General features: G+C 60.1%; 55 protein-coding genes and 4 tRNA genes (2 of these 59 cut by a window edge). 36 read left to right on the forward strand and 23 right to left on the reverse strand.

Features of this window, described 5'->3' with window-relative positions:
- Nucleotides 1-427, forward strand: partial view of an energy-dependent translational throttle protein EttA gene (ettA, locus tag KVG85_RS23705; RefSeq protein ID WP_016773108.1) — the 3' end only. The gene continues 1,238 nt to the left of window position 1, outside the view; the window shows 427 of its 1,665 coding nt (coding positions 1,239-1,665); its start codon lies off the left edge, out of view; the stop codon is at nt 425-427.
- Between the two features lie 348 nt (nt 428-775).
- Nucleotides 776-2,113: an NADP-specific glutamate dehydrogenase gene (gene gdhA / locus KVG85_RS23710; RefSeq protein WP_217865181.1), complete on the forward strand. Its 1,338-nt coding sequence runs from the start codon at nt 776-778 to the stop codon at nt 2,111-2,113.
- On the opposite strand, the gene KVG85_RS23715 is transcribed toward gdhA, so the two are convergent.
- From KVG85_RS23715 to KVG85_RS23730, 4 genes are all read right to left on the reverse strand, one after another.
- Complete coding sequence (locus tag KVG85_RS23715) at nt 2,110-2,604, reverse strand: GreA/GreB family elongation factor (protein ID WP_039761720.1); 495 nt, start codon at nt 2,602-2,604, stop codon at nt 2,110-2,112. The two genes, gdhA and KVG85_RS23715, sit on opposite strands and share 4 nt — an antisense overlap.
- A gap of 70 nt (nt 2,605-2,674) precedes the next feature.
- Nucleotides 2,675-3,031, reverse strand: a complete 357-nt coding sequence (locus KVG85_RS23720; RefSeq protein WP_217865182.1) for a hypothetical protein — start codon at nt 3,029-3,031, stop codon at nt 2,675-2,677.
- A 219-nt stretch (nt 3,032-3,250) separates the two neighbouring features.
- Nucleotides 3,251-5,104: an Lnb N-terminal periplasmic domain-containing protein gene (locus KVG85_RS23725; RefSeq protein WP_217865183.1), complete on the reverse strand. Its 1,854-nt coding sequence runs from the start codon at nt 5,102-5,104 to the stop codon at nt 3,251-3,253.
- A 191-nt stretch (nt 5,105-5,295) separates the two neighbouring features.
- Nucleotides 5,296-5,784 (reverse strand): DUF3015 domain-containing protein, encoded by a 489-nt coding sequence (locus tag KVG85_RS23730; protein ID WP_007909797.1) that lies wholly within the window; start codon nt 5,782-5,784, stop codon nt 5,296-5,298.
- Between the two features lie 302 nt (nt 5,785-6,086).
- Between KVG85_RS23730 and KVG85_RS23735 the strand changes: the two genes are divergently transcribed.
- Together KVG85_RS23735 and KVG85_RS23740 are read left to right on the forward strand one after the other, a co-directional pair.
- On the forward strand, nt 6,087-8,525 hold the full coding sequence (locus KVG85_RS23735; RefSeq protein WP_024014367.1) for a Lon protease family protein: 2,439 nt from the start codon (nt 6,087-6,089) through the stop codon (nt 8,523-8,525).
- A gap of 324 nt (nt 8,526-8,849) precedes the next feature.
- Nucleotides 8,850-9,170, forward strand: a complete 321-nt coding sequence (locus KVG85_RS23740) for a PA4575 family protein (protein ID WP_016773114.1) — start codon at nt 8,850-8,852, stop codon at nt 9,168-9,170.
- On the opposite strand, the gene KVG85_RS23745 is transcribed toward KVG85_RS23740, so the two are convergent.
- The gene (locus KVG85_RS23745) at nt 9,167-10,996 is read right to left on the reverse strand and encodes a hypothetical protein (protein WP_217865184.1); all 1,830 of its coding nucleotides are present in this window, start codon (nt 10,994-10,996) and stop codon (nt 9,167-9,169) included. The two genes, KVG85_RS23740 and KVG85_RS23745, sit on opposite strands and share 4 nt — an antisense overlap.
- Nucleotides 10,997-11,156: 160 nt before the next feature.
- Between KVG85_RS23745 and KVG85_RS23750 the strand changes: the two genes are divergently transcribed.
- The 3 genes from KVG85_RS23750 to bamJ all read left to right on the forward strand — a co-directional run bounded on the left by KVG85_RS23750 (nt 11,157) and on the right by bamJ (nt 12,820).
- Complete coding sequence (locus KVG85_RS23750; protein ID WP_016773116.1) at nt 11,157-11,645, forward strand: TIGR00645 family protein; 489 nt, start codon at nt 11,157-11,159, stop codon at nt 11,643-11,645.
- Nucleotides 11,646-11,776: 131 nt separating this feature from the next.
- Entirely contained in the window at nt 11,777-12,082 is a 306-nt protein-coding gene (locus KVG85_RS23755) for a DUF6482 family protein (protein WP_024014365.1), read from the forward strand.
- A gap of 120 nt (nt 12,083-12,202) precedes the next feature.
- The gene (gene bamJ, locus KVG85_RS23760; RefSeq protein ID WP_016773117.1) at nt 12,203-12,820 is read left to right on the forward strand and encodes a BamJ family beta-barrel-assembly machinery protein; all 618 of its coding nucleotides are present in this window, start codon (nt 12,203-12,205) and stop codon (nt 12,818-12,820) included.
- Nucleotides 12,821-12,957: 137 nt separating this feature from the next.
- Here the strand turns inward: bamJ and KVG85_RS23765 are convergent, their stop codons facing one another.
- From KVG85_RS23765 to KVG85_RS23775, 3 genes are all read right to left on the reverse strand, one after another.
- Nucleotides 12,958-13,215, reverse strand: a complete 258-nt coding sequence (locus KVG85_RS23765; protein ID WP_016773118.1) for a PA4570 family protein — start codon at nt 13,213-13,215, stop codon at nt 12,958-12,960.
- 204 nt (nt 13,216-13,419) lie between these two features.
- On the reverse strand, nt 13,420-13,761 hold the full coding sequence (locus KVG85_RS23770; protein WP_016773119.1) for a zinc ribbon domain-containing protein YjdM: 342 nt from the start codon (nt 13,759-13,761) through the stop codon (nt 13,420-13,422).
- 182 nt (nt 13,762-13,943) lie between these two features.
- On the reverse strand, nt 13,944-14,912 hold the full coding sequence (locus KVG85_RS23775) for a polyprenyl synthetase family protein (protein ID WP_016773120.1): 969 nt from the start codon (nt 14,910-14,912) through the stop codon (nt 13,944-13,946).
- 379 nt (nt 14,913-15,291) lie between these two features.
- Here KVG85_RS23775 and rplU point away from each other — a divergent pair, with 379 nt between their 5' ends.
- From rplU to KVG85_RS23800, 5 genes are all read left to right on the forward strand, one after another.
- Complete coding sequence (rplU, locus tag KVG85_RS23780) at nt 15,292-15,603, forward strand: 50S ribosomal protein L21 (protein ID WP_007924746.1); 312 nt, start codon at nt 15,292-15,294, stop codon at nt 15,601-15,603.
- A gap of 35 nt (nt 15,604-15,638) precedes the next feature.
- Entirely contained in the window at nt 15,639-15,896 is a 258-nt protein-coding gene (rpmA, locus tag KVG85_RS23785; RefSeq protein ID WP_016773121.1) for a 50S ribosomal protein L27, read from the forward strand.
- A 193-nt stretch (nt 15,897-16,089) separates the two neighbouring features.
- Nucleotides 16,090-17,313 carry an Obg family GTPase CgtA gene (gene cgtA / locus KVG85_RS23790; RefSeq protein WP_016773122.1) on the forward strand — a complete coding sequence of 408 codons (1,224 nt, stop codon included), beginning with the start codon at nt 16,090-16,092 and terminating at the stop codon, nt 17,311-17,313.
- Nucleotides 17,314-17,450: 137 nt separating this feature from the next.
- Nucleotides 17,451-18,569, forward strand: a complete 1,119-nt coding sequence (gene proB, locus KVG85_RS23795; protein WP_039761700.1) for a glutamate 5-kinase — start codon at nt 17,451-17,453, stop codon at nt 18,567-18,569.
- A 10-nt stretch (nt 18,570-18,579) separates the two neighbouring features.
- The gene (locus KVG85_RS23800; RefSeq protein ID WP_039761698.1) at nt 18,580-19,047 is read left to right on the forward strand and encodes a CreA family protein; all 468 of its coding nucleotides are present in this window, start codon (nt 18,580-18,582) and stop codon (nt 19,045-19,047) included.
- 184 nt (nt 19,048-19,231) lie between these two features.
- Here the strand turns inward: KVG85_RS23800 and rpsT are convergent, their stop codons facing one another.
- Complete coding sequence (rpsT, locus tag KVG85_RS23805) at nt 19,232-19,504, reverse strand: 30S ribosomal protein S20 (RefSeq protein WP_003228351.1); 273 nt, start codon at nt 19,502-19,504, stop codon at nt 19,232-19,234.
- Nucleotides 19,505-19,756: 252 nt separating this feature from the next.
- On the opposite strand from rpsT, the gene murJ reads away from it, so the two are divergent.
- The 6 genes from murJ (at nt 19,757) to ispH (ending at nt 27,308) form a co-directional block, all read left to right on the forward strand.
- The gene (gene murJ / locus KVG85_RS23810) at nt 19,757-21,295 is read left to right on the forward strand and encodes a murein biosynthesis integral membrane protein MurJ (RefSeq protein ID WP_217865185.1); all 1,539 of its coding nucleotides are present in this window, start codon (nt 19,757-19,759) and stop codon (nt 21,293-21,295) included.
- A 129-nt stretch (nt 21,296-21,424) separates the two neighbouring features.
- Nucleotides 21,425-22,363, forward strand: a complete 939-nt coding sequence (gene ribF / locus KVG85_RS23815; protein ID WP_016773125.1) for a bifunctional riboflavin kinase/FAD synthetase — start codon at nt 21,425-21,427, stop codon at nt 22,361-22,363.
- Between the two features lie 13 nt (nt 22,364-22,376).
- Entirely contained in the window at nt 22,377-25,208 is a 2,832-nt protein-coding gene (gene ileS / locus KVG85_RS23820; protein ID WP_073475512.1) for an isoleucine--tRNA ligase, read from the forward strand.
- Nucleotides 25,201-25,713 (forward strand): signal peptidase II, encoded by a 513-nt coding sequence (gene lspA, locus KVG85_RS23825; protein WP_217865186.1) that lies wholly within the window; start codon nt 25,201-25,203, stop codon nt 25,711-25,713. The genes ileS and lspA overlap by 8 nt, the downstream gene beginning before the upstream one ends.
- Nucleotides 25,706-26,158 (forward strand): FKBP-type peptidyl-prolyl cis-trans isomerase, encoded by a 453-nt coding sequence (gene fkpB / locus KVG85_RS23830; RefSeq protein ID WP_217865187.1) that lies wholly within the window; start codon nt 25,706-25,708, stop codon nt 26,156-26,158. Before lspA ends, fkpB begins: the two co-directional genes overlap by 8 nt.
- Nucleotides 26,159-26,363: 205 nt before the next feature.
- Nucleotides 26,364-27,308 carry a 4-hydroxy-3-methylbut-2-enyl diphosphate reductase gene (ispH, locus tag KVG85_RS23835; RefSeq protein ID WP_133339077.1) on the forward strand — a complete coding sequence of 315 codons (945 nt, stop codon included), beginning with the start codon at nt 26,364-26,366 and terminating at the stop codon, nt 27,306-27,308.
- Here ispH and KVG85_RS23840 read toward each other — a convergent pair.
- Nucleotides 27,265-27,834: a GspH/FimT family pseudopilin gene (locus KVG85_RS23840; RefSeq protein ID WP_217865188.1), complete on the reverse strand. Its 570-nt coding sequence runs from the start codon at nt 27,832-27,834 to the stop codon at nt 27,265-27,267. The two genes, ispH and KVG85_RS23840, sit on opposite strands and share 44 nt — an antisense overlap.
- Before the next feature lie 130 nt (nt 27,835-27,964).
- Here KVG85_RS23840 and KVG85_RS23845 point away from each other — a divergent pair, with 130 nt between their 5' ends.
- Genes KVG85_RS23845 through thiO form a run of 7 tightly spaced genes read left to right on the forward strand, consistent with a single transcriptional unit; the run spans nt 27,965 to nt 34,734 of the window.
- The gene (locus tag KVG85_RS23845; RefSeq protein ID WP_041477800.1) at nt 27,965-28,438 is read left to right on the forward strand and encodes a GspH/FimT family pseudopilin; all 474 of its coding nucleotides are present in this window, start codon (nt 27,965-27,967) and stop codon (nt 28,436-28,438) included.
- A complete protein-coding gene (gene pilV / locus KVG85_RS23850; protein WP_016773132.1) occupies nt 28,435-28,884 on the forward strand; it encodes a type IV pilus modification protein PilV in 450 nt (149 codons plus the stop codon). The genes KVG85_RS23845 and pilV overlap by 4 nt, the downstream gene beginning before the upstream one ends.
- Nucleotides 28,881-29,594 (forward strand): PilW family protein, encoded by a 714-nt coding sequence (locus KVG85_RS23855; RefSeq protein ID WP_217865189.1) that lies wholly within the window; start codon nt 28,881-28,883, stop codon nt 29,592-29,594. The genes pilV and KVG85_RS23855 overlap by 4 nt, the downstream gene beginning before the upstream one ends.
- Before the next feature lie 10 nt (nt 29,595-29,604).
- On the forward strand, nt 29,605-30,084 hold the full coding sequence (locus KVG85_RS23860; RefSeq protein WP_217865190.1) for a pilus assembly PilX family protein: 480 nt from the start codon (nt 29,605-29,607) through the stop codon (nt 30,082-30,084).
- Nucleotides 30,071-33,160, forward strand: a complete 3,090-nt coding sequence (locus tag KVG85_RS23865; protein WP_217865191.1) for a pilus assembly protein — start codon at nt 30,071-30,073, stop codon at nt 33,158-33,160. The genes KVG85_RS23860 and KVG85_RS23865 overlap by 14 nt, the downstream gene beginning before the upstream one ends.
- Before the next feature lie 15 nt (nt 33,161-33,175).
- Entirely contained in the window at nt 33,176-33,577 is a 402-nt protein-coding gene (locus tag KVG85_RS23870; protein WP_217865192.1) for a type IV pilin protein, read from the forward strand.
- A 56-nt stretch (nt 33,578-33,633) separates the two neighbouring features.
- Nucleotides 33,634-34,734, forward strand: coding sequence for a glycine oxidase ThiO (thiO, locus tag KVG85_RS23875; protein ID WP_217865193.1), 1,101 nt, complete (start codon nt 33,634-33,636; stop codon nt 34,732-34,734).
- A gap of 92 nt (nt 34,735-34,826) precedes the next feature.
- On the opposite strand, the gene KVG85_RS23880 is transcribed toward thiO, so the two are convergent.
- The 4 genes from KVG85_RS23880 to KVG85_RS23895 all read right to left on the reverse strand — a co-directional run bounded on the left by KVG85_RS23880 (nt 34,827) and on the right by KVG85_RS23895 (nt 39,126).
- Nucleotides 34,827-36,173, reverse strand: a complete 1,347-nt coding sequence (locus KVG85_RS23880; protein WP_217865194.1) for a sigma-54-dependent transcriptional regulator — start codon at nt 36,171-36,173, stop codon at nt 34,827-34,829.
- A complete protein-coding gene (locus KVG85_RS23885; RefSeq protein WP_217865195.1) occupies nt 36,170-37,759 on the reverse strand; it encodes a sensor histidine kinase in 1,590 nt (529 codons plus the stop codon). Before KVG85_RS23885 ends, KVG85_RS23880 begins: the two co-directional genes overlap by 4 nt.
- On the reverse strand, nt 37,749-37,982 hold the full coding sequence (locus tag KVG85_RS23890) for a PP0621 family protein (protein WP_217865196.1): 234 nt from the start codon (nt 37,980-37,982) through the stop codon (nt 37,749-37,751). The genes KVG85_RS23885 and KVG85_RS23890 overlap by 11 nt, the downstream gene beginning before the upstream one ends.
- Before the next feature lie 127 nt (nt 37,983-38,109).
- Nucleotides 38,110-39,126, reverse strand: coding sequence for an outer membrane protein assembly factor BamD (locus KVG85_RS23895; protein ID WP_016773139.1), 1,017 nt, complete (start codon nt 39,124-39,126; stop codon nt 38,110-38,112).
- A 151-nt stretch (nt 39,127-39,277) separates the two neighbouring features.
- On the opposite strand from KVG85_RS23895, the gene rluD reads away from it, so the two are divergent.
- The 8 genes from rluD to KVG85_RS23935 all read left to right on the forward strand — a co-directional run bounded on the left by rluD (nt 39,278) and on the right by KVG85_RS23935 (nt 46,155).
- The gene (gene rluD / locus KVG85_RS23900) at nt 39,278-40,240 is read left to right on the forward strand and encodes a 23S rRNA pseudouridine(1911/1915/1917) synthase RluD (protein ID WP_042610487.1); all 963 of its coding nucleotides are present in this window, start codon (nt 39,278-39,280) and stop codon (nt 40,238-40,240) included.
- Nucleotides 40,237-40,959 carry a peptidoglycan editing factor PgeF gene (pgeF, locus tag KVG85_RS23905; protein WP_217865197.1) on the forward strand — a complete coding sequence of 241 codons (723 nt, stop codon included), beginning with the start codon at nt 40,237-40,239 and terminating at the stop codon, nt 40,957-40,959. Before rluD ends, pgeF begins: the two co-directional genes overlap by 4 nt.
- 130 nt (nt 40,960-41,089) lie before the next feature.
- Complete coding sequence (gene clpB / locus KVG85_RS23910) at nt 41,090-43,654, forward strand: ATP-dependent chaperone ClpB (protein ID WP_073475480.1); 2,565 nt, start codon at nt 41,090-41,092, stop codon at nt 43,652-43,654.
- Between the two features lie 297 nt (nt 43,655-43,951).
- Nucleotides 43,952-44,027: transfer RNA gene (locus KVG85_RS23915), tRNA-Asn, on the forward strand.
- A 9-nt stretch (nt 44,028-44,036) separates the two neighbouring features.
- Nucleotides 44,037-44,113, forward strand: a tRNA-Pro gene (locus tag KVG85_RS23920).
- A 5-nt stretch (nt 44,114-44,118) separates the two neighbouring features.
- Nucleotides 44,119-44,194 (forward strand) — tRNA-Lys (locus tag KVG85_RS23925).
- Between the two features lie 97 nt (nt 44,195-44,291).
- A tRNA-Pro gene (locus KVG85_RS23930) sits at nt 44,292-44,368 on the forward strand.
- Nucleotides 44,369-44,529: 161 nt separating this feature from the next.
- Nucleotides 44,530-46,155: a methyl-accepting chemotaxis protein gene (locus tag KVG85_RS23935; RefSeq protein ID WP_217865198.1), complete on the forward strand. Its 1,626-nt coding sequence runs from the start codon at nt 44,530-44,532 to the stop codon at nt 46,153-46,155.
- A 156-nt stretch (nt 46,156-46,311) separates the two neighbouring features.
- Here the strand turns inward: KVG85_RS23935 and KVG85_RS23940 are convergent, their stop codons facing one another.
- From KVG85_RS23940 to KVG85_RS23955, 4 genes are all read right to left on the reverse strand, one after another.
- Nucleotides 46,312-47,610 (reverse strand): NAD(P)/FAD-dependent oxidoreductase, encoded by a 1,299-nt coding sequence (locus KVG85_RS23940; RefSeq protein ID WP_016773144.1) that lies wholly within the window; start codon nt 47,608-47,610, stop codon nt 46,312-46,314.
- Nucleotides 47,611-47,673: 63 nt separating this feature from the next.
- On the reverse strand, nt 47,674-47,847 hold the full coding sequence (locus KVG85_RS23945) for a DUF3094 domain-containing protein (RefSeq protein WP_007909875.1): 174 nt from the start codon (nt 47,845-47,847) through the stop codon (nt 47,674-47,676).
- Between the two features lie 51 nt (nt 47,848-47,898).
- The gene (locus tag KVG85_RS23950) at nt 47,899-48,426 is read right to left on the reverse strand and encodes an MOSC domain-containing protein (RefSeq protein WP_024014346.1); all 528 of its coding nucleotides are present in this window, start codon (nt 48,424-48,426) and stop codon (nt 47,899-47,901) included.
- Nucleotides 48,423-49,049, reverse strand: coding sequence for a DUF1780 domain-containing protein (locus KVG85_RS23955; RefSeq protein ID WP_007909887.1), 627 nt, complete (start codon nt 49,047-49,049; stop codon nt 48,423-48,425). The genes KVG85_RS23950 and KVG85_RS23955 overlap by 4 nt, the downstream gene beginning before the upstream one ends.
- Before the next feature lie 217 nt (nt 49,050-49,266).
- Between KVG85_RS23955 and KVG85_RS23960 the strand changes: the two genes are divergently transcribed.
- On the forward strand, nt 49,267-49,956 hold the full coding sequence (locus KVG85_RS23960) for an energy-coupling factor ABC transporter permease (protein ID WP_217865199.1): 690 nt from the start codon (nt 49,267-49,269) through the stop codon (nt 49,954-49,956).
- 42 nt (nt 49,957-49,998) lie between these two features.
- Here the strand turns inward: KVG85_RS23960 and yacG are convergent, their stop codons facing one another.
- Genes yacG through pilB form a run of 5 tightly spaced genes read right to left on the reverse strand, consistent with a single transcriptional unit; the run spans nt 49,999 to nt 54,610 of the window.
- Nucleotides 49,999-50,199 (reverse strand): DNA gyrase inhibitor YacG, encoded by a 201-nt coding sequence (gene yacG / locus KVG85_RS23965; RefSeq protein ID WP_016773149.1) that lies wholly within the window; start codon nt 50,197-50,199, stop codon nt 49,999-50,001.
- Nucleotides 50,196-50,819, reverse strand: a complete 624-nt coding sequence (coaE, locus tag KVG85_RS23970) for a dephospho-CoA kinase (RefSeq protein ID WP_130887103.1) — start codon at nt 50,817-50,819, stop codon at nt 50,196-50,198. The genes yacG and coaE overlap by 4 nt, the downstream gene beginning before the upstream one ends.
- Complete coding sequence (locus KVG85_RS23975; RefSeq protein WP_217865200.1) at nt 50,816-51,688, reverse strand: prepilin peptidase; 873 nt, start codon at nt 51,686-51,688, stop codon at nt 50,816-50,818. The genes coaE and KVG85_RS23975 overlap by 4 nt, the downstream gene beginning before the upstream one ends.
- Before the next feature lies 1 nt (nt 51,689).
- A complete protein-coding gene (locus KVG85_RS23980) occupies nt 51,690-52,907 on the reverse strand; it encodes a type II secretion system F family protein (protein ID WP_217865201.1) in 1,218 nt (405 codons plus the stop codon).
- Nucleotides 52,908-52,909: 2 nt separating this feature from the next.
- Nucleotides 52,910-54,610, reverse strand: coding sequence for a type IV-A pilus assembly ATPase PilB (gene pilB, locus KVG85_RS23985; RefSeq protein WP_217865202.1), 1,701 nt, complete (start codon nt 54,608-54,610; stop codon nt 52,910-52,912).
- A 226-nt stretch (nt 54,611-54,836) separates the two neighbouring features.
- Between pilB and KVG85_RS23990 the strand changes: the two genes are divergently transcribed.
- Nucleotides 54,837-55,274, forward strand: coding sequence for a pilin (locus tag KVG85_RS23990; RefSeq protein ID WP_217865203.1), 438 nt, complete (start codon nt 54,837-54,839; stop codon nt 55,272-55,274).
- 299 nt (nt 55,275-55,573) lie between these two features.
- Nucleotides 55,574-55,806, forward strand: partial view of a BON domain-containing protein gene (locus KVG85_RS23995; protein WP_039761635.1) — the 5' portion only. 121 nt of this gene lie beyond the right edge of the window; 233 of the gene's 354 nt are visible here — the first part of the coding sequence; it begins with the start codon at nt 55,574-55,576; the stop codon falls past the right edge of the window.

Raw genomic sequence — 55,806 nt, forward strand, 5'->3', positions numbered from 1 at the left:
CCAGATCCGCATCGGCAACTACGAGATCCCGTCGCGTACCTACGTCGGTCGCTTCAACTTCAAGGGCGGCGACCAGCAGAAGTTCGTCAAGGATCTGTCCGGCGGTGAGCGCGGTCGTCTGCACCTGGCGCTGACCCTGAAGGAGGGCGGCAACGTCCTGCTGCTCGACGAACCTTCCAACGACCTCGACGTGGAAACCCTGCGTTCGCTGGAAGAAGCCCTGCTCGACTTCCCTGGCGCCGCCATTGTGATCTCTCACGATCGGTGGTTCCTTGACCGTGTCGCCACGCACATCCTGGCGTACGAAGACGACTCGCAAGCGGTGTTCTTCGAAGGCAACTACACCGAGTACGAAGCCGACCGCAAAAAACGCCTCGGCGAAGCAGCGGCCCAGCCACACCGGGTACGTCACAAGAAACTGGCCTGATTCGGGTTGGTTGCACAAGAGCGGAGCCTTCGGGCTCCGTTTTTTTTGCCTGAGTTTTTTCAGTCAACCCAGGCGCGGCGATTCGCGAGCAGGCTCGCTCCCACAGGGGTAACGCATTCCAAATGTGGGAGCGAGCCTGCTCGCGAAGACGGTGTAGCTGTTGGTGCAAGTCTTGAATCTGTGCTCCCCACTCAGGTGCAAAAACGCATCAAAAACCCCTCGGATTTATATGCTGTGCACCATTTAATTTCATAACTGCGACATTTTGCTCTGTTCCTGTGCGCAATTCGTTTGTTACAGTCCGGCCCAATCTCCTCCAACGACAATAAATTTGCCGAGACTTTGCCCATGATCGAATCCGTCGAATCCTTCCTTGCGCGCCTGAAAAAACGCGACCCGGATCAACCCGAATTCCACCAGGCTGTCGAAGAAGTCCTGCGCAGTCTGTGGCCGTTTCTTGAGGCCAATCCGCATTACCTGACTTCAGGCATTCTCGAGCGTATCTGCGAGCCGGAGCGTGCGCTGGTGTTTCGGGTGTCGTGGGTCGACGATCAGGGCAAGGTCCAGGTCAATCGCGGCTTCCGTATCCAGATGAACAGCGCCATCGGCCCGTACAAGGGCGGCTTGCGTTTTCATCCGTCAGTGAATCTCGGCGTGCTGAAATTCCTCGCCTTCGAGCAGACATTCAAAAACTCGCTGACCTCCCTGCCCATGGGCGGCGGCAAGGGCGGTTCGGACTTCGATCCAAAGGGCAAGAGCGACGCTGAAGTCATGCGTTTCTGTCAGGCGTTCATGAGCGAGCTGTACCGCCACATCGGTGCCGATGTTGACGTACCGGCCGGTGACATCGGCGTCGGTGCACGGGAGATCGGTTTCCTGTTTGGCCAGTACAAGCGCCTGAGCAACCAGTTCACCAGCGTCCTCACCGGCAAGGGCATGACCTACGGCGGCAGCCTGATTCGCCCGGAAGCCACCGGTTTCGGCTGCGTGTACTTCGCCGAAGAAATGCTCAAGCGCCGCGGGCAGTGCGTGGAAGGCAAGCGCGTGGCGATTTCCGGTTCCGGCAACGTCGCGCAGTACGCGGCGCGCAAGGTCATGGATCTGGGCGGCAAGGTGATTTCCCTTTCCGATTCCGAAGGCACGCTGTATTGCGAAGCAGGACTGAGCGAAGAACAGTGGCTGGCGCTGCTGGAGTTGAAGAACGTCAAACGTGGGCGCATCAGCGAATTGGCGAGCGCCCATGGTCTGGAATTCCGCGCCGGCCAACATCCGTGGTCGCTGCCGTGCGATATCGCGCTGCCCTGCGCGACGCAGAACGAACTCGACGCCGAAGCCGCGCGCACTCTACTGCGCAATGGCTGCGTGTGTGTGGCTGAAGGCGCGAACATGCCGACCACGCTGGCGGCTGTGGATATCTTTATCGAGGCCGGCATTCTGTTCGCACCGGGCAAAGCGTCGAATGCCGGCGGTGTTGCCGTGAGTGGTCTGGAAATGTCGCAGAACGCCATGCGCCTGCTGTGGACGGCGGGCGAGGTCGACAGCAAGCTGCACGCGATCATGCAGTCGATCCACCACGCCTGCGTGCATTACGGCGAAGACAACGGTCAGGTCAATTACGTCAAGGGCGCGAACATTGCCGGCTTCGTCAAAGTCGCCGATGCGATGTTGGCGCAAGGCGTGGTTTAAGCCGGTTCGATGCGGATCACTTCGATCAGTTGATCGCCGGCAGGTCGCTGCCACAGCACCTCATCGTTGAGCCGGGCGCCGAGCAAGGCCCGGCCCAGCGGTGAGGCCCAGTTGATCAGGCCCTGACTGGCGTCGGCCTGATCCTCGCCGACCAGTTGCACGCGGTGTTCTGTGTCGTGTTCATCGGCAAAAGTCACCCAGCTACCGATTTGGACCTTGTCGGTGGAGGTCGCAGCGACTGCGACTTGGGCGCTGCTCAGGCGTTGAGTGAAATAGCGCAGATCCCGTTGCAGATCGGCCAAGCGTTGCTTGTCGGCCTGCTCGCCCTTGGCCGTTTGCTCGGCGTGCAGGCTCTGCAACTCGATGACTTTCGCCTGCAACTGCGCCAGCCCTTGCGGGGTGACGTAGTTGGGCTGCGTGCTGACCTGACGTTCGACCGGCTGATCGGCCTGCGCGGCGGCGTTGTCTTCGTTGACGAATGCGCGACTCATGAATTCCTCCTGTTAAAGGATTTGGGCCATGGTTGCCGGCATTTGGTTTCAACGGATGTCTGCAAGCGACCTATTGCGAGCGATAGGCCCGCCCGGCGTCATGGTCCTTCTGCTGCTGCCAGGCACGTTCGCGTTCATCCCAATGTTCGTTGCGATATTGCTCGCGATCCCTGTTTTCGAGCATCGCCTGACATTGGCGGAAGCCGTCGACCCAGCCGTCGGCGTATTGCTGGTCCTTGAGATAGCGCGGCACGTTCTTGCGAAACTCGCCGCTGATCGAGCCGGCAGCCTGGCGACCGCTGACGCAACCGTCATCGAAACCGTCGGCGAAGGCCGGTGGATAGCCTTTGGCGATCAAGTCTTCATGGGTGGTCTGGCAACCGCCCAGCGCCATTACAACACCCAACAACCCCACGCACCGCCACATCGCACTCTCCCGCGCCGGTTTTCGGCTGATAGGGAAAGTCTAGAAGGGGATTCATGAGGCGGCTGTCGAAGGCCTGTGAAAAATCCATTGCACACCACAAAGCGCCTGTGGGAGCGAGCCTGCTCGCGAAGGCGTCGTGTCAGGCAACACTACTATTTACTGACCCACCGCTTTCGCGAGCAGGCTCGCTCCCACAGGGAGATTTACACAGGCTCGGGATCAGTAGTGATACCACTTCACTTCCAGCATGACTTCCGTCTCCGGGCTGGCGAGCTGGCTGAACTCGCGCTGCGCGCTCAGGCGCAAACCGAGGTTGCGCGACAGCTCCCACTGCTGATTCAGGCTCAGGCTGCGGCGCACTTCACCGTTGAAGAAGTAATCGCCCTTGGCTTCCAGGCTCAGATTGCCCAGCGGGTTTTTCCACAGTACGCCGGTATTGAAGCCACCGGCCGGGGAAACAAACTCGGCGAAGTCGTTGTTGTGTTCCACGCGCACCGTGCCCAAGGCAAAGCCGAGCACGTCTTCGCCGAATTGCCAGGTACCACCGCCGCCGCCGTTGACATGGCTGACCAGTGTTTCGTCGTCATGCTTGCCCGGCACACGCTCAAGGCCACCGGTGACTTGCCATGACAGCGGTTGCAGCAGCTCGTTGCGCGGTGTCAGCGAACGAATGGTCGCCAGATCCAGTTGCTGCAACTGCCAGTCATTGCCTTCGTACTGGCGCAGCTTCAGTTGCAGGATTTCGATCTGCGCGCCGAGAGGAAAGCTTTCGGCGTTGTCGTTGAGATCGTGATAGGCCATGCGCAGACCATATTCGCCGAACGCGCGATCGCCGCGCGTACCGAGCCCGGCCTGCCAGGTGCGCGATTCGTGGCCGTCTTCGGGCAGACCGGGTTGCGGAATTTCCAGCTCCGGCGCCGGGTTCTTGTTGATCGCCCGCAGCAGTTCGAAACTGCGTTGCGCTCGCTGCGGGTCGCGCTCCTGACCGTTGGCGCGGTAGCGCTCCAGACGATAGGCGGCATCGACGACCAATGCCTGACGTGCGCGCGGCAGGGCTTTGAACGTTGGCTCCTGCAGGACTTTTTGGTCGGCGCTGACTTTCAGGACCCATTGCTGTTCGTCATCGCTCAACGGCTCGGCGCGGCTGAGCAGCTCACGTTCGCGGGACGGCCGATATTCGATGTGCTCGACCAGCCCGGCCTCTTTCACCGCTTTGACGGTGTCGGTGGGGATCGCGGTCAGTGGGAATTGTTCGGTCAGGCGCAGGCTCGGCCGCGCCACTTGCAGCAGTTCCAGCAAGCGATAAGAGCAGTTTTCGTCGAAGAAGAAGTAGTCGAACTGGATCTGCTTGAGCTCCCACACATGTTCGACCATGCGTGCGGTTTCTTCCTGGGTCAGGTTGAGGCGGTATTCCCACAGGTCGCGGTTTTCCAGGCTGCGGTATTCCGAGAGTTTTTCCTGATACGGCACCAGCGCGAACAGCCCCGGATAGCCGCCCATCAAGCCTTTCCAGGCATACAGAATGCTGTTGTCCGAGCCTTCGATGTAGGCGCCGAAGTTGATCGCGTAACTGAGCAGCGAGGTCTTGTCGGCCTGCACGTCCGCCTGGTCGATGCGCAGCAAGGTGTGGCCGAACATCGACGACGGGCTGTTGAGATACGCCGCCGGGAAGATCATCACAGCACTGTGCGGCGAGACGTCCTTGAACCATTTCTTGTATTCGGCGCATTCCGGCGCTGGCAAATCGGAGAGGTTGAGTTGCGCTTTCAGCCAGCGCGTGCGCGCCGGATAGACGCACTGTGCATGTTGCTCGCCGAGGCTGGCCGGGGCGTACAGCGCCTGCACGGTGGCGGCCAGTTCGCGGTCCGGATGCTCGTTGCCATCGGGGGCGAGAAAGAACTTCTTGTCGCTGACATAGCTGCGCCAGCCGCCGAGCTTGGCGGTTTCGTAATGACCGAGGGAAATCCAGAAGCGGTCGTTGGCCAGTTGCTGCAAACGTTGAGGATCGATGTGAGGCGCGGCGGACAGCGGGGCGCAGACACAGAGCGCCAGCCAGGCAAGGCGTTTGAGCATAGTCGGCAACTTAAGTCGAAAGAAAAAATTCAATACCAACAAACTGTAGGAGCTGACGAGTGCAACGAGGCTGCGATCTGTTGATCTTCAAAAGCAAAGATCGCAGCCTCGTTGCACTCGTCAGCTCCAACAACGGGTCATTTGGCAAAAAATAAAAACCCGCTTCCCGAAGGAAGCGGGTGGGGTCGAGCTTAAGCCTGAGTTGCGTACTTGGCCAGACGTGGGTCCGATTTCAGTACTGCCAGGGTGTTGGTATGTACGTCTTCAGCGGTCACGTCAGCCTTGCTGAAGATCTGCTGGAAGTGCTCGTGGGTCACGGCCGCAAAGTGCGCGCGGTCTTCCGGTGCTACGCCCAGTACCACGGCATAGGTGGTCAGCGCTTCGCCGTTGCCTTTGGCCATGTCTTCGGACAGCTCGTTCATCATGCCATTCATGGCGAACCAGGACTTGCCGCCATAAGTCAGCGACGCGTTGGTCGAGCAGCCGTTGGTGCCGGAGGTCATACCGAAGGTAGCGTTACCGGAAGTGCCGTTGGTGGTGGAAGCAAGGAAGTGCGCCGGGGTGCCACGCTGACCTTCGAACAGCATGTTGCCCCAACCGCAATCCGGGCCGCCCGGGGCTTGCGCCATTGCGTTGATGGATACAGCGGTGAAGAGAGTACCGAGAAGAATCCGTTTCATAGCTTTGTTCTCTTTATGTGCATACCAATGGACAGGGTTCTGGCCTTTCGCACTCTGCCTGAGGACAGCGCCGAAAGTGTCAGTGGGCCGGTATTAGTTCCAGCCGCGCAGTTTGGAGTTTAGGCACGTTCCAGCGGTTCCGTGACTTTTTGCAAAATATTTGGAATAAACCTCTGATTTATCGGGACGCGTCGGCCGGCCGCGCGCTTGTCTATGCTTTGTCATGTGGCGCGCCTTGCCAGTGGGGCACGGGCAGCGCCAGAATGCCGCTACCTGCCCCGCCTGATTGTTAAGGAAGCCCGATGCCTGATCCTGTTGCTGCCAGCCTGCGTCTTGCGCCCGAAGCGCTGACTCGTCCGTTTTCCGCTGAACAGTTCAGCTTCACCAGCACCAATGATCTGGAGCCCTTTCGCGGTGTGCTCGGCCAGGAACGCGCGGTCGAAGCCTTGCAGTTCGGTGTGGCGATGCCACGCCCCGGTTACAACGTATTCGTCATGGGCGAGCCCGGCACCGGGCGTTTCTCGTTCGTCAAACGCTACCTGAAAGCCGAAGGCAAGCGCCTGCAGACCCCGGCGGACTGGGTCTACGTCAACAATTTCGATGAGCCGCGCGAACCGCGTGCACTGGAGCTGCCATCGGGCACGGCGGCCTCGTTCATCGGTGACATCAACGGCCTGATCGACAACCTGCTGGCGACTTTTCCGGCGGTTTTCGAACATCCTTCGTATCAGCAGAAAAAAAGCGCCATCGACCGCGCCTTCAACCAGCGCTACGACAAGGCGCTGGACATCATCGAGCGTCTGGCCCTGGAAAAAGACGTCGCCCTGTACCGCGACAGCAGCAATATCGCCTTCACCCCGATGCTCGACGGCAAGGCCCTGGACGAAGCCGAATTCGCGCAGTTGCCGGAAGCCGAGCGCGAGCGTTTTCACGATGACATTTCCGGCCTCGAAGAGCGCCTGAACGAAGAACTCGCCAGCCTGCCGCAGTGGAAGCGCGAGTCGAACAATCAACTGCGTTCGCTCAACGAAGAAACCATCACCCTGGCCTTGCAGCCGTTGCTGGCGCCGCTGTCGGAGAAGTACGCAGAGAACGCCGGGGTCTGCGGTTACCTGCAAGCAATGCAGGTCTACCTGCTGAAAACCGTGGTCGAGCAACTGGTCGACGACAGCAAGACCGACGCCGTCGCGCGCAAGTTGCTGGAAGAACAATACGCACCGAGCCTGGTGGTCGGGCATCCGGCCAGCGGCGGTGCACCGGTGGTGTTCGAACCGCATCCGACTTACGAAAACCTGTTCGGCCGCATCGAGTACACCACCGATCAGGGCGCGCTCTACACCACTTACCGGCAGTTGCGTCCGGGGGCGCTGCATCGCGCCAACGGCGGCTTCCTGATTCTTGAAGCGGAAAAAATGCTCAGCGAGCCGTTCGTGTGGGATGCGCTCAAACGCGCCCTGCAATCGCGCAAACTGAAAATGGAATCGCCGCTGGGCGAGATGGGCCGCTTCGCCACCATGACCCTGAATCCGCAGCACATCCCGCTGCAGGTCAAAGTCATCATCATCGGCGCGCGGCAGCTGTATTACACGCTGCAGGATCTCGATCCGGACTTCCAGGAAATGTTCCGCGTTCTGGTCGACTTCGACGAAGACATCCCGATGGTCGACGAAAGCCTCGAGCAGTTCGCCCAGCTCCTGAAAACCCGCACTTCGGAAGAAGGCATGGCGCCATTGACCGCCGATGCGGTGGCGCGACTGGCGACTTACAGCGCACGGCTGGCCGAGCATCAGGGGCGCTTGTCGGCGCGCATTGGCGATTTGTTCCAACTGGTCAGCGAGGCGGATTTCATTCGCCATCTGGCCGGCGATGAAATGACCGACGCCGGCCATATCGAACGCGCCCTGAAAGCCAAGGCCACTCGCACCGGGCGGGTCTCGGCGCGGATTCTCGACGACATGCTCGCCGGGATCATCCTCATCGACACCGACGGTGCGGCGGTCGGCAAGTGCAACGGGCTCACGGTGCTTGAGGTCGGCGATTCGGCGTTCGGCGTGCCGGCGCGGATTTCCGCCACGGTGTACCCGGGCGGCAGCGGCATCGTCGACATCGAGCGTGAGGTCAACCTCGGCCAGCCGATCCACTCCAAAGGCGTGATGATTCTCACCGGTTATCTGGGCAGCCGTTACGCCCAGGAATTCCCGCTGGCGATCTCGGCGAGCATTGCGCTGGAACAGTCGTACGGTTACGTCGACGGCGACAGCGCATCGCTGGGCGAGGCGTGCACGCTGATTTCGGCGCTGTCGAAAACCCCGCTCAAGCAATGTTTTGCCATCACTGGTTCGATCAACCAGTTCGGCGAGGTGCAGGCAGTCGGCGGGGTCAACGAGAAGATCGAAGGCTTCTTCCGCCTCTGCGAAGCGCGCGGCCTGACCGGCGAGCAGGGCGCGATCATTCCCCAGGCCAACGTCGCCACGCTGATGCTCGATGAAAAAGTCCTCGCCGCCGTGCGCGCCGGGCAGTTCCACGTGTATGCGGTGCGTCAGGCCGATGAGGCGCTGAGCCTGCTGGTGGGCGAGCCGGCCGGGGAGCCGAACGCCGATGGCGAATTCCCCGAAGGCAGCATCAATGCCCGAGTGGTCGAACGCCTGCGCGATATCGCCGAGATGATCAGTGAAGAGGACTTGAAAGAGGCCGAGAAGGAACTGGCGCAGGAGGCTCTCGCCGAAGCCAAACCGGCCTGATCAGTTCACGCCAGACCCTGTGGGAGCGAGCCTGCTCGCGAAAGCGCTGTATCAGTCGACGAATGAGTTGGCTGATTCATCGTCTTCGCGAGCAGGCTCGCTCCCACAGTGCTTTTCCAGATTGATCTCTGCGGGGATCTTCGGGGAATGTGCCACTACTCTGACGCCAATATTCACACAATGACCATTCGGCGCCTTCTGGTTCCATTCGGCTTGCGCGGGACACTTTTCTTCTATTCTCAGGTCAAGGATATCGACAGTATCACTGGATCGAGCCAGTCCTCCCGTGGGGGCTGAATACCGGCTTTACCGAGGGTCGCCGCCATGTCGCGCAACCTCTGTCTCACCCGTCAATGCCTGGGTCTGGTGACCCGGATCGAATGCGCCGTCAAGCCGCTGGCCGGCGACAATGGCATGTGGACGCTGCTCTTCGCGGCCGGCATGGCCGGCGAACAACCTTCCGCGATCAAAGCCCAAGGCCCGTTTCACGGCCCGGTCGCGGCCGAGTCGATTCTCGACACCATCGTTGAAAGCCTGACCTTGCATGGTTACGAACTGGCCGATGATCCGCAGATCTGGAGCTTGCATCTGCAAGCGCAGTTGCGGCAGATCAACGGCGGCCGTGGGCGCAGTCTCAACGGTTAAGGCGTTGTCTGGTCCACCGGCGCCTTGTCGAGCTTGACCTCAAAGCCGTATTGCACGGTGGCGAGGTCGGTGCGCTGATAGGTTTCCACGCGAGTCGGGCGACCATAAAAGTAGTGCACGCCGAGTAGCGCCGGGCCTTCGGTGCTGGCGTCGTGGCTGACCGAAAGAATCTGCTTGAGGTAGTGGCCACTGTCGTCCTTGACGAAGAAACGCCATTCGTTGGCCGGGAAGGTTTTCAGGTCGACCACCAGTGTGTTGTCCTTGATCGCCAGGCCTTTGGGCAATGACTGCGCGTCGTAGGATTGCTTGGCCACAGTCGCCAGGAACAACGGCATCGAGCCCACGGCAATCGCCGGGGTTTCCGGAAACAGGTTCAGATCATAAGTAATCGTCGCTTGCAGCGGATCGACCTGGTACGCCTCGGGCGGCAGTTCGATCGGCTCGTCGAGTTTGCCGCCGCGCTTTTCCGTGAAGAAGGTCACGGGACTGACGCCGGGGTTGAGTTCGTCGCCAAGCAATTCGTCATTGAAGGTGCGGCGGTGGGAAAACTCGATACGCGCCGCGCTCGGCTCTTCCACCGATTGGTGAATGCGCACGCCGGCCTTCAATTGTTCCTCAGTCAGGTCCGCGCCTTTCAGCCAGTTGGCGGCGAGATCGTCATACACCACCACGGGCAGGTCCAGCGGCTGCACGGCTTTGGCCGTGGTGTGCGGATTGAAGGTGCGCACCGGCAGGTCCAGGGATTTGCGCGTCACCGTTGCCGAGGAGAAGTCGAGCACGCTGACTTCCAGTGTGTCGATCGGGCCGTGGAAATACACCTTGTTGTAGCGGCGCGGGTGGTCTTTCTCGAAGGCTTGCTGGTCGTCGCTGAGCTGTTTTTCCAGGGTGTCGCTCCAGCTCTTCTGCTTCTGTAACTGCGTCAGTTGCTTCTGGTAAAACTCGACCTGCTCCGGGCTTTCGTTGATCGAACCGGCGCGCACCAAGTATTGGCCACTGGCGTCGCGGGCCTGGACGATCAGCGGATTGATCCGGGTTTCGGCGACTTCTGCCGCCAGCGGCAGGCTGTTGCTGACTTCGACCTCGGCATAGTTCTTTTCCAGCTTGAGCAGTTTGACGCTGAGGTTGTCATTGGTGCGAGTCTGGCCGACGTCTTTCTGCGTCAGGTCAAAGCTGTACAAGCGCCGTGGCGCGATGACTTCGACCTGGCCTTGCAGGCTGACCGGTTGCGGCAGGCTTTTCTTGTCGACGTTGAGACCATCGATGAACGGGTAGGTCACCGTCAGGTCATCGGGGTTGGTCACGTTGGAGCTGGACGGGCTGAGCTGAATGCCCGGATCGGTTTCCGACCACTCCGGCTGCCAGGCGATCACGCGTTTGTTGCTCAACGTGACCGAGTGCCACTCGATGCCGTGCGGGAACAGAAAACCGCCGGGAATGTTCAGGTTGAACGGGAATACCGGTTGCAGATCGGTGAGGTAATCCGAGCTGGCGTCCTTGTGCAGCACGAACAGACCGTTGATGAAGGTATCGACCAGCGCTTGCGGGGTAGGGTAGTGCTTGAGCACGGCGAGGGCGTCGGCACCGTATTCGGTATGCGGGGTGATGTCGTCGAGCTTGAGCCGGGCCCGTTCGAGCAACAGCAGCGAACCGCCGAGTTCGGTGATGGCGTCCTTGAGCTTGGGATCGCTGATCGTGTCCAGTGACTGTTCGAAGGTGGCGGTCTTTTCGTCGAGGTTGGCGACTTGTTTTTCATCGCCGGGCGAGCAACCGCCGATGAGCAAGGCGAGGCAGATACCGGCAGTCGTCAAGGCTGATCGCACATCCATTTCCACGCGTCCTGTCCACTGTCATTGGGCTGTCAATGCTTTGGACACTAGCAGAAAAACTTTGTCACACACACGCAGGTGGCGGATTTTCCGGCGGTTTCTGGCTGTCACAGCGGGCTGTTATACTCGCCGCCATTTCCAGCCCCTTGTGTGAGAGTCAATGGAACGCTTTATCGAAAATGCAATGTACGCCACCCGCTGGCTGCTGGCGCCGATCTACATCGGCCTGTCCCTCGGTCTGCTGGCGCTGGCATTGAAGTTCTTCCAGGAAATCATCCATATCCTGCCCAATGTCTTCGCCATGGCTGAATCGGATCTGATCTTGGTGCTGCTGTCGCTGATCGACATGGCGCTGGTGGGAGGTCTGCTGGTGATGGTGATGATTTCCGGCTACGAGAACTTCGTCTCGCAACTGGACATCGACGAAGGCAAAGAGAAGCTCAGCTGGCTGGGTACCATGGACTCGTCGTCGCTGAAGATGAAAGTCGCGGCGTCGATCGTGGCGATTTCTTCGATCCACCTGCTGCGCATCTTCATGGATGCCAAGAACGTCGATCCTGAGCATCTGATGTGGTATGTGATCATTCACATGACTTTTGTGGTGTCCGCGTTTGCCATGGGTTACCTGGACAAGGTCACCAAGCACTGATCGGCCGATCAAGGCAAAAAAACCGCCCGTCTGTTGCGAAACAGACGGGCGGTTTCGTTTGTGGCTTGTGCTTTCAAGCGCAGCGGCCTATGCCTGTAACGGTGCGATTCGCCACGGTGTGAGGTGCTTCCATGAACCTGCAAGAGTTGAACGCGTTTGCTGTTGCCAGGAAGGTCGACGAGTTAAACCTGATCTCGATGGAAGGGGGCATTTACCTGTTGGAAGCGAGGATGCATGGGACGGCGTATCCGTTGAGCGATCTCAAGGGCAACATGCTGACGCTGCGCTCAGTGGAGCACGCGCGGGATCTGCTGCATGCCTTCCCGGTTCTGCCATTCAACCTTGTGCACACCTCAGTCCATGACGAAATGTGCGGGCTGGTCGCTGACCTCGATGAAAGCCTGAAAGTGCCGCTCGCCTGGCGCTCGGCCCTGTAGGCCCGGCCCCAAGTCCGGGGTATCTGTGCTAGTCTGCTCGCCCTTTTGGTTCCGGGCGCGCCGGGACGCGCTGTGCACGCACGGCAAGTCCTGTGGCCGTCCGCACAGCGGAGCAGTGTCATGTCCGAAGTAAATCTGTCCACCGACGAAACCCGCGTCAGCTACGGTATCGGCCGTCAACTCGGCGACCAGCTGCGCGACAACCCGCCACCGGGTGTCAGCCTGGACGCGATCCTGGCCGGTCTGACCGACGCTTTCGCCGGCAAGCCAAGCCGTGTTGGCCAGGAAGAAATGTCCGCCAGCTTCAAAGTGATCCGCGAGATCATGCAAGCCGAAGCAGCTGCCAAGGCTGAAGCCGCGGCTGGCGAAGGCCTGGCCTTCCTCGCCGAAAACGCCAAGCGTGACGGCATTACCACCCTGGCTTCCGGCCTGCAATTCGAAGTGCTGACTCAGGGCGACGGCGCCAAGCCGACCCGTGAAGACCAGGTGCGTACGCATTACCACGGAACCCTGATCGACGGCACTGTGTTCGACAGCTCCTACGAGCGCGGCCAGCCTGCAGAATTCCCGGTTGGCGGCGTGATCGCTGGCTGGACCGAAGCGCTGCAACTGATGAATGCCGGCAGCAAATGGCGCCTGTACGTGCCGAGCGAACTGGCTTACGGCGCCCAAGGCGTCGGCAGCATCCCGCCGCACAGCGTTCTGGTGTTCGACGTCGAGCTGCTCGACGTTCTGTAATACCGAGCCTGCCTTGATGGCAGGCTAACCCTGTGGGAACGAGCCTGTTCGCGAAGGCGGTGTGTCAGTCAACTCAATCGTCGACTGCAAATCCGTCTTCGCGAGCAGGCTCGCTCCCACAGGTTTTGTACTACCGCTCATATTTCGATCTTGTTGTGCAGCTCATTGGTCGGGCGCAACGCCCGGGCATAGCAGAACAGGAACAGATTGCGCACCAGCTCCTTGAGCACCAGCGGCTCGCTGGAATTGAGGCTGCTGACGTCCAGATCGCCTTGATCCTGCAGCTCATGCAAGGCTTCTTCTTCAAGCACCGCACAGACTTCGCCGGTTTCCCGATGGAGGATTCTGAGGTACGGGTGTGGGCGATCCAGCCAAGCGTCGATCAAATAAGTCATGGGTCTCATCTCCTTGAAAGGTTTCAATGAGAATAATTCTTATTCATCAAATAGCAAGTGCCTATTGGCGGATCGTGGAGTTTTCCGGGTAAAGGTTGTGTCAGGTCAAAATGACTGGCTGATGGCCATGCGCGGATTCATTGAGCCGAAGGGGGGAGGGCAAAGCTCCATCCCACGGCTGGCGCAGGATGGATGACGCAAGGCTCAGACTTTTCTGACGAACTCGGATTTGAGCTTCATCGGACCGATGCCGTCGATCTTGCAGTCGATGTCGTGATCGCCATCGCACAGGCGGATATTCTTGACCTTGGTGCCGACCTTGACCACCAGCGACGTGCCCTTGACCTTGAGGTCCTTGATCACGGTGATGGTGTCGCCGTCCTGCAGGACGTTGCCGACCGAATCTTTCTTCACGGCATCATCGGCCGCCACTTCGGCTTCGCCGCTGGCAGACCACTCGTGGGCGCACTCGGGGCAGACCAGTTGGGTGCCGTCTTCGTAGGTGTATTCGGAATTGCATTTCGGGCAGGGTGGCAACGTGCTCACTAAGGTTCCTTGGGTATCAGGAGGGCTAAAGGGCGCACATTGTATAGGGTTTTACGCGGAGGAGGGCATAGCGCAGAAACAACTGTGGGAGCGAGCCTGCTCGCGAAGGCTTCCTGCCAGACAACATAACTGTCAGCTGGCAGAACGCTTTCGCGAGCAGGCTCGCTCCCACAGGGGATGAATCAGTGCGTGCGGGCTACCGCGAACTCGCTCAGTTCCACCAGCGCATCGCGGTATTCGCTGGCCGGCAGCGCCTCGAGGCACTTGATCGCGCGGGCCACGTAATCGCGGGCCAGTTGCGCGGTGTACTCCAGCGAGCCGGACGCTTCGACGGCGATGCGGATGCTTTCGAGGTCTTCGATCCCGCCTTTCTGGATCGCCTGACGCACCAGTGCCGCCTGTTCGGCCGTACCTTCGCGCATGGTGTAGATCAGCGGCAGGGTCGGCTTGCCTTCGGCCAGATCGTCGCCGACGTTCTTGCCCAGGGTTTCCGCGTCGCCTTTGTAGTCGAGCAGGTCATCTACCAGCTGGAACGCCACACCCAGGTGATCGCCGAACGTGCGCAGGGCTTCACTCTGCTCGGCGGTCGCGCCAGCCAAGGCGGCGGCGCTGTGGGTCGACGCTTCGAAGAGCATCGCAGTCTTGCCGCGGATGACTTCCATGTAGGTTTCTTCGCTGGTGCTGGCGTCACGCACCTTGGACAGCTGCAACACTTCGCCTTCAGCGATGATCCGTGTGGCTTGAGACAAAATCTTCATCACCGGCATCGAGCCCAGTTCGACCATCATTTCGAACGAACGCGAATACAGGAAATCGCCGACCAGCACGCTCGGGGCGTTGCCCCACATGGCGTTGGCGGTCGAGCGGCCACGGCGCATGCCGGACATGTCGACGACGTCGTCATGCAGCAGGGTCGCGGTGTGCAGGAATTCGATGGTGGCGGCCAGCAGGCGCATGTCGTCGCCTTCGCGACCCAGGGCCTTGCCACACAGCAACACTAATAAAGGACGCAGGCGTTTGCCGCCGGCCGACGTAATGTAATCGCCGATTTTCGATACCAGCGGCACTCGAGACGTCAGCTGCTTCTTGATGATGCCGTCGACGGCGCTAAAATCGTCCGCCACCGCGCGGTAGAAAGCTTGGGGTTGCATCAGCGAGAGTCGCTCCAGAAGGGTTGCGCGGCATGCTAGGACCCCCACCCAGACCTGTCAAGGCACGATCAGGCACTGTGAAAGCTGCTGCGCTCGGCAATCCTGCGTCAAAAACAGGCTCGGAATGCTCATTTACAACCCGTAAACTCCGCTTCCTCGCCTGTTTTTTCCTTGTCTTGCCTTCGCTCGCGACGCTTTCACAGTGCCTGTCGGCCACTTGCGCGAGGCAGATTGCTTGCGTACAATCGCGCACCCTGAACTTCCTGGGCAGCACCTGCCTTACGCAATTGCACTTGGGCCGTTCCAGCCCCATGCAGCCATGCCAGCCAATACCTCTTCTTATAAAGAGCTGGGTGAGCAGGATTATCGGAGAAATACCATGTACGCAGTAATCGTTACCGGCGGTAAGCAATACAAGGTCGCTGAAGGTGAATACCTGAAGATCGAAAAACTGGAAATCGCTACTGGCGAATCCGTGACTTTTGATCGCGTTCTGCTGGTCGCCAACGGCGACGACGTGAACATCGGCGCACCAGTTGTTGCTGGCGCAACCGTCAAGGCTGAAGTGATCTCCCAAGGTCGTCACGATAAAGTCCGCATCATCAAGTTCCGTCGTCGTAAGCACCACATGAAGCGTATGGGCCACCGCCAGTGGTTCACCGAGATCAAAATCACCGGTATTCAGGCTTAATTACAGCCTAATTCCTCACTAGGAGAATTGAACTCATGGCACACAAAAAAGCTGGTGGTAGTACCCGTAACGGTCGTGACTCAGAAGCCAAACGCCTTGGCGTGAAGATGTATGGCGGCCAGGTCATCAAGGCCGGCAACATCATCGTGCGTCAGCGCGGCACCCAATTCCACGCTGGCTACGGCGTTGGCATGGGCAAGGATCACACTCTCTTCGCTAAAATCGAAGGCGTGATCAAGTTCGAAGTAAAGGGCGCCTTCGGTCGTCGTTACGTGAGCGTAATCGCGGCTTAATCGCGAGATCGCTGGAGAAGCCCTGTCTTGCGACGGGGCTTTTTCGTTTGTGGGGTGAGTCTCTTGCAAAGCTGTTTGTATGGGCTGTCGGCGTGCGATGCAGGTCGTGTCTTGGGGTCGCTGCGCTCATTTTTGCAAGAGTCTTATGTCTTGATTGTTTTTCGGCTCGTCCGTACGGCGAGAGGCGTTGGTTATGAAGTTTGTTGATGAAGTATCGATTCGCGTAAAGGCCGGTGACGGTGGCAACGGTGCCATGAGTTTCCGCCGGGAAAAATTCATTGAAAACGGCGGCCCGAACGGCGGTGATGGCGGTGACGGCGGTTCCATCTACATGATGGCCGACGAAAACCTCAACACCCTGGTCGACTACCGTTACACCCGTCACTTCGATGCCGAGCGTGGCTCCAACGGCGGCAGCACCGACTGCACCGGCAAGAAGGGCGAAGACCTGATCCTGCGCGTGCCGGTCGGCACCACCGTGATCGACTCTGCCACTCAGGAAGTCATCGGCGACCTGACCAAGGCCGGTCAGAAGCTGATGGTAGTGCAGGGCGGCTGGCATGGTCTGGGCAACACCCGTTTCAAATCCAGTACCAACCGTGCGCCGCGTCAGACCACGCCAGGCAAGCCGGGCGAGCAGCGCGATCTCAAGCTGGAAATGAAAGTGCTGGCCGACGTCGGTCTGCTGGGCTTGCCGAACGCCGGTAAAAGTACCTTTATCCGTTCGGTCTCGGCGGCCAAGCCGAAAGTCGCCGACTACCCGTTCACCACGCTGGTGCCGAACCTGGGTGTGGTCAGCGTCGATCGTTGGAAGAGCTTCGTCATTGCCGACATTCCGGGTCTGATCGAAGGCGCTTCCGACGGTGCCGGCCTGGGCATTCGCTTCCTCAAGCACCTGGCGCGTACGCGTCTGCTGCTGCACCTCGTCGACATGGCGCCGCTGGATGATTCCAGTGCTCCGGACGCGGCTGAAGTGATCGTCAACGAGTTGATCAAGTTCAGTCCGTCGCTGGCCGAGCGTGATCGCTGGCTGGTGCTGAACAAGTGCGACCAGATCCTTGAAGAAGAGCACGATGCCCGGGTCAAGGAAATCGTCGATCGTCTGGAGTGGACCGGTCCGGTGTACGTGATCTCGGCCATCGCCAAGATCGGTACCGAGCGTCTGTGCCACGACATCATGCGTTACATGGAAGACCGTGCCGATCGCCTCGCCGCAGACCCTGCGTACAAGGAAGAGCTGGCCGATCTCGATCAGCGCATCGAAGACGAAGCCCGTGCGCAGTTGCAGGCGCTGGACGACAAGCGTGCCCTGCGTCGCAGTGGCGTGAAGTCGGTCCATGACATCGGCGACGATGACTGGGACGAAGAAGATGTGGATGACGAAGACGGTCCGGAAATCATTTACGTGCGTGACTGATCCGTTGCGATAAACTTGAACGCCGCTCAATCGAGCGGCGTTTTAGTATCCGGAAATCGATCGTTGGTCAGCAATTGCCACGATTAACGTTACGGGCAGAGCCAGGTCGCGCTGCCCTCAAGCTAAGGTTGAAGATGATGCGGAGCAAGGTGACAGGTGCGCAGCGTTGGGTCGTGAAGATCGGCAGCGCTTTGCTGACAGCTGACGGCAAAGGGCTGGATCGCGCGGCAATGAGTGTCTGGGTCGAGCAGATGGTGGCGCTGCATGAAGCGGGCGTCGAGCTGGTGCTGGTGTCCTCCGGGGCGGTGGCAGCGGGCATGAGTCGCTTGGGCTGGACTGCGCGACCCAGTGCCATGCACGAGCTCCAGGCGGCCGCTGCAATCGGTCAGATGGGGCTGGTGCAGGCGTGGGAGTCGAGCTTCGCCGAGCATGGCCGGCACACTGCGCAGATTCTCCTGACCCACGACGACCTCTCCGACCGCAAGCGCTACCTCAACGCCCGCAGTACCTTGCGTGCGCTGGTCGAGCTGAAAGTCATTCCGGTGATCAACGAAAACGACACCGTGGTTACCGATGAAATCCGTTTCGGCGACAACGACACGCTGGCGGCGCTGGTGGCCAATCTGGTCGAGGCCGATCTGCTGGTGATCCTTACCGATCGCGACGGCATGTTCGACGCCGATCCGCGCAACAATCCCGATGCGCAGCTGATTTATGAAGCACGCGCCGATGATCCGACGCTGGATGCGGTTGCGGGCGGTACCGGCGGTGCGCTGGGGCGCGGCGGCATGCAGACCAAGCTGCGCGCGGCGCGCCTGGCAGCGCGTTCCGGTGCGCACACCATCATCGTCGGCGGGCGCCTTGAGCGCGTGCTTGATCGTCTCAAGGCGGGCGAGCGCATCGGCACGCTGCTATCGCCGGAGCGCGGCATGCTCGCGGCGCGCAAGCAGTGGCTGGCCGGTCATCTGCAAACCCGTGGCACTCTGGTGCTGGATGAGGGAGCGGTGTCGGCGTTGTCCAAGGGCAACAAAAGTCTGCTGCCGGTGGGGGTGAAACTGGTTCAAGGCAGTTTCCGTCGCGGTGAGATGGTCGTCTGTGTGGCGCCGGATGGTCGGGAGATCGCTCGGGGTCTGGCTAATTACAGCGCCCTGGAAGCGCAAAAAATCATCGGTCAGTCGTCGGATGCGATTGTCGGTTTGCTCGGTTACATGGCGGAGCCGGAACTGGTTCACCGTGACAACCTGATTCTGGTTTAAGGAAAATTCGATGCGTGTAGCGAAAGGATTGTTGGGCCTGCTGATGGCCATGCCATTGCTGGCCTCGGCCGAGGAAATCGGTCAGGTGTCGACGGTGTTCAAGTTTGTCGGGCCGAATGACCGGATCGTGGTCGAGGCATTTGACGATCCGAAAGTCGAAGGCGTGACCTGCTACCTGTCACGCGCCAAGACCGGTGGAGTGAAGGGTGGTCTCGGTCTGGCAGAGGATCGTGCTGAGGCGTCGATCGCTTGTCGCCAGGTCGGGCCGATCAAATTCAAGGGGGAGCTGAAGGATGGCGACGAGGTGTTCAAGGAGCGCACTTCGCTGGTGTTCAAGACCATGCAGGTGGTGCGTTTCCTCGACAAGAAGCGCAACACGCTGGTGTACCTGGTCTACAGCGATCGTTTGATCGAGGGCAGTCCGCAGAATGCGGTCACGGCCATCCCGATCCTGCCGTGGGTGCCGGTCCAGCAATAAGCGCCACCAATCCGAATTGTGGGGACGAGCCTGCTCGCGAAGAGGTCATGTCGGTCGATAGAAATACCAACTGGCAGATCGCATTCGCAAGCAGGCTCGCTCCCACATTTTTTTGCCTGTAGCTTGTTAAATCACAGGCAATAAAAAACCGACCCTGAGGTCGGTTTTTTAATGACTACGTCGATTAAGCGGCTTCTTTCAGCGCTTTGACGTGGCCATTCAGACGGCTCTTATGACGAGCAGCCTTGTTCTTGTGGATGATGCCTTTATCGGCCATACGGTCGATAACTGGCACAGCCAGAACGTATGCAGCTTGAGCTTTTTCAGCGTCTTTTGCGTCGATGGCCTTAACTACATTCTTGATGTAGGTACGAACCATGGAACGCAGGCTGGCGTTGTGGCTGCGACGCTTCTCAGCCTGTTTTGCACGTTTTTTGGCGGAAGGTGAGTTGGCCACCGTCGAGCTCCTCGAAAGACTTTTTAGGAAATAGCAAACAAAATAGGCCGCGAATCATGCCGATGAAGACTTGTCTTGTCAAGGGCACTTGAATCGTTCCGCTAAGTGGTAGGTATAAAGAGGCGGGATATTTATTTCCGGCGCTTGACCTGTAAACTCGCGAGCTTTGGCTCTGTGCTGTTGCGGCGCGGAGTATCGCACAAGTAGGCGCATTGTTCGCCTGCTGTTTATCGACAGGCACAAACTCTCTCAATGAATCTGCTCAAATCGTTGGCCGCCGTCAGCTCTATCACGATGCTTTCCCGGATTCTGGGTTTTGTTCGTGACACGCTGATCGCGCGGACATTCGGCGCCGGGATGGCCACGGATGCCTTCTTTATTGCGTTCAAACTGCCCAACCTGCTGCGGCGGATCTTTGCCGAAGGGGCTTTCTCCCAGGCGTTCGTGCCGATCCTGGCCGAATATAAAAGCCAGCAGGGCGAAGAGGCGACGCGCACCTTTATTGCCTATGTGTCGGGCCTGCTGACGCTGGTATTGGCGGTGGTGACGGCGCTGGGCATGATCGCCGCGCCCTGGGTGATCTGGGCCACGGCCCCCGGTTTTACCGATACCCCGGAGAAATTCCAGCTCACCTCCGACCTGTTGCGGGTGACCTTTCCTTATATATTGCTGATCTCGCTGTCGTCGCTGGCCGGCGCGATCCTCAATACCTGGAACCGCTTCTCGGTGCCGGCCTTCGTGCCGACTCTGCTCAACGTCAGCATGATCGTGTTTTCGCTGTTCCTCACGCCGTACTTCGATCCACCGGTCATGGCCCTTGGCTGGGCGGTGCTGGTCGGCGGTCTGGCGCAGTTGCTGTATCAACTGCCGCACCTGAAAAAGATCGGCATGCTCGTGCTGCCACGCCTGAACCTGCGCGACAGCGGCGTGTGGCGGGTGATGAAGCAGATGCTGCCGGCGATTCTCGGTGTTTCGGTCAGCCAGATTTCATTGATCATCAACACCATCTTCGCCTCGTTTCTGGTCGCAGGTTCGGTGTCGTGGATGTATTACGCCGACCGTTTGATGGAATTGCCGTCGGGCGTGTTGGGTGTGGCACTGGGCACGATTCTGCTGCCGACACTGGCCAAGACCTACGCCAGCAAGGATCGCCACGAGTATTCGCGGATCCTCGATTGGGGGCTGCGCCTGTGCTTTGTGTTGGTGCTGCCGTGCGCATTGGCGCTGGGGATTCTTGCTGAACCGCTGACTGTTTCATTGTTTCAGTACGGCCAGTTCAGTGGCTTTGATGCCGAGATGACCCAGCGTGCGCTGATTGCCTATTCTGTCGGCCTGCTTGGGATTATCGTGATCAAAGTATTGGCGCCGGGCTTTTATGCGCAACAGAACATTCGCACTCCGGTGAAAATCGCAATTTTCACGCTGGTCTGCACGCAGTTGTTCAACCTGGCGTTGATCGGCCCACTGGCCCACGCCGGCCTTGCCTTGGCGATCAGTGCCGGTGCCTGCCTGAACGCCGGGCTGCTGTTCTATCAACTGCGCAAGCAGAAGATGTATCAACCGCAGCCGGGCTGGGGCAAATTCGGTTTCAAGCTGGTCGTTGCAGTGACCGTGATGTCGGCGGTGTTGCTGGCCGGCATGCATTTCATGCCCGCGTGTGATCAGGGGCATATGCTCGAGCGCTTCCTGCGCCTGGGCGCGCTGGTGGTTGCTGGCGTGGTGGCGTATTTCGGTATGTTGCTGCTGCTGGGTTTCCGCCTGCGCGACTTCAATCGCAAGGCCTTGAGCTGAGGTTTCAGCCTTTATCGACAGGCACGGGCCGGCGGTTTTGTCGGCTCGTTCACTTTGCGTTACGGTGTTGCCTGTCGTCGGCCGTCGGGTGTGGTTATAATCGACCACTTTATGAGCAAGAAGCGCGTTATGCAGCTGGTTCGAGGCCTCCACAACTTGCGCCCCCAGCATCGGGGCTGCGTCGCCACTATTGGCAACTTTGACGGTGTTCACCGTGGTCACCAGGCTATCCTGGCCCGGCTGCGTGAGCGTGCGCTCGAGTTGGGCGTACCCAGCTGCGTGGTGATTTTCGAGCCGCAGCCACGGGAGTTCTTTGCCCCCGACACCGCTCCGGCGCGTCTGGCGCGGTTGCGTGACAAGCTGCAGTTACTGGCCGCTGAAGGCGTCGACCGGGTGCTGTGCCTGGCGTTCAACCAGCGGCTGAGCAAGCTCAGCGCCAGTGAGTTCGTCGATACCATTCTGGTCGATGGCCTTGGTGTGCAGCATCTGGAGGTCGGTGATGATTTCCGTTTCGGTTGCGACCGCCTCGGCGATTTCGATTTTCTGATGCAGGCCGGGCAGGTTCACGGTTTCACCGTCGAAGCGGCGCAAACCGTCGAGCTGGACGGCATTCGCGTCAGCAGCACGCAGGTGCGCAACGCCTTGGCTGCGGCCGATTTTGCCTTGGCCGAACGCCTGCTCGGCCGTCCGTACCGCATCGCCGGTCGCGTGCTGCATGGTCAGAAACTGGCCCGGCAACTGGGCACGCCCACTGCCAACATTCAACTCAAGCGTCGTCGCGTGCCGTTTACCGGGGTGTATCTGGTGAATGTCGACATCGACGGCAAGACCTGGCCCGGCGTCGCCAATATCGGCGTGCGCCCTACGGTGCAAGGGGATGGCAAAGCCCACCTCGAGGTCCATCTGTTAGATTTTGCCGGCGATCTGTATGACCGGCGTTTGACGGTGGTTTTCCACCAAAAGCTGCGTGAAGAGCAGCGCTTCGCCTCTCTGGAGGCATTGAAAACGGCGATCAATGCGGATGTCGCCACCGCCCGTGCACTAGCCGCACCTAGCGCCCATCGCTAATGAAGAGCCTTAAATGACCGACTATAAAGCCACGCTAAACCTTCCGGACACCGCCTTCCCAATGAAGGCCGGCCTGCCACAGCGCGAACCGCAGATCCTGCAGCGCTGGGACAGTATTGGCCTGTACGGAAAGTTGCGCGAGATTGGCAAGGATCGTCCGAAGTTCGTCCTGCACGACGGCCCTCCGTACGCCAACGGCACGATCCACATCGGTCACGCACTGAACAAGATTCTCAAGGACATGATCATCCGCTCGAAAACCCTGTCGGGTTTCGACGCGCCGTACGTCCCCGGCTGGGACTGCCATGGCCTGCCGATCGAGCACAAGGTGGAAGTGACCCACGGCAAGAACCTCGGCGCGGATAAGACCCGCGAGCTATGCCGTGCCTACGCCACCGAGCAGATCGAAGGGCAGAAGTCCGAATTCATCCGTCTCGGCGTGCTCGGCGACTTCGCCAACCCGTACAAGACCATGGACTTCAAGAACGAGGCCGGTGAAATCCGCGCCCTCGCCGAAATCGTCAAGGGCGGCTTCGTCTTCAAGGGCCTCAAGCCAGTGAACTGGTGCTTCGATTGCGGTTCGGCTCTGGCTGAAGCGGAAGTCGAGTACGAGAACAAAAAGTCCTCGACCATCGACGTTGCGTTCCCGATCGCTGACGAGGCCAAACTGGCTGCCGCGTTCGGCCTGGCGTCGCTGAGCAAACCTGCTGCGATCGTGATCTGGACCACCACCCCGTGGACCATCCCGGCCAACCAGGCGCTGAACGTGCACCCGGAATTCAACTATGCCCTGGTCGATATCGGCGACAAGCTGCTGGTGCTGGCTGAAGAGCTGGTCGAAGCCTGCCTGGCGCGCTACGGCGTGGAAGGTTCGGTCATCGCCACCACCACCGGTAAAGAACTTGAGCTGATCAACTTCCGTCACCCGTTCTACGATCGTCTGTCGCCGGTGTACCTGGCTGATTACGTCGAACTGGGCGCTGGCACCGGCGTGGTTCACTCCGCCCCGGCCTACGGCGTGGACGACTTTGTGACCTGCAAGAAATACGGCATGGTCAACGACGACATCCTCAACCCGGTACAGAGCAACGGCGTGTACGTGCCGTCGCTGGAATTCTTCGGCGGCCAGTTCATCTGGAAGGCCAACCCGGCCATCGTCGAAAAACTGACCGAAGTCGGTGCGCTGATGCACACCACCGTCATCGAACACAGCTACATGCACTGCTGGCGCCACAAGACTCCGCTGATCTATCGCGCCACCGCGCAGTGGTTCATCGGCATGGATAAAGAGCCAACCAGCGGCGACACCCTGCGCGTGCGCTCGCTCAAAGCCATCGAAGACACCAAGTTCGTTCCGGCCTGGGGCCAGGCGCGTCTGCACTCGATGATCGCCAATCGTCCGGACTGGTGCATCTCGCGTCAGCGCAACTGGGGCGTGCCGATCCCGTTCTTCCTCAACAAGGAAAGCGGCGAGCTGCACCCGCGTACCGTCGAGCTGATGGAAGAAGTCGCCAAACGCGTTGAAGTCGAAGGTATCGAAGCCTGGTTCAAACTCGACGCTGCCGAACTGCTCGGTGATGAAGCGCCGCAGTACGACAAGATCAGCGACACCCTCGACGTCTGGTTCGACTCGGGCACCACGCATTGGCACGTCCTGCGCGGTTCGCACCCGATGGGTCACGAGAGCGGCCCGCGTGCCGACCTGTACCTGGAAGGTTCCGACCAGCACCGTGGCTGGTTCCACTCGTCCCTGCTGACCGGTTGCGCCATCGACAACCACGCGCCGTACCGCGAACTGCTGACTCACGGCTTCACCGTCGACGAGTCCGGGCGCAAGATGTCCAAATCGCTGGGCAACGTGATCGCGCCGCAGAAGGTCAACGACACCCTGGGCGCCGACATCATGCGTCTGTGGGTCGCTTCGACCGACTACTCCGGCGAAATGGCGGTGTCCGAGCAGATTCTGCAGCGCAGCGCCGATGCCTACCGTCGTATCCGTAACACCGCGCGTTTCCTGCTTTCCAACCTGACCGGTTTCAACCCGGCCACCGACCTGCTGCCGGCCGAAGACATGCTGGCGCTGGATCGCTGGGCGGTGGATCGTACGCTGCTGCTGCAACGCGAGTTGCAAGAGCACTACGGCGAATACCGTTTCTGGAACGTGTACTCGAAGATCCACAACTTCTGCGTGCAGGAGCTGGGTGGTTTCTACCTCGACATCATCAAGGACCGCCAGTACACCACCGGTGCCGACAGCAAGGCCCGTCGCTCGTGCCAGACCGCGCTGTTCCACATCTCTGAAGCGCTGGTGCGCTGGATCGCGCCGATCCTCGCCTTCACCGCCGACGAGCTGTGGCAGTACCTGCCGGGCGAGCGTAACGAGTCGGTCATGCTCAACACCTGGTACGAAGGCCTGACCGAGCTGCCGGAAGGCTTCGAGCTGGGTCGCGCCTACTGGGATCGCATCATGGAAGTGAAAGTCGCGGTCAACAAAGAGATGGAAATCCAGCGTGCGGCGAAAGCCGTCGGTGGCAACCTGCAGGCCGAAGTGACGCTGTTTGCCGAAGAGGCGCTGAGCGCCGATCTGGCCAAGCTGAGCAACGAGCTGCGCTTTGTCCTGATCACCTCGACTGCCAGCGTTGCACCGTTCGTTCAGGCTCCGGCCGATGCAGTGGCCACCGAAGTCAGCGGTCTGAAACTGAAGATCGTCAAATCGGCGTTCCCGAAATGCGCGCGTTGCTGGCATTGCCGCGAAGACGTCGGCGTGAACCCGGAGCATCCGGAAATCTGCGGTCGTTGTGTCGACAATATCAGCGGTGCTGGCGAGGTTCGTCACTATGCCTGATGCCATTGGCCGTTTCGGACGGCTGAGCTGGCTGTGGTTGAGCTTGCTGGTTCTGATCATTGACCAGGCCAGCAAGTTCTACTTCGAAGCCAAGCTCGAAATGTTCCAGCAGATCGTGATCATTCCCGATCTGTTCAGCTGGACGCTGGCCTACAACACCGGTGCCGCCTTCAGCTTCCTCGCCGACAGCTCCGGCTGGCAGCGCTGGCTGTTTGCCCTGATCGCGATTGTGGTCAGTGCCGTGCTGGTGGTCTGGCTCAAGCGTCTGGGCCGCAACGACACCTGGCTGGCCGTCGCCCTGGCGTTGGTGCTGGGTGGTGCGCTGGGCAACCTGTATGACCGCGTTGCCCTGGGCCATGTGATCGACTTCATTCTGGTGCACTGGCAGAACCGCTGGTATTTCCCGGCGTTCAACATTGCCGACAGTGCGATCACCGTTGGCGCGATCATGCTGGCACTGGACATGTTCAAATCGAAGAAAACCGAAGAGGCTGCTCATGACTGAACCGCTATCGACTGAGCAACGCATCGGCCAGAACACCGAAGTCACCCTGCACTTCGCCTTGCGCCTGGAAAACGGTGACACCGTCGACAGTACCTTCGACAAGGCCCCGGCGACGTTCAAGGTCGGCGATGGCAACCTGCTGCCGGGCTTCGAAGCCGCACTGTTCGGCTTCAAGGCCGGCGACAAGCGCACCCTGATCGTCGAGCCGGAAAACGCTTTTGGTCAGCCGAACCCGCAGAACGTGCAGACCATCCCGCGTTCGCAGTTCACCGACATGGAGTTGTCGCCGGGTCTGCTGGTGATCTTCAACGATGCGGCCAATACTGAATTGCCAGGTGTGGTGAAGGAATTCGACGACACGCAAGTGACCGTCGACTTCAACCACCCGCTGGCGGGCAAGACGCTGACCTTTGACGTGGAAATCATTTCCGTCGAAGCGATCTAAAATGCAGGAGTGAGCTTCTGTGGTGAGGGGATTTATCCCCGCTGGGGTGCGAAGCGCCCCCAGACCAGTCAACGGATTCTGAGATAAGTCCGTTGACGGTCTACGACTGCCAAGCAGCCGAGCGGGGATGAATCCCCTCGCCACAACAAGCAGGTCTCCACAGTCTGTTTTCCATTGTTTTCGCGCGCAAGACACGAGGCACAGCATGCAAATCAAACTCGCCAACCCCCGTGGCTTCTGCGCCGGTGTGGACCGGGCGATCGAAATCGTCAACCGCGCCCTGGAAGTCTTCGGGCCGCCGATCTATGTGCGTCACGAAGTGGTGCACAACAAGTTCGTCGTCGAAGACCTGCGCAGCCGTGGCGCGATTTTCGTCGAAGAGCTCGATCAGGTACCCGATGACGTCATCGTCATCTTCAGCGCCCACGGTGTTTCCCAAGCCGTGCGCAACGAAGCCGCCGGTCGTGGCCTGAAAGTCTTCGATGCAACCTGCCCGCTGGTGACGAAGGTGCACATCGAAGTCGCCAAATACAGCCGCGACGGTCGCGAGTGCATCCTGATCGGCCACGCCGGTCACCCGGAGGTTGAAGGCACCATGGGTCAGTACGACGCCAGCAATGGCGGCGCGATCTACCTCGTCGAAGACGAAAAGGACGTGGCCGCATTGCAGGTGCGCGATCCGCAAAGACTCGCCTTCGTCACCCAGACAACCTTGTCGATGGACGATACCAGCCGTGTGATCGACGCCCTGCGCACGCGCTTCCCGGCCATCGGTGGCCCGCGCAAGGACGACATCTGCTACGCCACACAAAACCGCCAGGACGCCGTCAAGCAACTGGCCGACGAATGCGACGTGGTGCTGGTGGTCGGCAGCCCGAACAGTTCCAACTCCAACCGTCTGCGCGAATTGGCTGAGCGCATGGCGACTCCGGCGTACCTGATCGACGGTGCCGAGGATCTGCAACAGAGCTGGTTCGACGGCGTCGAGCGCATTGGCATTACCGCTGGCGCCTCGGCACCGGAAGTGCTGGTCCGGGGCGTGATCCAGCAATTGCAGGCCTGGGGCGCCACCGGTGCCGACGAGTTGGCTGGCCGTGAGGAGAACATCACGTTCTCGATGCCGAAAGAGCTGCGCGTCCGTTCGATCTGACGCTTCTGCGTTTGTCGCACAGCGCCTGTTCGGTCTCCTGACTGCCCAGGCGGACGCGACCGGTCGCCGCCAGCACGATCTGCCGCTGGCTGACCGGTTCGCGCGGCGAGCAGATGTGTATCGTCCCCGCCTGAAATCGCCGCCCCGGCATCAGCGGCTGCCCCAGATGACTGAACCGCACATAGCGGCTCACCCACCAGTTGCCGACAATCGGCACCTTCGCCTCACTGGCGCGTTCAACCAGCAGCGGATTGCTGCTGTCCTCCGGCCCCTTGCCGTTGAGATCAAGAATGATCCGCCATCCCTGACTCCAGTCACCATCGATGCCATGGATCACCACGCTCTGATTGTGCGTGATGGCCAAGGTGCGAGCGTGGCGAATACCTTCGATCAGCGACTGCGCAGCGTGGTCGCGCTGAGTCGCTTGCTTGAGCGCGGCGAACGCCGGGCTGACCAGCAGCAGAACAATTGCGCCAATCGCCAGTCCCATAAGCAGTTCAATCAGGCTGAAACCGTGTTGCGGCATGAAAAATCCCTCCGTGGAATGGTGTGAGCGGCGCATTCCGTGCGCCGCGCAGGGCAAATCAGTCGGCATGTGCCGAGCGAATGTTCTAGCGTGTAGAAGCAGGTATAGCCGACGGCAACGGAGGGCACCGATGGATCTTCGTACAAAAGGTTTCACGCTGGTCGAGTTGCTGGTCGCCATTGCGGTGTTCCTGATACTGATCACGCTGGCGGTGCCGGCCTTTACCCGTACGATCCAGAGCAGCAAGGCGGATACCGAAGTCGGCGACTTGCAGCGCGCGATCAATTTCGCTCGCCTCGAGGCAATCAATCGCGGCGTGACCACGCGTCTGCGTCCGACCGCCGGCGGCAGTGTGTGGACCGGTGAGCTGGCGGTCTACGACAGTACTGGCAATCCGGCCAATGTGTTGCGGGTTGTTCCAGCGATGAGCAGCGGCGCGACTCTGACGCTACCCTCAGGAGTGACCGCACTGGATTTCAACAATCTTGGTGGTCTGGCGGCACCGTCGACGGCGGTAGTCATCGGTTACACGCTGGGCACGCAAAGCAGGACGCTGAACGTGTGTTTGAACGGACGCATTCAACTGGGTGGAAATTGCGGATGAGGGCAGGGAGCAAAAACGCACAGGAGGGCATGACGCTGATCGAAGTGCTGGTCGCGCTGCTGATTCTCACCGTCGGGCTGTTGGGCGCAGCGGCGGTGCAGCTCAACGCGCTGAAGTACACCGACAGTTCGCGGATGACCAGTCAGGCCAGCTTCATCGCCTATGACATGATGGATCGCATCCGCGCCAATTCCGGTGCCAACTACACCGTCACGCCACCGACCTCGGGCAATCTCAGTAATGCGCGGGACCAGGACCTCTACGATTTCACCACCAACATCGCCAACTTCGGCGGCCCGACCGCGACGGGCAGTATCACCCTCAACCAGCGGGTCTACACCATCACGATCACCTGGAGCGATGCGCGCGCGGCCAACGCTGCCAGTGCCCAGCGCAGTTTCGTCCTGACCAGCCGGGCGGCGGTCGATCCGGTGGCCACGCCATGAAGCACGCCAGCCGTGGTTTCGGCCTGATCGAATTGCTGATTGCCCTGGCTTTGGGGTTGATCGTCGTACTCGGCGTGGTGCAGATTTTCATCGCCGCGAAAAACACCTACGTCAGTCAGAACAGCGCCGCCGCGATGCAGGAAGACGCGCGCTTTGTCTTGAGCAAGATGATTCAGGAAATTCGCATGGTCGGCATGTTCGGCTGCCTCGGCACCATCGTCGACTCCAGCTCAGCAGGGGATTTCAACGCGGCGCAACTCACTCCGATCAACTGGGATAACGCCAGTCTCAAGCTGACCATGGTCACCGCCGATGTCGGCAGCGGCGGGGGAACGCCGACCTGGACGGTGATTTCCGATTGTCGCAACAGCGCGGTCGCCTACAGCGGATTGCGCAACCCGACCACGGGGCAGATCGCGTTCCCGATCCGGCGCCTGATCTACAGCTTCAGCAATAACCAGATCCTCATGGGCACTGGCAGCGGCAATCCGGCGCAGCAAGTGCTGGTGAACAACGTCAGCGCCTTCAACGTCACCTTCGGCCTAGCCAGCTCGGCGACAGACGTCGCAGCCTCGACCTACAGCAGCAATCCTGGCGATCCCGCGCGCATCCGCAGTGTGCGCCTGAGCCTGACCCTCACCGACCCGAACAATCGGGTGCGCAATCAAACCTTCAACGTGGTTGCGGCATTGCGCAACCGCTTGCCATGAGGGGGCGGCGATGAGGATTTCCTTGCAACAACATAAGGCCCAGCGCGGCATGGTCTTGTTGGTCAGTCTGGTGTTTCTGCTTTTGCTGACATTGATCGGTTTGTCCTCGATGCAGAGCGCCAACCTGCAAGAGAAAATGGCCGGCAGCGTAAGCCTGCGCAATCAATCATTTCAGGCGGCCGAAGCGGCATTGCGTGTGGGCGAAAGCGCAGTACAACTGGACAGTTATTCGTTGGGGGTGTGCAGCGGCACGAGCCAATGTCTGCCGCCGGCGGAATCGTCATCGGTCAGCTCGGCAGGTTTCAATTCGACCTCCGGAGTGACCTGGATCGCTGCCGGTAATGGCTTTTATGGCGTGCAGAACATCGGCACGACCCTGACGGCGGTGAACGTGCCGAGTAACACCTCGGCAACCCTGTATCGAGTCACTGCGGTTGGCATCGCCGGCAATTCGCGTAGCGTGGTGGAGAGTGTCTATGCGAAGTATTGAGCGCGGCCTGTCGCTGCTGGTCGGCATGCTCCTGAGCCTTTATCTGGCGGCACCGGCCTGGGCTTTCACGCCGTCCGATTCGCCATTGCTGAGCGCGGCTGCGGTGGCGCCCAACGTGATGCTGCTGATCGATGATTCGGGGAGTATGAACAGCATCATTTACGCCGCCGAATTCAACCCTAACGTCAACCGCACTCCCGCCCGCCAGTGCAATGCGTTCCTCGGCTTGTGCTCTGCACTCAATGCGCCGCAGATTACCGGCGACACGGTATTTCTATCGAGCCTGCCGACTTCCGGTTGCTCGGGAGGCGCCTACGCGTTCTACAACAACAGCGTGGCGCCGTTGTGCCTCAAGCTCCCTGATCCCGTAGGCAACGAGAACACCCGTTATTCTGCCGATTACATTTCCTACATAGTCAGCCTCGCCAACAGCAACGGCACCCGCGACTTCACCAACGGGGCGATCCCCAACGATTACCGGATGAACGTGGCGCGCAACGTTTCCACCGCACTGGTGAGCAGCAACCGCACCTTGCGCATGGGCCTGTCGACGTTCAACCCGGCCACCAGCAGCAACCCGGGCAACGGCGGGTTTATCGCCCGCTCGATCACCGATTTGTCACCGGTCACCGGCAGCGTGACCCAAGCCCAGGCAGACACCAACTACAACGCGCTGATTTCATCGATCAACGGCTTGAACGCAGTCGCCAATACGCCGTTGGCCGAGAGCTACTACGAAGTCACCCGCTACATGCGTGGCCTGGCGCCTTACTACAACGGCACGCCGGCGACCTATACCAGCCCGATTCAATATCGCTGCCAGAAAAACTACGGCGTGGTGATTACCGATGGCTTGCCGACCTATGACCGTACCTTCCCGACCAACGATCCGCTGGGGGGCAGTCGGTTGCCGAACTGGGATGGCGTGAACAATGACGGCGACAACCTCAACGGTGACGGTGAAGGCGATACGCTCTATCTGGATGACATCGCCAAATTCGCCTTCGACATCGACATGCGTTCGACCGGTACCGACGCCGCCGGCAAGAGCTGGAACGCGGTGGATTTTCCCCGGCAGAACATGAATACCTACACCGTGGGTTTCGCTGCGGATAATGACATGTTGTCCGACGCCGCCAGTTACGGGCAGGGCAGGTATTACCAGGCGACCGACAGCTCCGGGCTCAATGCGGCGTTATCGTCGGCACTCAGCGATATCACTTCCAAGGCCGGCTCCGGTGGTGCCGGCGTTGCCAGCAGCAGCACGTTGACCAGTGGCAGCAGTTTTTACCAGACAACCTACGATCCCAAGGATTGGCGCGGCACGATCAGGTCGTTCGGCTTTACCTCGACCGGCACGGTAAATACCTCGGCGGCGCAATGGTCGACCGACACCACCATCGTGCCCTCTGCCACAGCGCCGACTTTCCAGTCATGGAACACCTTGAGCAACACGCCCATTGCTCTGGCATTCGGCAGCTTTTCCCCAGCCCAGCAGAACACGTTGAATCAGGGCCTGCCCACCGGTATCAGCGGCACTGAACTGGTGGAGTGGAGCAAAGGGACCAACAGGGCCGGGCTCAAAGTGCGCACTGCGCTGCTGGGCGACATCATCAATTCGCCGCTGGTACTCGCGTCGCCTTCGGACAAGACCGCATCCGATCTGACGGGTGACAGCAGTTACACCAACTACCTGACCACCAAGGCTGCGAACATGAATACCAGTCTGGTAGTGAACGCCAACGACGGTTTCGTCAACGTGATCAATTCGGCGAACGGCACCCGCCGTTATGCCTACATGCCCTCCAGCGTGCTGCCTTCGTTGCGGCTGATTGCGGATACCAATTACGTCAACGGCGTCAGCCACAAGTTTCTCGTGGATGGTCAGCTCGGCGTGTTCGATGCGCAGGCCGGCACCACCTGGAGAACGCTGGCCATTGGCGGAACGGGGGCCGGTGGCAAAACCTTCTACGGACTGCAACTGTTCGATGCCTCGGCAGGCAACGTGATCAAGGCACTGTGGGAAGTCAGTGCGCCGGCTACGGCCAATGCGTCGAATGCTTTCAATGATCTGGGTTACGCCTACGCCCGTCCGGAAGTGGCACGCTTGGCCAATGGTCGCTGGGCGACATTCATCGCCAACGGCTACGGCAGCAATTCGGGGGTTGCGGCTTTGTATGTACTGGATGCAATGGATGGTTCGCTGATCAGGAAAATCGTCATCGACAGCACGGAAACCACTAACGGTCTGTCTTCGGTAAAGCTCAGGGTCAACTCTTCCAACGTAGTGCAGGCTGCCTACGCTGGTGACCTGAAGGGGCGTATGTGGAAATTCGACTTGAGCGCACCCGGGGCAGAAAGCTGGGGCGTTGCGTTTGCCGGCAAGCCTTTGTTTACAGCCCCGGGTGGGGCAACGCAGCCGATTACTGCGCAACCGCTGCTGGCGGATAATCCGCAGGGCGGCAAGCAAGTGTTCTTTGGCACCGGCAAGTTCAACGAGACTGCCGACAAGACCAACAAGGATCTGCAGGCGTTCTATTCAATCTGGGATGCAGAGGGTGGGGCCGGCCAAATCACCGTTAGCAGTTTGCAAGCGCAGGCGATTACCGGCTCGTTCTCCGGCAGTTCCGGGCAGTTTCTGACCACCAGCCAGAATGAAACGACCTATCCGGCAGAGAAAGGCTGGTATCTGCCGCTGGTGTATAACAACGTGCTGACCGGCGAGCGCGTGATCAACCAGGCCAGCATCGTGCTGGGGCGAGTCGTTTTTACCACCGCCAGCGTCGATACCACTGACCCTTGTTCGAGCTTTGGTACGGGCCGACTGGTCGAACTCGATGCGTTCAACGGTAAGATGCTCAACTACGCCGTGATCGACACCAACGGTGACCGTTTGGTCGATGGCACTGACACGATATCAAGTGGCGTGGTATTCACCGGTGGCATTCCGACCCTTAACGTCATTTCAGCCGGTGGTACGGGAAAGGTCGTGACCGACACCAGTGGCGTCATCACCACCATTGTAGAGAAGGGTGGCGGCGGCAGCCGTCGTATCATGTGGCGACAAATCCAGTAAGCGAGAATTTGAGGCATGCGCAGATCCAGCCGAGGTTTTACCCTGATCGAGATCATGATCGTCATCGCGATTATCGGGATCATCCTCACCATCAGCATCCCCAGCTACAACGAATACGTGAAGAAGGGCCGTCGCGCCGAAGTGGTCTCGCTGCTCTCGGAGCAGGCGCAGACCCTCGAACGCTTCTATACCCGCAACAATGTCTACACCGGCGTCACCGGGCTGAGCTCGGGCAATGATTTCTACACCATCACCCCGACGCTGACCGACCAGACCTTTGTGCTCACCGCTATTCGTAAAACCGGCTCGGCCATGGCCACCGACAAGTGCGGGGATTTCACCCTGACCAACACCGGCGTGCGAAGCATGAACAACGCGACCACCGGAGTGACCGCCAAGGATTGCTGGGGCCGCTGACGCATTCTTTTTCGGGCGCCTTTTGCGCCCACTGTCTTTTTACGGTTGGATCAAACATGACCAGGCAACAGCAAGTGGTGATTGTCGGCGGCGGGGTGATTGGCCTGCTCACTGCCTACAATCTCGCCTCCGAAGTGCGCAGCGTGGTGCTGCTGGACCGCTCGAATGTCGGCCAGGAATCGTCCTGGGCTGGCGGCGGCATCGTCTCGCCGTTATACCCGTGGCGCTACAGTCCGGCAGTCACCGCGCTGGCGCATTGGTCGCAGGACTTTTATCCACAGCTCGGCCAGCGCTTGTTTGCCGACACGGGGGTTGATCCTGAGGTGCACACCACTGGCCTGTATTGGCTGGATCTGGACGATGAAGCCGCAGCCCTGGCCTGGGCCGAGCGGGAAAATCGGCCGCTGCGGGCTGTGGATATCTCGGCGGCACATGACGCGGTGCCGGTGCTCGGCAGCGGTTTCAGCCGAGCGATCTACATGGCCGATGTCGCCAACGTGCGCAATCCACGGCTGGTCAAATCGCTGAAAGCCGCGCTGCTGGCGCTGCCGAATGTGATGATTCATGAGCAATGCGAAGTCAGTGGCTTCGTCCGCGAGGGCGAGCGCGTGGTCGGCGTGCAGACTCCGACGGGCGTGATCAACGGCGATCAGATTGTGCTGACAGCGGGGGCGTGGAGCGGTGATCTGCTCCAGACGCTGAGCCTGACGTTGCCGGTCGAGCCGGTCAAAGGCCAGATGATTCTCTATAAGTGCGCGGCTGATTTCCTGCCGAGCATGGTGCTGGCCAAGGGGCGATATGCGATCCCGCGTCGCGACGGTCACATTTTGATCGGCAGCACGCTGGAGCACGAAGGCTACGACAAGACCCCGACCGATGTCGCGCTGCAAAGCCTCAAGGCCTCGGCCATCGAGTTGTTACCAGCGCTGGCGGATGCCGAGGTGGTCGGGCATTGGGCCGGGCTGCGGCCGGGGTCGCCGGAGGGCATTCCGTTTATTGGCCGGGTGCCGGGGTGCGAGGGGTTGTGGCTGAACTGCGGGCATTACCGCAACGGGCTGGTGCTGGCGCCGGCGTCGTGTCAGTTGTTTGCTGACGTGATGCTGGGGCGGGCGCCGATTATTGATCCCGCGCCGTATGCGCCTGAGGGCCGGATTTAGTCAGGGGCGGGTAGACCGCCTTCGCGAGCAGGCTCGCTCCAACAGGAATACTCATTCCAAATGTGGGAGCGAGCCTGCTCGCGAAGGGGCCTTTAATCCAGGCCCAACTTCTTCAGCCGATAGCGCATCGACCGAAACGACAGACTCAACCGCTGCGCCGCCGCCGTGCGGTTCCAGCGGGTTTCCTCCAGCGCCTGCAGAATCAGCTTCCTCTCGACGCTCTCCAGATAATCCTCGAGATTGTCGATCTGTGTCAGATCGGCCATCGCCCCGTCCGCCGTGCAATTGCCTTCGCTCAAGCGCAGATCCTGCGCCTCGATCGTGCGGTTTTCACACAGGGTGTGCGCGCGTTCGAGGACGTTCTCCAGTTCGCGCACATTGCCGGGAAAGCGATAGTTCTTCAGCGCCTCCAGCGCCTGCGGGTGCAGGCGTGCTTCGGGTTGTCCGGTGTCTTTGGCCAGGCGCTTGAGCACGTGCATGGCAAGCGCCTCGATGTCGTCGCGGCGTTCGCGCAGGGACGGCACGCGCAGTTCGATGACGTTGAGCCGGTAATAAAGATCCTGGCGGAAGCGTTCGGCCGAAACTTCGGCTTCAAGGTCTTTGTGCGTGGCGCAAAGGATGCGCACATCCACCACCGTTTCCTGCTGGCCGCCGACGCTGCGCACGGCTTTTTCCTGAATCGCTCGCAGCAATTTTACCTGCATCGACAGCGGCAGGTCGGCGACTTCATCGAGAAACAGAGTGCCGCCATGGGCCGCTTGAAACAGCCCGGGCTTGTCCTCGACGGCACCGGTGAAGCTGCCTTTGCGGTGACCGAAGAACTCGCTTTCCATCAGCTCTGACGGAATCGCCCCGCAGTTCACCGGCACAAACGGCTGGCTGGCGCGCGGACCTTGTTCGTGGATCAGACGGGCGACCAGTTCTTTGCCGCTGCCGGATTCACCACTGATGTACACCGGTGCCTGACTGCGTGCGAGCTTGTCGATCTGCTTGCGCAGATTGGCCATCGGCGGCGAATCGCCCAGCAAGCGTCGCTCGATTGCCGTGCTCAAGCCGCCCGCTGTCGGCAGGCGCAGCGCCGAGCTGACCAGTTCGCGCAAGCGCGGCAGTTCCACCGGTTTGGTGAGGAAGTCGAACGCCCCGGCCTTCAGCGCATTGATCGCAGTTTCCAGGCTTCCGTACGCCGTGATCATCGCCACCGGCAGGTGTGGAGCGCGTTGCTGAATGTGTTGCACCAGCTCCAGCCCGGTGCCGTCGGGCAGGCGCATGTCGGTCAGGCACAGGTCAAAGTGCTCGCGCTGCAACAGCGCCTGAGCTTCGCCCAGATTGCGTGCGCTGAAGGTCTCGAGTTTCATCCGTCCCAGGGTGATTTCCAGGAGCTCGCGGATATCCGGTTCGTCGTCGACGATTAGAATTTTTTGCCGTGGGCTTGTATTCAACTTTGTTTCCGTCCGTGAGCAAAAGTGATGCGAAAGCAGCCGCCGCCTTGGCGTGATTTGAAGTCTAGGCGTGCCTGGTTGCTTTCGCACAGCTCACGGGACAGATAAAGGCCAAGACCGGTGCCCTGGCTGCTGGTAGTGAAGAACGGCTCAAACAGATGCGCCTGTTCCTCGGCCGACACGCCGGGGCCGTTGTCCTGCACTTCGAGCACTGCCAATTGGCTGTCGGGGTCGACGAACAGTGCCAGCCAGACGTCGGCCTGCTCGTGCAGTTGCGCACTGTGACGCCAGGCATTGCGTATCAGATTGTCGAGAATCTGTCGCAACTGGTTGGGATCCATCAACGTGGTGAAATCGCCGGAATTGATCCGCAGATGAATGTGCTGGCGCTCATTGGCCTGCTCGCGGATTTCGCCGACGAAGTCTTCCAGCCACGGCTTGAGGTCCAGCCGTTGCGGCGCGCTTTGCTGGCGGCGGGACAGTTGCAGGACGTTTTCGATGACTCGGTTCATGCGCTGGGAGTGGTCTTGAATAATCTGCGTCAGACGTCGATCTGCGCTATCGAGTTCCTCGGACTCGGCCAACAGCTGTGCGGCATGACTGATCGCTCCCAGTGGATTGCGAATTTCATGGGAGATGCCGGCGGTCAAACGCCCGAGCGCAGCGAGCTTGAGTTGCTGCGCCTGTTGGGTGATTTGCGCCAGGTCTTCGAGAAACACCAGCGTCTGCTGGTTCGGGCTCTGCTCAAGGGCGATGAAACTGGGCTGCAGCTCAAGGCCATTGCCGGGGATTTTCAGGCTCTGCGGGCGCAAGGTCGGATTGTTACGCCACAGTTGCAGACGCTCGACGAGTGCTGGCGAATATTCGTCGATCAAATGACCTTGCAGATGACTATGGCCGAGCAGACTCTGCGCACTGTGATTGGCCAGTTGCACTCGGCGTTGTTCATCGAGCACCAGAATGCCGGTGCGCATGCGTTGCAGGATCAACGCGTTCAGCGCCTCCAGCCCGACCACTTCGCTGGCGCGCTGTTCGGCCAGGGTCTCGCTGACTTCGAGGCGACGAATCAGCCCTTGCACCAGCAGTGAGGCGGCGAAGCACAGCGCGCCGAGGGTGCCGGCTTGCAGGTACGCGTTGGCGCTCAAGGGGCGGCTGAGACCCAGCAGAAAGCTCAGGCCGACAATGCCGATCGCCGCGATGGCGGCAATCAGCAGGCCGATGCGTCGGCGCAGCAGGGTGTTGCTGATCGCTACCGAGACCACCAGCAAATTGCCCAGCGCACTGGCCACGCCGCCCGCCGCGTAGAACAGGCCGCACAACAGCAGCACATCGACAAGCGCCAGGGTGAACAACTGCGCCGGGCGCCGGGTGTTTTCGAGGAACACCACCAGCAGCATATTGATGATCAGGTACAGCCAGCTGCCGCCGCGCAGCAGATCGTCGTTGGCCGACGTCAGCAGGCGGTTGTCCATGTTGCTGGAGATCAGCAACACCAGGGTGATGCCGACACTTAGACGGTACAGGTGATAAAGACGCAGCAGTCGCTGCGCCTGTTTCTGGTCGGCGTTGGCGGCCTCAGCGACCACTGGCGCCCGGGCCTTGCTCGAGATGAGCCTGGCTGCAATACCACTGTTGCTGGTTGCCCAGCGCGCGGTCGCGCGGCAGGTGCACGCCGCAATGTGCGCAACGCACCATCGGCGGCGCGTCCTGTTCGCGCGGCGGTCGGGTGGAGGCGGCGGGGGCCTTGAATTTGCGCCAGAGCCAGATGGCGGCGAAGATCAGGGCAATCCAGAACAATAAACGAAGCATGATGAGCGGCTTTTCGACTGATGATCCGGCAGTTTAGCCAAGGACCCGATCAGCGCACAGCCTATTAAAGCGCGGCAATAAAAAAGGGAGATCCGCAGATCTCCCTTTTTTCGTACAGCCGGTGTGATCAGTCGAACACGCCGAAGGTCATGTAGCTGAACCACGAGCGATCGGTGTCGCTGGATTCCGGCTCTGGCTCTTCGATCACGTCGCCGTTCTCGTCCTTAGGCTTGAGCTCGTTCGGGATCGCATCTTTCGCGTCCTGGAACTGCTTCTGCACGTCCTGGTTGGCGCGGGTTTCGCCCGGCGGCAGCGGTGGACGCGATTCGATCAGGCCCAGAGTCGCCTTGCTCAGGAACGAACGGTTGTCGGCCTCGGCTACGCGTGGCACGAACTGGCCATCTTGCAGGCTCGGGTGATCCGGGTAGTTGAGCTTCAGGGTTTCCAGGCTGGTGGCGGCCAGATCGTCGAGGTGCAGACGCTGGTAGGCTTCGGTCATCACCGCCAGGCCGTCGCCGACCGATGGGGTTTCCTGGAAGTTTTCCACGACGTACTTGCCACGGTTGGCAGCGGCTACATAAGCCTGACGGGTCAGGTAGTAGTCGGCGACGTGGATTTCGTAGGCGGCCAACAGGTTGCGCAGATAGATCATGCGCTGCTTGGCGTCCGGCGCGTAGCGGCTGTTCGGGTAGCGGCTGGTCAGCTGCGCGAACTCGTTGTAGGAGTCGCGGGCGGCGCCCGGGTCACGCTTGGTCATGTCCAGCGGCAGGAAGCGCGCCAGCAGGCCGACGTCCTGGTCGAACGAGGTCAGACCCTTGAGGTAGTACGCGTAATCCACGTTCGGATGCTGCGGATGCAAACGAATGAAACGCTCGGCGGCAGACTTTGCAGCTTCCGGCTCGGCGTTCTTGTAGTTGGCGTAGATCAACTCCAGCTGAGCCTGATCGGCGTAGCGACCGAACGGATAACGCGACTCCAGAGCCTTCAGCTTGGCTGTGGCGCTGGTGTAGCTGTTGTTGTCCAGATCAGTCTGAGCCTGCTGATACAGCTCGGCTTCGCTGAGGTTTTCGTCTACGACTTCCTTCGATGAGCAAGCAGCGGTCAATGCGAGGATGGCGATCAGCAGCAGGTGTTTCACTTGCATGGCGGCTTGCGTCCCTATGACGGCCGCTGTCTTGGGCGGGGCCGTCCTGTTATGATGAGCGCCCCGTTGAAAAGCCTCGGGGCAAAAGACGCCGTATTTAACCACAAGCGCGCAGCCGAAACCAAAGGCTGTGCCGACGCCCAGTCCGAGCATGTCCGATAAAATTGAACTTCGCGCAGAGGTGCCGTCCGAATTGGGCGGCCAACGCCTCGATCAAGTCGCCGCCCAACTCTTCGCTGAGCACTCACGCTCGCGCCTTTCCGCCTGGATCAAAGAAGGTCGCCTGACTGTGGACGGGGCGGTGATCCGCCCGCGCGACATTGTGCATGGCGGTGCCATCCTTGAGCTGACTGCCGAGCAGGAGGCCCAGGGCGAGTGGATCGCCCAGGACATCGAGCTCGACATCGTCTATGAAGACGACGACATCCTGGTGATCAACAAGCCTGCGGGCCTGGTGGTGCACCCGGCTGCCGGTCATGCCGATGGCACCCTGCTCAACGCTTTGTTGCACCATGTGCCGGACATCATCAATGTCCCGCGCGCGGGAATCGTGCATCGTCTGGACAAGGACACCACCGGTCTGATGGTGGTGGCCAAGACCATTCAGGCGCAGACCAAACTGGTTGCGCAATTGCAGAGCCGCAGCGTCAGCCGTATCTACGAGTGCATCGTGATCGGCGTGGTCACCGCCGGTGGCAAGATCAATGCGCCGATCGGTCGTCACGGCCAGCAACGCCAGCGCATGGCAGTGATGGAAGGCGGCAAGCCTGCCGTCAGCCATTACCGCGTGCTCGAGCGTTTCCGTTCCCACACTCATGTGCGAGTGAAGCTGGAAACCGGTCGGACCCACCAGATCCGCGTGCACATGGCGCACATCAACTTCCCGTTGGTCGGCGATCCGGCCTACGGCGGGCGTTTCCGCATTCCGCCTGCGGCCAACCCGACCATGGTGGAATCGCTCAAGCACTTCCCGCGTCAGGCGCTGCACGCGCGCTTCCTTGAACTCGATCACCCGACGAGCGGTGAGCGCATGAGCTGGGAATCGCCGCTGCCGGAAGATTTCGTCTGGCTGCTGACCCTGCTCAAGCAGGATCGCGAGGCTTTCGTCGGATGAACTGGCTGACGCCGGACTGGCCTGCGCCGGCCAGCGTCAAAGCCTGTGTCACCACCCGCGAGGGTGGTGTCAGCGAGGCGCCGTTCGACAGCCTGAATGTGGGGGATCACGTCGATGATCGCCCGCAAGCGGTGGCCGAAAATCGTCGCCGTTTGACCGAACACTTCTCCATACAGCCTGCCTGGTTGCAGCAAGTGCACGGGATCACCGTTGCGCATGCCGATCCGGGCATCGTTGCGACTGCAGATGCCAGCTGGACCGCAACGCCGGGAATCGCCTGCGCAGCGATGACGGCGGATTGCTTGCCGGCGTTGTTCTGCGACCGTGCGGGCACTCGCGTAGCGGCGGCCCATGCCGGTTGGCGTGGTCTGGCGGCGGGTGTGCTTGAAGCCACGCTCGACAGCCTTGATGTTGCACCTGAAGACGTGCTGGTCTGGCTCGGTCCGGCGATTGGCCCGCAAGCCTTTGAAGTCGGCGCGGAAGTACGCGAAGTCTTCGTCAAGCAGTTGCCGGAAGCGGCGACAGCCTTCGTGCCGAGCCACAATCCCGGCAAGTTCATGGCCGACATCTATCACTTGGCGCGCCTGCGTCTGGCTGAACGGGGTGTCACGGCTGTTTATGGTGGCGGTTTCTGCACCGTGACCGATCCGCGCTTCTTCTCCTATCGCCGTGCGTCGCGCACCGGTCGTTTCGCCTCTCTTGTTTGGCTCACCCGCTAAACTCTCTGATCTGCATCAACTCTCCGACGCTTGAATCTCCCAGAATCGACCGCATCTACAGTTGTATCTGGCAGGTTTCTTTATTCAGGATGGTTTCTTAGGTCCGGCCTGCTCAAAAGGAAGGTGACCCATGCGTATTGACCGTTTAACCAGTAAATTACAGTTGGCCCTGTCCGACGCCCAGTCGTTGGCGGTTGGCCACGATCATCCGGCCATCGAGCCGGCGCACTTGATGCAGGCCATGCTTGAACAGCAGGGCGGTTCGATCAAGCCGTTGCTGATGCAAGTAGGCTTCGACGTCAACAGCTTGCGTAAAGAGCTGACCAAAGAGCTCGATCAACTACCGAAAATCCAGAACCCGACCGGCGACGTCAACATGTCGCAGGATCTGGCGCGTCTGCTCAATCAGGCTGACCGTCTCGCTCAGCAGAAGGGCGACCAGTTCATTTCCAGCGAACTGGTGCTGCTCGCCGCGATGGACGAGAACAGCAAGCTCGGCAAGTTGCTGCTCGGCCAAGGCGTGAGCAAGAAAGCCCTGGAAAACGCGATCAACAACCTGCGTGGTGGCGAAGCGGTAAATGACGCCAACCACGAGGAGTCGCGGCAGGCGCTGGACAAGTACACCGTCGACCTGACCAAGCGCGCCGAAGACGGCAAGCTTGATCCGGTGATCGGCCGTGACGACGAGATCCGCCGCACCATTCAGGTTCTGCAACGCCGCACCAAGAACAACCCGGTGCTGATCGGTGAACCTGGCGTGGGTAAAACCGCGATCGCCGAGGGGCTGGCGCAGCGCATCATCAACGGCGAAGTGCCGGACGGCCTTAAAGGCAAGCGTCTGCTGTCGCTGGACATGGGCGCGCTGATTGCCGGCGCCAAGTATCGGGGTGAGTTCGAAGAACGCCTGAAATCGTTGCTCAACGAACTGTCGAAGCAGGAAGGGCAGATCATTCTGTTCATCGACGAGCTGCACACCATGGTCGGCGCTGGTAAGGGCGAAGGCTCGATGGATGCAGGCAACATGCTCAAGCCTGCGCTGGCTCGCGGCGAGCTGCACTGCGTCGGCGCGACCACGCTCAACGAGTACCGCCAATATATTGAGAAGGATGCGGCGCTCGAGCGGCGTTTCCAGAAAGTCCTGGTGGACGAGCCGAGCGAAGAAGACACCATCGCCATTCTGCGTGGCCTTAAAGAGCGTTACGAGGTCCACCACAAGGTGGCGATCACCGACGGCGCGATCATTGCCGCGGCGAAACTCAGCCATCGCTACATCACGGATCGGCAGTTGCCGGACAAGGCCATCGACTTGATCGATGAGGCCGCCAGCCGTATCCGCATGGAAATCGACTCCAAGCCGGAAGTTCTCGATCGTCTGGAGCGGCGCCTGATTCAGTTGAAGGTGGAATCCCAGGCGCTGAAGAAAGAAAGCGACGACGCAGCGAAGAAACGCCTGGAAAAACTCCAGGAAGAAATCGAGCGTCACGAACGTGAGTACTCGGATCTGGAAGAAATCTGGAACTCGGAAAAAGCCGAGGTGCAGGGTTCTGCGCAGATCCAGCAGAAGATCGAACAGTCGCGCCAGGAACTGGAAGCCGCACGCCGCAAAGGGGATCTGAACCGCATGGCCGAGTTGCAGTACGGGGTGATCCCTGATCTGGAACGCAGCCTGCAGATGGTCGACCAGCACGGCAAGAGCGAAAACCAGTTGCTGCGCAGCAAGGTGACTGAAGAAGAGATTGCCGAAGTCGTGTCGAAGTGGACCGGCATCCCGGTGTCGAAGATGCTCGAAGGCGAGCGCGACAAGCTGATGAAGATGGAGAGCCTGTTGCACAAACGGGTCATCGGTCAGGAAGAAGCGGTCGTGGCTGTGGCCAACGCCGTGCGGCGTTCCCGCGCCGGGCTGTCCGACCCGAATCGGCCGAGCGGCTCGTTCATGTTCCTCGGCCCGACCGGTGTCGGTAAAACCGAGCTGTGCAAGGCCTTGGCCGAATTCCTTTTCGATACCGAAGAGGCGATGGTGCGGATCGACATGTCCGAGTTCATGGAGAAACACTCCGTGGCTCGTCTGATTGGTGCGCCACCGGGCTACGTCGGCTATGAAGAGGGCGGTTATCTGACCGAAGCGGTGCGTCGCAAGCCGTACTCGGTGATCCTCATGGACGAAGTCGAGAAGGCGCACCCGGATGTGTTCAACATCCTCCTGCAAGTGCTTGAGGATGGCCGTCTGACCGACAGTCACGGGCGTACGGTGGACTTCCGCAACACGGTGATCGTGATGACGTCCAACCTCGGGTCGATGCAGATCCAGGAACTGGTCGGTGATCGTGAGGCGCAGCGTGCTGCTGTGATGGACGCGCTGACGTCGCACTTCCGTCCGGAGTTCATCAACCGGGTCGACGAGGTGGTGATCTTCGAGCCGCTGGCGCGGGATCAGATCGCCGGGATTACCGAGATCCAGTTGGGTCGCCTGCGCAGCCGTCTGGCCGAGCGCGAGCTGAAGCTGGAGCTGAGCCCGGAAGCGATGGACAAGCTGATCGCCGTCGGTTACGACCCGGTGTATGGCGCGCGTCCTTTGAAACGGGCGATCCAGCGCTGGATCGAAAACCCGCTGGCACAGTTGATCCTGTCGGGTCATTTCATGCCGGGCGACACCGCCACCGGCAAGGTCGAGAACGACGAAATCGTTTTCGGCTAAGCCTCAGCGGCAATGAAACCGGGAAGGCCTCGCATTGCGAGGCCTTTTTTTCGCCAGGCTGTTGAACTCAAAGGAAAAGGCTTGTAAAGTGCGCCCCGCAGTCAGTCACCGGCAGCGTTTCAACCCACCAGGTTGGAATCTGAAATAAGTTGCAAATCATTAACTTGAAAGCAATTTAGGGGGTTGACAGAGGTGTTCTAGGTTGTAGAATAGCGCGCCTCAGACACACGAACGCAGCGATGCGAACAGGTGTCGAGATGCAACAAAGCTTCACCGTTGTAAATTGAAATATGTAGTTCCGTGATAGCTCAGTCGGTAGAGCAAATGACTGTTAATCATTGGGTCCCAGGTTCGAGTCCTGGTCACGGAGCCAATTTCAAACCGGGGTATAGCGCAGTCCGGTAGCGCGCCTGCTTTGGGAGCAGGATGTCAGGAGTTCGAATCCCCTTACCCCGACCATATTTGGGTCGTTAGCTCAGTTGGTAGAGCAGTTGGCTTTTAACCAATTGGTCGTAGGTTCGAATCCCACACGACCCACCATTTTTGAAACCAGTTTGCGCTGGGATCGAATCTTAAGATCAGAGGCCAAAAGCGCTGATCGAAGAAGGCGATCTTTGAAAGGTCGCCTTTTTTTTACCGGGGTATAGCGCAGTCCGGTAGCGCGCCTGCTTTGGGAGCAGGATGTCAGGAGTTCGAATCCCCTTACCCCGACCATATTGAAAATCCTCGTATCGAAAGATACGGGGATTTTTTTTGTCTGCTGAAAGCTGAATCCCTTCAAGTCGTCATACAACCTGCCGATAGCCCGCTAACACGAGGGGACTGCCAACGCTTCGCCCCTTGATCTGGCCATTACAAGAATAAGGGCGTTCGTCATGTTGCTTCGTCAGTTGAATATTGCTCCCCGGGCTGCCCTGGGATTTGCCCTGATCGCGGTGCTGGTGGCCTTGCTCGGCGTGTTTGCGCTGGGGCAGATGTCGAGCATTCGCGACAGTGAGGTGGCGGTGGAGAACCGCTGGTTGCCGAGCATCCGTGGCGGCGACGAGATCCGTGAACTGATGCTGCGCATCCGCACCATCTCCCTGCGCATGGCGCTCGATCAGGATCCGGCCAACATCGCCACCTACCGTGGCCAGATGGACACCCGCGACAAGGAGCTGAGCGAAAAAATCGCAGCCTACGACAAACTGGTCGACACTGCCGAAGGCCAGCAGCTGTATGACCAGTTCAAGAAAACCTTCGCCGCCTATCGCACCGGCATTGCCCAGTCATTCACCCTCGCCGAGCAAGGCAAGCGTGACGAGCTGACCAAATTGCTGCTGGTTGACATGAAGACCGTGGTCGACGGCTCCGGCAAACAACTCAACGATCTCGCCGATCTGTTCGCCCGCCAGGTCGCTGCCGAAAGCGAGAAGTCCGCCGCGCATTATGAAACCTCGCGGACCATCGTCACTCTGTTCATTGCCTTGGCGGCGCTGGCCACGGTGGCGCTGGCAATGTTGCTCACGCGCAGTATCGTGCGTCCCCTGAGCAGCGCCGTGGATGCCGCTGAAAGTGTCGCCAAGGGCGATCTGACCCGCCCCATCGAAACCCATGGCAACGACGAAGTCAGCCGCTTGCTCAAAGCCCTGGCGACGATGCAACGGAACCTGCGCGAGACCCTGCAAGGCATCAGCGGCTCGGCAGCGCAACTGGCCACGGCCGCAGACGAACTGAGCGCCGTTACCGTCAACAGCACCCAGGGCTTGCAAGAGCAGAACAACGAAATCGAACAAGCCGCCACTGCGGTTAACGAGATGACCGCTGCGGTGGAGGAGGTCGCGCGCAACGCGGTGTCGACGTCCGATGCCACGCGCCAGTCCAGTCGGTCGGCGCAGTTGGGTCAGGAGCGCGTCAGCGAAACCGCGAGTGCGATCAATGCCCTGGCCAGCGATGTGCAGAACACTGGCGAACTGGTGCAGTCGCTGGCCAATCAGTCGCAAGACATTGGCAAAGTGCTGGACGTGATTCGCGCCATCGCCGAGCAGACCAATCTGCTGGCGCTCAACGCGGCCATCGAAGCAGCGCGTGCGGGCGAAAGCGGTCGCGGCTTTGCGGTGGTGGCCGACGAGGTGCGCGCGCTGGCATATCGCACCCAGCAATCGACGCAGGAAATCGAACAGATGGTGCAAGGCATGCGCAGCGGTTCGAGCCAGGCGCTGGAGTCAATGCAGGCCAGCGCATCTCGTGCGGCGAGCACGCTGGTTCTGGCAGAGCGGGCGGGTGAGGCGTTGGTGACGATCACGGCGTCGGTGCACGAGATTCACGAGCGTAACCTGGTGATCGCCAGCGCTGCCGAGGAGCAGGCGCAGGTGGCGCGGGAAGTGGATCGCAATCTGGTGAACATTCGCGACCTGTCGGTGCGTTCGGCTGCGGGGGCTGATCAGACCAGCGCATCGAGCCACGAACTGTCGCAACTGGCCAATGCGCTGCAGGGCATGGTGCGGCGCTTCCAGCTCTGATGAACAGCGATTCATTGCAGGCGTTCGCATACTGATTTGAGAACAGCACGAAACAATGTGGGAGCGAGCCTGCTCGCGAAGGGGCCGGATCATTCAACGATAGTGTCGACTGACCCACCGCTTTCGCGAGCAGGCTCGCTCCCACAGGTTGGCGTTTTAGTGCAGTTTCAGACGCGGCTCGGTGCCACGGCCAATCTTGCTCCCCAGCATCAGCATCGCCGTGCGAAACGGCCCGTACAGCGCCATCTGGTGCATGCGGTACAGCGACACATAGAACATCCGCGCCAGCCAGCCTTCGAGCATGACGCTGCCGGTCAGGTTACCCATCAAATTACCCACAGCAGAAAAACGCGACAGCGAGATTAGCGAGCCGTAGTCGGTGTACTTGTACTCCGGCAGGGTCTTGCCTTCGATGCGCAGTTTCAGCGACTTGGCCAGCAGCGACGCCTGTTGATGCGCCGCTTGTGCCCGTGGCGGCACGTTGCGATCGGTACCCGGTTGCGGGCAGGCCGCGCAGTCACCGAAGGCAAAGATGTTTTCGTCGCGCGTGGTTTGCAGGGTCGGCAGCACTTGCAGCTGATTGATGCGGTTGGTTTCCAGACCGTCAATGTCCTTGAGGAAACCCGGTGCGCGAATGCCGGCAGCCCAGACTTTCAGGCTGGCCTTGATCTCGTTGCCATCGGCGGTGATCAGGCTGTCGGCAGTCACTTCGCTGACTGCTGCGTTGGTCATCACATTGACCCCGAGCTTCTCCAGGGTCTTGTGCACCGGCCCGCTGATGCGCTCCGGCAGGGCGGGCAGCACCCGTGGGCCGGCTTCGATCAGCGTGATGTGCATGTTTTCCGGTTTGATCCGGTCCAGACCATAAGCGGCCAATTCATGGGCGGCGTTGTGCAGCTCTGCCGCCAGTTCGACGCCAGTGGCGCCAGCACCGACGATGGCGACGCTGATCTGCTCGACCACGTCGGTCTGCCCGGCGTGGGCGCGCAGATAGTGATTGAGCAATTGCTGGTGGAAGCGCTCAGCCTGTTTGCGCGTATCGAGGAACAGACAATGCTGCGCCGCGCCCTGGGTGCCGAAATCGTTGGTGGTGCTGCCGACGCTGATCACCAGCGAGTCATAAGCCACTTCACGCGCCGGCACCAGCTCGACGCCGTTTTCGTCATAGGTCGCGGCCAACTGGATTTTCTTCTGCGCGCGATCGAGCCCGCTCATGCGCCCGAGCTGGAACTCGAAGTGGTTCCATTTCGCCTGGGCGACATAGTTGAGTTCGTCTTCGGAGGAGTTCAGGGAACCGGCGGCCACTTCGTGCAGCAGCGGTTTCCAGATGTGGGTCAGGTTCGCGTCGACCAGCATCACGCTGGCCGTGCCGCGCTTGCCCAGAGTCTTACCCAGGCGGGTAGCCAACTCCAGACCGCCGGCGCCGCCGCCGACAATGACAATACGATGGGACATAGGGATAACTCGCAAGGTTTTTAAAGGAAATCGGTGCGGTTACCCGAGGGAGCGCAAGGCAGCTCATAACGTCAGGTAACTGATAAATCGGCTCAACAGGCCCAGACCAATGGTCACTGCCAGCACCAGCACCAGGAGCATCCACGGCCGGAAAGGCCGGCGCTCGACACGGTGTTGGGACAATTGCAGGTACTCTTCGACATGCTTTTGGTCTTCGGGGTTCAGGCGGCTGGTCATATTTGCCTCGTCAGGTAGACGTTACTGAATGAGCACAGGCTACAGCGGTTTTCAGCCCGGATTGAACGCAGCGTAGCCGCTGTCCGGGACCGGTTCGACGCACACGCTATCGTCGAGGCGAATGATGCCGCTTTGTAACACCCGGGCGGTGATCCCGCCATGCCCGCGCACGGCCTGGAAAGTGCCCGGGCCGAGATTGTTCTGCAAGCGTGCACAGGGCTGACACCAGCCAGTGGTTTCGAGTATCGCCTGCCCGATGCGAAAGCGCCGCCCCTTCAGGCTAAACAAATTGATTCCGCTTATAACGAGATTGCGCCGCAGATCTTCAGGCCGGACTGGCTGGTCAGCGGGACGGCCCATCAATGCGTTGATTACCGCCAGGTGCTCCCACTGGATCAGCGTCACCTGTCGCGCATTGCGAATGCCCGGGCGGGCGTGGTCGCCGGTCAGCCCGGCTTCCAGCCGCGCCTCGACCGCGTCGAGCTCGAGCATCGGCCCACGGGATTCTGGACGCACACCGATCCAGCGCACGCGACCGGTTTGCGGAACCTCGGCGATCAACTGCTGCAGCGGCGTCACAGGCTGATGCCCACGTCGAACACAATGCTGCGGCCGAGGTTGCTGCGCAGAAAGTCCGGTGCGTCGGGGTGGGCGAACAGCACGCGGGCGAATGTCGGGCCGACCAGCGACAGCGAGCGCCAGCCCTGACGCAGATATTCGGTCGGTGGCGGGAAGTGACTGTTGAGATCCAGCACTTCGCGTTTGAGGCTGGCGAAGGCGATGATGTCCAGCTCACCCAGATCCATGCCGCGTTCCTTGTAGTTGTGCGCCTTCTTGCGCAGGGTCGGCGCCAGACGCAGGAGAAATTCATTGGCCGGGATGCGTTTGGGCTTGGCTTCGCGGCGCACCAGTTGGCTCAGGGAAAACGCGCTGCGCCGACGCTGCAATTCGTCGCGCCATTCATCATTGAGACGGCGGCCTTCATCGAGGACGAAAAAAACTTCGAAATTGGCATCGCGGAACAACACGTCCGGCGGCTCACCGGCCGGGGCGAATTCGTCGGCGCGGTAGGGGATGTTCAAACCTTGCAGCAGGCGCTGGCAGACCCAACGCTCTCGCTCCCATTTGCGGGCATTGGACAGGAACGCATTGGCCTGCTCGGCCGCGATGGTCAGCAGGCGTAAATAATCTGAATCATCCATAAGCCCAAGCTTAGCGTCCAAATGCGACAAGCAGATAGCTTTGCATCGGCAGAGATATGACTGGCGCGCAATTGCGCACTTGTAGGAGCTGCCGAAGGCTGCGATCTTGATCGTTCCCACGCTCTGCGTGGGAATGCAGCCGGGGACGCTCTGCGTCCCAAAAGATCGCAGCCTTCGGCAGCTCCTACATGGGGGTGTCGTTGGAAAGGTGAGGGTCATGATTGGAGCTGAACTGCTGTCGACGGCAAGCCTGACGCTCGGCTGGCTGATTTATCTGCCGGTGCTGCTCTGGGCGATCATGCGTGCGCCATGGGTCGAGCTGTTCAGCGACAGTCGCCGGCAGCACTTGCTGTTCGGCACGGTGTTCGCGCTGTTCCTGCTGTGGCTGGTGCGCAGGGATTTCGACACTGGCGTGTCTTATCACTTCATCGGCATGACGGCGGTGACGTTGCTGCTCGATTGGCCGCTGGCGATTGTCGGCGGGCTGGTTGCGCAGATGGGGCTGGTGCTGCTGGGCCGTCAGGATCTGGCCGCGCTCGGCGTCAACGGCGCGTTGCTGATTCTGCTGCCGGTGCTGATCACCGAATGCGTGGCGATTCTGGTCGAGCGTGCGCAGCCACGCAATCCGTTCGTTTACATCTTCTGTTCCGGTTTCTTCGCCGCTGCGTTGTCCGGCCTGCTGTGCCTGATCCTCAGCCTGACACTGCTGTGGTACGACGGCCTCTTCGCCATGCCGGAATGGCTGGAAGATTTCGTCGGCTACCTGTGGTTGCTGCTGTTTCCCGAAGCCTTTATCAACGGCATGGTCGTCAGTGCGCTGGTGGTGTTCTGCCCGGAATGGCTGGAGACCTTCAACCGCACCCGTTACCTGTCGGCGCCGTGGAAGGATGACGATCCGAAGTCTTGATCCACATCGAACCGCCATGCTCGCGGGCTTTTGCAGCCCTGATCAGTGACGCGGATCGAAATCGCCGGAAAACAGCTCGTCCTCGGCATCCGGGGCGACCGGAATCTTGTGCTCTTCTGAGGCCCAGGCGCCGAGGTCGATCAGTTTGCAACGGTCGGAGCAGAACGGACGGAATTTGTTCGCCGGGGTGAATTCGACGGGGGCGCCGCAGGTTGGGCATTCAACGGTTGGAATCTGGCTCATGCTTGGCCTCCGGATAAAGTCAGATAAAAGTGATGCAGACGCTCGACCTCGCTGTGCAGCCAGGCGAGGTCGCGGTCGTTGACGATCACGTCGTCGGCACGGCTCACGCGGTCTTCACGGCTCGATTGCGCCTTGAGGATCGCCTGCACTTGTTGTTCGCTGGTCTGGTCACGCTGCAAGGTGCGTTCGATCTGCAGTTGTTGCGGCGCATCGATGACCAGAATGCGCTGGGTCATCGCGTATTGCCCGGACTCGATCAGCAACGGTGACACCAGAATCGCGTAAGGCGATTTTGCCTGCGCCAGATGATGAGCGATTTCTTCGCCGATCAACGGATGCAGCAGCGCTTCAAGCCAACGCCGCTGCTCAGGGTCTTCAAAAATCAGTTTGCGCAGGGCGGCGCGATCCAGCGTGCCATCGGCCTGCAACACGCCGGAACCGAAATGCTCGGCGATTTTCGCCAGCGCCGGACGCCCCGGCTCGACTACCCAGCGCGCCGCATGATCAGCGTCCACCACGTGCACGCCGAGGTCGATGAAGTGCTGCGCCGCCGCGCTTTTGCCGCTGCCGATGCCGCCGGTCAGGCCGAGGATCCAGGGTTTTTCCACAGGGGTATTCATTTCAAACCGACAGACTGCCAATAGAAGTCGGTTATTTGACCACCCCAGAGCAAGGCAATCCAGCCGGCAATTGCCAGAAAGGGTCCGAAGGGGATCGGCGTCGAGGTTGCCTGGGCGCGCAGACGCAGCATGACGACGCCCAAAATCGCCCCCACCAAGGACGATAGAAGGATCGTCAGCGGCAGAATCTGCCAGCCACCCCAAGCGCCAAGCAAGGCCAACAGCTTGAAATCGCCATGACCGATTCCGTCCTTGCCAGTGAGCAGTTTGAACAGCCAGAACACCGACCACAGCGCCAGATAACCCGCGACTGCGCCCCACAATGCATCGGGCAACGCCACGAACACGCCGAAGCTGTTGACGATCAGCCCCAGCCACAGCAGCGGCAGCACCAGCACATCGGGCAGCAACTGATGTTCGCAGTCGATCAGACTCATCGCCAGCAAGCCCCACGTCAGCAAAATCAGCAAGCCCGCCGGCCAGCCGAAGCCCAGATGCCAGGCGATGAATGCCGACAGCAGGCCGCAGGCCAGTTCGGTCAGCGGGTAACGTTTACTGATCGGCGCCGAACAGGCCGAGCAGCGCCCGCGCAGCAGCAGATAACTGAGCAGCGGAATGTTTTCCCACGGGCGGATCCGATGTCCGCAATGCGGGCACGCGGAGTGCGGCAGCATCAGGTTGTAGGTCGGCACGGGCGTTTCAGTGGGCAGGCCGAGCACATCATGGGCTTGCTGGCGCCAGTCGCGCTCGAGCATTTTCGGCAGGCGCCAGACCACAACATTGAGGAAGCTGCCGACCACCAGCCCGAGCAGCAGCGCGCTGACCACAAAGGCCAGCGGATACACAGCAAACAGTTCTTCGATAGGCATGTCAGATCGCTGAGCCGAGTTGGAAGATCGGCAGGTACATGGCCACCACCAGTCCACCGACGATGACCCCCAGCACCACCATGATGAACGGCTCCATCAGGCTGGTGAGGTTGTCGACCATGTTATCGACTTCCGCTTCATAAAAACCGGCGACCTTGTCGAGCATGTCATCCAGTGCCCCGGACTCCTCGCCGATGGCGGTCATCTGCACCGCCATATTGGGAAACACACCGGTGCTGCGCATGGAGAAGTTCAGCTGCATGCCGGTCGAGACGTCCTGCCTCACGCGCAGCACCGCGCGCTTGAACAACACATTGCCGGTGGCGCCGGCGACCGAATCCAGCGCCTCCACCAACGGCACGCCGGCGGCGAAAGTGGTCGACAGGGTGCGGGCAAAACGCGCAACGGCGGACTTGTACATCAAGGTGCCCACCAGCGGCAGCTTCAGCAGCCAGGCATCGCGCCGGTCGCGCAGGGCCTGCGAAGTCTTCAACGCGTGGCGAGTGCCGAAAAACGCTGCCACCAGCGCAAAAAGAATCGCCCACCACCACTGCTGCATGAATTCCGACAGGCTGATGATCATCAGGGTGAAGCCCGGCAGTTCTGCGCCGAACCCGGAAAACACCGACTGGAACTGCGGCACCACTTTGACCAGCAGAATGCCGGTCACCACCGCCGCCACCAGCACCACGGCGGTGGGGTAGGTCATGGCTTTTTTGATCTTGGCCTTGAGCGCTTCGCTTTTTTCCTTATAGGTCGCGACCCGTTCGAGCAAAGTGTCGAGGGCACCAGACTGTTCTCCGGCGTCGACCAGGTTGCAGTACAACTCGTCGAAGTATTGCGGCTTCTTGCGCAGGGCCGTGGCGAAACTGTTACCGGCGGCAACTTCCTGTTTGACCTCATCGACCAGTTTGCGCATGGCAGGGTTTTCGAAGCCCTCGCCGATGATGTCGAAGGACTGCAACAGCGGTACACCGGCTTTCATCATCGTTGCCATCTGCCGGGTGAACAGGGCGATGTCCTGCGGTTTGATGCGTTTGCCCAAGCTCAGCAGGGAGGCGGATTTCTTGCGCACCTTGCCCGGGTTGATCCCTTGTTTGCGCAGCTGCGCCTTGATCAGTGCGGGGTTCTGCCCGCTCAACTCGCCGCTGACTTTGCTGCCTTTGCGGTCGGTGCCTTCCCAGGCGTAAACGCTGACTTTCGCTGCCTTGACCGCCATGTTCAATCCTTGGTGACCCGGTTGATTTCCTCAAGGCTGGTGATGCCTTGCATGGCCTTGTGCAGCCCGGAGGTGCGCAGATCGGCGAAACCGTCGCGGCGCATCTGAATGTCGATTTCCAGCGAATTGCCTTCGGCCATGATCAACCGTTGCAGGTCCGGTGTGTTCTTTACCACTTCATAAATCCCCACGCGTCCTTTGTAACCGCCGTTGCAGTGATCGCAACCGACCGGCTCGTAGATCGTGAAATGGCCGATGCGTTCCTCGGGGAAGCCTTCCTTGAGCAAGGTTTCGTGCGGGATTTCCAGCGGCCGCTTGCAGTGCGCGCACAATTTGCGCGCCAGACGCTGGGCGATGATCAGGCTGACCGAGGTGGCAATGTTGAAACCGGGAATGCCCATGTTGTGCAGGCGCGTGAGGGTTTCCGCCGCGCTGTTGGTGTGCAGGGTCGACAGCACCAGGTGGCCGGTCTGCGCGGCCTTGATCGCGATCTCGGCGGTTTCCAGATCGCGGATCTCGCCGACCATGATCACGTCCGGGTCCTGACGCAGAAACGAGCGCAGCGCCTGGGCAAAGTCCAGCCCTTGGCGGGGATTGACGTTGACCTGATTGATGCCTTCCATGTTGATTTCCACCGGGTCTTCGGCGGTGGAAATATTGATGTCGACGGTGTTGAGGATATTCAGCCCGGTGTACAGCGACACGGTTTTACCGGAGCCGGTGGGGCCGGTGACCAGAATCATTCCTTGCGGCTGTTTCAGCGCGGCCAGGTACAAAGCCTTTTGCTCGGCTTCGTAACCCAAGGCGTCGATGCCCATTTGTGCACTGGACGGGTCGAGAATCCGGATCACCACTTTTTCGCCCCACAGGGTCGGCAAGGTGTTGACGCGAAAATCGATGGATTTGCTTTTCGACAGGCGCATCTTGATCCGTCCGTCCTGGGGTTTGCGTCGTTCCGAAATATCCAGACTGGCCATCACCTTCAGGCGAGCGGCAATACGCCCGGCCAGCTGGATCGGCGGCTTGGCCACCTCGCGCAGCATGCCGTCGGTGCGCATGCGCACCCGGTAGTTTTTTTCGTACGGCTCGAAATGCAGGTCGGAAGAGCCGCTCTTGATCGCGTCGAGCAGCATCTTGTGCACGAACCGCACGACCGGGGCGTCGTCGGCATCGAGGCCGCCGATCAAGTCCTGTTTGTTGTCATCAATCGACTCGACGTCGAGGCCGTCGAGATCGACATCGGCCATTTCTTCCAGACCCGAGGCGTGGCTGTCGAAGAACTTGTCGATGGCGTCGCTGAGCTTGTCGTCCTCGACCAGAATCGCTTCGGTACTCAGGCCGGTGCTGAACTGGATGTCGCTGATCGCCTGCTGATTGCTCGGGTCGGAAAGGCCCACGAACAGTTTGTTGCCGCGCCGCCACAAGGGCAGGGCGCAATGCTGACGAACCAGTTTTTCACTGACCAGACCCTTCGGCTGGGTCTCCTTGTCGAGGCAATTGAGATCAAGCAGGGCCATGCCGAAATGTTCGGAAGCTATCTCGGCGATCTGCCGGCTGTTGACCAGTTTGTTGTGCACCAGGTAATTGACCAGCGATACGCGATTGCGCTGGGCCTGCGCCCAGGATTGCCGGGCGCTTGTTTCCGTGAGCAGTTCGGCCTGGACCAATTGCTTGGCCAGACCGCTCAGAGCGATGTCATTCATGGGGATTCCGCACGCTTGCCGTTCATGACTTATAGCCTAGTCAAGTGACAGCGCCAAACACGGCGCGTGCAGGTGACAAAAAGTGTCAGATAGTGCGGTTGCGGGTTGTAGGAAACGGCATTGATGCGTGCTGACGCCCAACGGACGGGGGCGCAAAGGCGTTGGCATAGGCTGTGCTGAGCCTTGTTCAGATCATGAGATTTCCACTCATGCATGGAGCGTGTCTATGAAAAAACAACAAGGTTTCACATTGATCGAGCTGCTGATCGTCGTGGCGATCATCGGCATTCTGGCGACTATCGCCCTGCCTCAGTATTCGAAGTATCAGGCGCGGTCGAAGGTGACGGCGGGGCTGGCGGAGATTAGTGCATTGAAAGTGCCATTCGAGGACACGATCAATCAAGGCACAGCTCCAACTCTGGCCAACGTTGCCAATGGTGCGACTACTACTTCCAACTGTACGTTGGCAGTTACAGGCACAGCCGCGACTGGCGAAGGCACAGTCACCTGCACCCTGCTCAATGCACCGGGTCCGGTGTTGGGTAGGACCATTACTCTCTCCCGTTCCGGTTCCGCTACGGGTAATACCTCCGGCGTGTGGACCTGCGCGACCACTGTCAACTCGGACTACGCGCCTCGTGGCTGCACGGCCAGCGGTGCGTAATCACGTTGCCGTCTGAACTGGAAATGCCCCGCACTGCGGGGCATTTTCGTATCGTCACCTGTTCACAAAAGCTCTAATAATTTCAGCAGCTTATGAACTTTCCGAAAAACCGCAACTTGCATGCGAAATTGCGCTGAGTCATGCATTTTGCATGAAAATGAAAATCAACGTTTTTTATAACTCATTGTTTTTAAACAGTTTTATGCGACTGAAAAAGTTGGCACAGCGTTCGCAATATCTCCGGTAACCCTGCTGACAAGCGTTACAGCAGACTTCCAGTAAAAACAGGAGTTACTCGTATGAAGAAGTTCGCTATCACTGCCGCTGCTACCGCTCTGACCCTGACCATGGCCGGTGGCGCTTTCGCCCAGTCCGCTCAGGCTACCCAGGCGCCAATGGTTCTGGCTGCCGGTGAAGTTACCAAGGCTAAAGAAGCTACTTCCGACACCTGGATCACCACCAAAGTGAAAAGCGATCTGGTTACCGAAAAAGGTATTCCAGGCACCGACATCAAAGTCGAAACCAACAAAGG

Origin of the sequence: Pseudomonas triticicola, from assembly GCF_019145375.1 — a bacterium.
Lineage (GTDB): Bacteria > Pseudomonadota > Gammaproteobacteria > Pseudomonadales > Pseudomonadaceae > Aquipseudomonas > Aquipseudomonas triticicola.

Bases quoted from the DNA above. Each gene is read 5' to 3' on its own strand.
- yacG (WP_016773149.1), bottom strand. From the start codon at position 50,199: ATGAGCCAGATTCCAACCGTTGAATGCCCAACCTGCGGCGCCCCCGTC.
- KVG85_RS23775 (WP_016773120.1), bottom strand. From the start codon at position 14,912: ATGCAACCCCAAGCTTTCTACCGCGCGGTGGCGGACGATTTTAGCGCC.
- fkpB (WP_217865187.1), top strand. From the start codon at position 25,706: ATGACTGAACCGCTATCGACTGAGCAACGCATCGGCCAGAACACCGAA.
- KVG85_RS23935 (WP_217865198.1), top strand. From the start codon at position 44,530: ATGTTGCTTCGTCAGTTGAATATTGCTCCCCGGGCTGCCCTGGGATTT.
- rluD (WP_042610487.1), top strand. From the start codon at position 39,278: ATGTCCGATAAAATTGAACTTCGCGCAGAGGTGCCGTCCGAATTGGGC.
- KVG85_RS23715 (WP_039761720.1), bottom strand. From the start codon at position 2,604: ATGAGTCGCGCATTCGTCAACGAAGACAACGCCGCCGCGCAGGCCGAT.
- murJ (WP_217865185.1), top strand. From the start codon at position 19,757: ATGAATCTGCTCAAATCGTTGGCCGCCGTCAGCTCTATCACGATGCTT.
- KVG85_RS23990 (WP_217865203.1), top strand. From the start codon at position 54,837: ATGAAAAAACAACAAGGTTTCACATTGATCGAGCTGCTGATCGTCGTG.
- cgtA (WP_016773122.1), top strand. From the start codon at position 16,090: ATGAAGTTTGTTGATGAAGTATCGATTCGCGTAAAGGCCGGTGACGGT.
- KVG85_RS23755 (WP_024014365.1), top strand. From the start codon at position 11,777: ATGAACCTGCAAGAGTTGAACGCGTTTGCTGTTGCCAGGAAGGTCGAC.
- KVG85_RS23870 (WP_217865192.1), top strand. From the start codon at position 33,176: ATGCGCAGATCCAGCCGAGGTTTTACCCTGATCGAGATCATGATCGTC.
- KVG85_RS23765 (WP_016773118.1), bottom strand. From the start codon at position 13,215: ATGACTTATTTGATCGACGCTTGGCTGGATCGCCCACACCCGTACCTC.
- clpB (WP_073475480.1), top strand. From the start codon at position 41,090: ATGCGTATTGACCGTTTAACCAGTAAATTACAGTTGGCCCTGTCCGAC.
- ribF (WP_016773125.1), top strand. From the start codon at position 21,425: ATGCAGCTGGTTCGAGGCCTCCACAACTTGCGCCCCCAGCATCGGGGC.
- KVG85_RS23975 (WP_217865200.1), bottom strand. From the start codon at position 51,688: ATGCCTATCGAAGAACTGTTTGCTGTGTATCCGCTGGCCTTTGTGGTC.
- rpmA (WP_016773121.1), top strand. From the start codon at position 15,639: ATGGCACACAAAAAAGCTGGTGGTAGTACCCGTAACGGTCGTGACTCA.
- KVG85_RS23945 (WP_007909875.1), bottom strand. From the start codon at position 47,847: ATGACCAGCCGCCTGAACCCCGAAGACCAAAAGCATGTCGAAGAGTAC.
- ileS (WP_073475512.1), top strand. From the start codon at position 22,377: ATGACCGACTATAAAGCCACGCTAAACCTTCCGGACACCGCCTTCCCA.
- bamJ (WP_016773117.1), top strand. From the start codon at position 12,203: ATGTCCGAAGTAAATCTGTCCACCGACGAAACCCGCGTCAGCTACGGT.
- KVG85_RS23940 (WP_016773144.1), bottom strand. From the start codon at position 47,610: ATGTCCCATCGTATTGTCATTGTCGGCGGCGGCGCCGGCGGTCTGGAG.
- pgeF (WP_217865197.1), top strand. From the start codon at position 40,237: ATGAACTGGCTGACGCCGGACTGGCCTGCGCCGGCCAGCGTCAAAGCC.
- gdhA (WP_217865181.1), top strand. From the start codon at position 776: ATGATCGAATCCGTCGAATCCTTCCTTGCGCGCCTGAAAAAACGCGAC.
- KVG85_RS23855 (WP_217865189.1), top strand. From the start codon at position 28,881: ATGAAGCACGCCAGCCGTGGTTTCGGCCTGATCGAATTGCTGATTGCC.
- KVG85_RS23740 (WP_016773114.1), top strand. From the start codon at position 8,850: ATGTCGCGCAACCTCTGTCTCACCCGTCAATGCCTGGGTCTGGTGACC.
- KVG85_RS23725 (WP_217865183.1), bottom strand. From the start codon at position 5,104: ATGCTCAAACGCCTTGCCTGGCTGGCGCTCTGTGTCTGCGCCCCGCTG.
- thiO (WP_217865193.1), top strand. From the start codon at position 33,634: ATGACCAGGCAACAGCAAGTGGTGATTGTCGGCGGCGGGGTGATTGGC.
- proB (WP_039761700.1), top strand. From the start codon at position 17,451: ATGCGGAGCAAGGTGACAGGTGCGCAGCGTTGGGTCGTGAAGATCGGC.
- pilB (WP_217865202.1), bottom strand. From the start codon at position 54,610: ATGAATGACATCGCTCTGAGCGGTCTGGCCAAGCAATTGGTCCAGGCC.
- KVG85_RS23895 (WP_016773139.1), bottom strand. From the start codon at position 39,126: ATGCAAGTGAAACACCTGCTGCTGATCGCCATCCTCGCATTGACCGCT.
- KVG85_RS23735 (WP_024014367.1), top strand. From the start codon at position 6,087: ATGCCTGATCCTGTTGCTGCCAGCCTGCGTCTTGCGCCCGAAGCGCTG.
- KVG85_RS23750 (WP_016773116.1), top strand. From the start codon at position 11,157: ATGGAACGCTTTATCGAAAATGCAATGTACGCCACCCGCTGGCTGCTG.
- KVG85_RS23720 (WP_217865182.1), bottom strand. From the start codon at position 3,031: ATGTGGCGGTGCGTGGGGTTGTTGGGTGTTGTAATGGCGCTGGGCGGT.
- pilV (WP_016773132.1), top strand. From the start codon at position 28,435: ATGAGGGCAGGGAGCAAAAACGCACAGGAGGGCATGACGCTGATCGAA.
- KVG85_RS23845 (WP_041477800.1), top strand. From the start codon at position 27,965: ATGGATCTTCGTACAAAAGGTTTCACGCTGGTCGAGTTGCTGGTCGCC.
- ispH (WP_133339077.1), top strand. From the start codon at position 26,364: ATGCAAATCAAACTCGCCAACCCCCGTGGCTTCTGCGCCGGTGTGGAC.
- KVG85_RS23955 (WP_007909887.1), bottom strand. From the start codon at position 49,049: ATGGATGATTCAGATTATTTACGCCTGCTGACCATCGCGGCCGAGCAG.
- KVG85_RS23980 (WP_217865201.1), bottom strand. From the start codon at position 52,907: ATGGCGGTCAAGGCAGCGAAAGTCAGCGTTTACGCCTGGGAAGGCACC.
- rplU (WP_007924746.1), top strand. From the start codon at position 15,292: ATGTACGCAGTAATCGTTACCGGCGGTAAGCAATACAAGGTCGCTGAA.
- KVG85_RS23865 (WP_217865191.1), top strand. From the start codon at position 30,071: ATGCGAAGTATTGAGCGCGGCCTGTCGCTGCTGGTCGGCATGCTCCTG.
- coaE (WP_130887103.1), bottom strand. From the start codon at position 50,819: ATGAATACCCCTGTGGAAAAACCCTGGATCCTCGGCCTGACCGGCGGC.
- KVG85_RS23890 (WP_217865196.1), bottom strand. From the start codon at position 37,982: ATGCTTCGTTTATTGTTCTGGATTGCCCTGATCTTCGCCGCCATCTGG.
- KVG85_RS23730 (WP_007909797.1), bottom strand. From the start codon at position 5,784: ATGAAACGGATTCTTCTCGGTACTCTCTTCACCGCTGTATCCATCAAC.
- KVG85_RS23800 (WP_039761698.1), top strand. From the start codon at position 18,580: ATGCGTGTAGCGAAAGGATTGTTGGGCCTGCTGATGGCCATGCCATTG.
- KVG85_RS23840 (WP_217865188.1), bottom strand. From the start codon at position 27,834: ATGCCGCAACACGGTTTCAGCCTGATTGAACTGCTTATGGGACTGGCG.
- lspA (WP_217865186.1), top strand. From the start codon at position 25,201: ATGCCTGATGCCATTGGCCGTTTCGGACGGCTGAGCTGGCTGTGGTTG.
- KVG85_RS23960 (WP_217865199.1), top strand. From the start codon at position 49,267: ATGATTGGAGCTGAACTGCTGTCGACGGCAAGCCTGACGCTCGGCTGG.
- KVG85_RS23860 (WP_217865190.1), top strand. From the start codon at position 29,605: ATGAGGATTTCCTTGCAACAACATAAGGCCCAGCGCGGCATGGTCTTG.
- KVG85_RS23745 (WP_217865184.1), bottom strand. From the start codon at position 10,996: ATGGATGTGCGATCAGCCTTGACGACTGCCGGTATCTGCCTCGCCTTG.